This window comes from Escherichia sp. Lx600-2 (assembly GCF_036662595.1).
GTDB lineage: Bacteria > Pseudomonadota > Gammaproteobacteria > Enterobacterales > Enterobacteriaceae > Escherichia > Escherichia coli.
Genome location: NZ_JAYQWM010000028.1, coordinates 1 through 57,487 on the forward strand (window position 1 = coordinate 1; position 57,487 = coordinate 57,487).

Sequence of the window (57,487 nt, forward strand, 5' to 3'; positions counted from 1 at the left end):
CCACGAAATGAAATTTTGCGATTCATAAATCTCTCGTCTATTTCCATTTGAATATCATCAACCCCTGCTGATTTAGATATTAATTGGGTGAACTCTTCTGCCATAATTTGTTCATAAGTGCTATTGTCAGTAATTCGTGGATGCCTATTACTACAAATTAGAGTATTGCGAATCGTATGCAATGGCATGCAAATGACGGAACGGCTGATCACTGGCATTTGGGTGATCACCAGATCGGCTTTGCGGTGAACCAACAGTTCTTCAGCATTCTCTGCTGACATGAGGATATCATGGCACTCAATCTCGACAGAGGAATCTTGTCGTAGGCAGCGGATCAGCATACTATTATTAGAGCAAGAAATGAGCTGAGGGCCGTGAATAATAAAGTTTTTCTTTAGTTCGGACTTATTGACTATATTAATTGTTTGTTCAAGGCCTCTGAGATTTTTCTCAAGATGGTGATGCAGATTTAACCCTGTTGTCGTCGGCGCGATACCTTTTCCTGAGCGAATGAATAAAGGGTCATTAAATTGCGCACGTAAGCGTTGTAACGACTGGCTCACGGCTGATGGGGTGATATATAGTGATTCAGCAGCTTTGCTAATGCTTAAATGCTGGTAAATACACTCAAATATGACAAGAAGATTTAAGTCGAACTTTTTCAAGTCGTAGAGATTGGTCATACACTACTCCGGTTATATTTTTCTTCCATGATATATTCACTTAATCAATGTTTTTTTTGCGTATATATTTTTATTGGTTATGTTTTTTTGCTTAACTCAGGATTAAGTTTTTCTAAAATAGCACAGCCACTTAGGGCAGAGCGAGCAATTCATGCTTTTTTAGGATGGTTGAAAAGCAGGGATATAGTTCAACCATCCATGAATTACCTTTTATTTATTTCCCATAATGATATTAAGCGTTTTCTGATCGGGCAACCCCACGGCCTGTTGCAGCGTATTTTCCTTACTCATGTAATAGATAGCCGGAGTGACATTTGCCCCCAGATCGTCCATCAGTTTCTCATTGTCACTTAACACTTTCATTTGCTCTGTACTTACGTTTGCAGGCACGTTTAGCTTAAGCTTGCCACCAGAGGCTTCATATTGTTGCCAGGTTTTTGCGGGATCTTTGGAGGCAAGAATTGCCGCGGCTGTCGCCGGACTTTCTGGTTTGATAACCCCAACCAACAATGTTCTCAACTGTACTTTGCCAGAATCTACCCACGGGCGCGCCTGCTGCCAGAACTGTTTACAATATGGGCAGAACGGATCGGCGAAGACGTAGACAATGACCGGCGCATCTTTTTTACCGTCGAGGAGCCAGTGGGATTGTTCCATCCGTTGCCACATTTCGCGTCCGGCTGGTGCGTAAATTTCTTTTTCGATAAGTGTGTTACTCAGGTTTTCACCTTTCTCGTTGTACATGTAACCAGAGATAGCGTGCTTACCATCTGGAGTCAGGTAGATGGTGACGCCCATATCCTGATACTTTCCGAGATAACCTTTCATTCCTCCGGGGGCATCGAACGTTTTGATGATCGTAATACCCTGTTTTTCAATCGCTTTTACTGGAGCAGGAAGTTCCTCTGCGAAGGCGATTGCAGGAAGCAGAGCCAGTAAAAGTATCTTTTTTAACATTAATTTGTCCTTTTCAGTCAGTGCAAAAGTCGAGTAAAAGGCATAACCTATCATTGTCATAGGTAAGAGCTTAGATCAGGTGATTGCCCTTTGTTTATGAGGGTGTTGTAATCCATGTCGTTGTTGCATTTGTAAGGGCAACACCTCAGCCTGCAGGCAGGCGCTGAAGATACCAAAGGGTAGTTCAGATTACACGGTCACCTGGAAAGGGGGCCATTTTACTTTTTATCGCCGCTGGCGGTGCAAAGTTCACAAAGTTGTCTTACGAAAGTTGTAAGGTAAAACTTATCGATTTGATAATGGAAACGCATTAGCCGAATCGGTAAAAATTGGTTACCTTACATCTCATCGAAAACACGGAGGAAGTATAGATGTCCTTGATTAACACCAAAATTAAACCTTTTAAAAACCAGGCATTCAAAAACGGCGAATTCATCGAAATCACCGAAAAAGATACCGAAGGCCGCTGGAGCGTCTTCTTCTTCTACCCGGCTGACTTTACTTTCGTATGCCCGACCGAACTGGGTGACGTTGCTGACCACTACGAAGAACTGCAGAAACTGGGCGTAGACGTATACGCAGTATCTACCGATACTCACTTCACCCACAAAGCATGGCACAGCAGCTCTGAAACCATCGCTAAAATCAAATATGCGATGATCGGCGACCCGACTGGCGCCCTGACCCGTAACTTCGACAACATGCGTGAAGATGAAGGTCTGGCTGACCGTGCGACCTTCGTTGTTGACCCGCAAGGTATCATCCAGGCAATCGAAGTTACCGCTGAAGGCATTGGCCGTGACGCGTCTGACCTGCTGCGTAAAATCAAAGCAGCACAGTACGTAGCTTCACACCCAGGTGAAGTTTGCCCGGCTAAATGGAAAGAAGGTGAAGCAACTCTGGCTCCGTCTCTGGACCTGGTTGGTAAAATCTAAGTTCCGCAATCGCGTAATTAATCGGGTGCTGCGGCACCCGATTTTCTTCCCCGCACCATGATGCAAGCTGCATCCAGGTAGCCGCAGAGGCCGCTTGCATGATGATGTTTAAAGCCCAGGAGATAAACATGCTCGACACAAATATGAAAACTCAACTCAAGGCTTACCTTGAGAAATTGACCAAGCCTGTTGAGTTAATTGCCACGCTGGATGACAGCGCTAAATCGGCAGAAATCAAGGAACTGTTGGCTGAAATCGCAGAACTGTCAGACAAAGTCACCTTTAAAGAAGATAACAGCTTGCCGGTGCGTAAGCCGTCTTTCCTGATCACCAACCCAGGTTCCAACCAGGGGCCACGTTTTGCAGGCTCCCCGCTGGGCCACGAGTTCACCTCGCTGGTACTGGCGTTACTGTGGACCGGTGGTCATCCGTCGAAAGAAGCGCAGTCCCTGCTGGAGCAGATTCGCCATATTGACGGTGATTTTGAATTCGAAACCTATTACTCGCTCTCTTGCCATAACTGCCCGGACGTGGTGCAGGCGCTGAACCTGATGAGCGTATTGAACCCGCGCATCAAGCACACTGCAATTGACGGCGGCACCTTCCAGAACGAAATCACCGATCGCAACGTGATGGGCGTTCCGGCAGTGTTCGTAAACGGGAAAGAGTTTGGTCAGGGCCGCATGACGTTGACTGAAATCGTTGCCAAAATTGATACTGGCGCGGAAAAACGTGCGGCAGAAGAGCTGAACAAGCGTGATGCTTATGACGTATTAATCGTTGGTTCCGGCCCGGCGGGTGCAGCGGCAGCAATTTACTCCGCACGTAAAGGCATCCGTACCGGTCTGATGGGCGAACGTTTTGGTGGTCAGATCCTCGATACCGTTGATATCGAAAACTACATTTCTGTACCGAAGACTGAAGGGCAGAAGTTGGCAGGCGCACTGAAAGTTCACGTTGATGAATACGACGTTGATGTGATCGACAGCCAGAGCGCCAGCAAACTGATCCCAGCAGCAGTTGAAGGTGGTCTGCATCAGATTGAAACAGCTTCTGGCGCGGTACTGAAAGCACGCAGCATTATCGTGGCGACCGGTGCAAAATGGCGCAACATGAACGTTCCGGGCGAAGATCAGTATCGCACCAAAGGCGTGACCTACTGCCCGCACTGCGACGGCCCGCTGTTTAAAGGCAAACGCGTAGCGGTTATCGGCGGCGGTAACTCCGGCGTGGAAGCGGCAATCGACCTGGCGGGTATCGTTGAGCACGTAACTCTGCTGGAATTTGCGCCAGAAATGAAAGCCGACCAGGTGCTGCAGGACAAACTGCGCAGCCTGAAAAACGTCGATATTATTCTGAATGCGCAAACCACGGAAGTGAAAGGCGACGGCAGCAAAGTCGTTGGTCTGGAATATCGAGATCGTGTCAGCGGCGATATTCACAACATCGAACTGGCCGGTATTTTCGTCCAGATTGGTCTGCTGCCGAACACCAACTGGCTGGAAGGCGCAGTCGAACGTAACCGCATGGGTGAGATTATCATTGATGCGAAATGCGAAACCAACGTCAAAGGCGTGTTCGCAGCGGGTGACTGTACGACGGTTCCGTACAAGCAGATCATCATCGCCACTGGCGAAGGTGCCAAAGCCTCTCTGAGTGCTTTTGACTACCTGATTCGCACCAAAACTGCATAAGAAGAAGTAAGATTCACCTGCAATCGCTTAGCCGCCGGGGTCAAACCTGGCGGCTTTTTTATGGCAATAAAAAGCCCCGCCGGGATGGCTCCGGGCAGGGCTGGAGACTTATTCTGACAATTAACGCACAACCAGCACCGGCAGATTGGCGTGGCGGATCACGCTCGAGGCGTTAGAACCTAACAGATGGGTCGAAATCGATGGGTTGCGAGAACCGATAACTACAACATCAGCCCCCAGTTCTTCTGCCAACTCATTGACTTCATCCCGCACGCTACCAAAACGGACATGTTGTTTAATGCGGGAAGGATCGATGGTGAAGTGGCTGACCATCGTTTGCAGACGTTCTTCTGCTTCATGTTGCAGATGCTCTTCAAAACGACGCACATCAGCGGCAAAACGGTGCAGGCTTAGGCTGGCTGACCCGGGTAGTACGTGAAGTAGATGAATAACTCCGTCATCCTGGGCGAGGAATTCAGCGTGGCGAACAGCTTTGTCGCTCAATTCCATTTCAAATACATCAACTGGCATAATGATTGTCTTATACATAACCCTTTCTCCCTGTTAATCATGAACAAATCATTCGCCATGATTATAATATTTATCCCTGATATTTGTCTGGTTCTTTTTCCTTACGAACGGTTTCTGTGATTAATATATTCTCACTGAACACCAGGAATTCTCCCAAAACCTGCGGTACCGCCCGTTTTCCCGCTGTGATAGCTACCCTTAAAGACTGACTTTTTTTTGAACTGTCTCTGGAGGTTGCATGAAAGCATTGACTTATCACGGCCCACATCACGTTCAGGTAGAAAATGTTCCCGATCCGGGCATTGAACAGGCAGATGATATTATTCTGCGTATTACGGCAACGGCGATCTGTGGCTCTGACCTCCATCTTTATCGAGGCAAAATACCCCAGGTTAAACATGGCGATATTTTTGGTCATGAATTTATGGGGGAAGTAGTTGAAACCGGGAAGGACGTAAAAAATTTGCAAAAAGGCGACCGGGTGGTAATTCCGTTCGTCATTGCTTGTGGCGACTGTTTTTTCTGTCGAATGCAGCAATATGCCGCCTGCGAAAATACCAATGCGGGTAAAGGCGCTGCGCTCAATAAAAAACAGATACCTGCTCCCGCGGCATTGTTTGGTTATAGTCACCTGTATGGTGGCGTTCCTGGCGGGCAGGCGGAATATGTCCGCGTCCCTAAAGGGAATGTGGGGCCGTTTAAAGTACCGCCTTTGCTTTCAGATGATAAAGCGCTTTTCCTTTCTGATATTCTGCCAACGGCATGGCAGGCAGCAAAAAATGCGCAGATCCAACAAGGTTCAAGCGTTGCAGTCTATGGTGCCGGTCCTGTGGGATTGTTGACAATCGCCTGTGCACGGTTGCTCGGTGCGGAACAGATTTTTGTTGTTGATCATCATCCCTACCGCTTGCGTTTCGCCGCCGACCGCTACGGCGCGATCCCGATTAATTTTGATGAAGATAGCGATCTGGCACAGTCAATTATTGAACAAACGGCAGGTCACCGTGGCGTGGATGCAGTAATAGACGCCGTCGGTTTTGAAGCGAAAGGCAGCACCACGGAAACGGTGCTGACTAACCTGAAACTGGAGGGCAGCAGCGGTAAAGCGTTGCGCCAGTGTATTGCGGCGGTCAGGCGTGGCGGCATTGTTAGCGTACCGGGCGTCTACGCTGGATTTATTCACGGTTTCCTGTTTGGCGACGCCTTTGATAAAGGGTTGACGTTTAAAATGGGACAGACCCACGTTCACGCATGGCTGGGAGAATTATTACCGTTAATTGAGAAAGGATTACTGAAACCAGAAGAAATTGTTACCCACTATATGCCGTTTGAAGAGGCCGCCCGGGGATATGAGATTTTCGAAAAACGTGAAGAGGAGTGCCGTAAGGTGATTCTGGTACCCGGTGCACAAAGCGCAGAGGCGGCGCAGAAGGCGGTTTCAGGTCTGGTGAATGCGATGCCGGGGGGAACAATATGATCGTCAGGAGTGGTTTTCGAGGTAAAGGACAGCCATGACGATAATCGCCGCCATAATCAGAAATCCTATCAGGATGTAAAATGCTTCTGCCATGGTTATTCCCACAAACGAAACGGAATAATTTTGCAGCAAAAGTGAACAGTGAGAACCAGGAAAAATTGCTGATTTTGCGTAAAGAGGATGCGAGTGCATCCTCTGGGCAAAGCGAGTTATCGCTTGTGCAGATGGGATTAAAGCAGGTAGTCGCCAGCAGCTTCTGGCTGGTATTCGAGTTCCAGCACTTCAAGGTGGGTTGCAACGCCGCCCGGAAGTTCCCAGTGAATGGAATCGCCAACGCGCAGTCCCAGCAGTGCGGCACCTACCGGAGCCATAACGGAAAGCTGAGTATTGCTATCGGTCATTTTTGCCGGATACACCAGCGTGCGCACACGCACTTCGCCATCGCTAAGATTGCGGAATTTAACCCGGCTGTTCATTGTCACCACGTCGTGTGGCATCTCTTCTGGCGAACACATTTGGGCGCGATCCAACTCTGCGTTTAACGCGTCGGCGATTGGCAAACCAGCATAGGCGGGTTGCTCCAGCAGAATATCGATGCGTTCGGCATCCAGGTCGTTAATGATGATAGTTGGTCTGGACATTTTTACTCCATGTCGTCGGTACTGCGAGTGTCGCAGATAAACATACCCAAAAGAAAACCCTCACCGTCAGGCGGCGAGGGTTTAACTCACATGATGATACTGACTGTTGCTCACTCTTTGAAGTGATTTGCGTCACATTCAGGGAATTCCTCAATGCAGCGCATTATGTATAAATCTTAATCGCCTTGGTTTATGGAAGACGAATTAGCGTGTTTTGTAAATCAGAGGATTAATAACCCGCTTTATCAATCACAAAGGTTTTGCCACAGTTACCTGGGTGTGGTTGTGGCAAGAATGAGTTTGCAGAAAGCGGAGCGTTGATGGCGTCAGCTTTGATCGAGATCTGAATTTCAGTCAAATACGCAGGGTTACCCTGGCACGTTAGCTTAACTGCTTTCACGTTCTCTTTTCCCCAGCTTTTGGCAAAGGCGGCGTCAAAGTCACGGCGGCTCACTGTTTTACCGTAATTATCCGCAAGGAATTTTCCGGCTTCGCTCTCTTTAATTTCTTGATTCAGGCGTACCATCGTACCGAAGTATGCGTCCGGATCAAAACCAAAGCAGGCACCGTGTTTGGCATATTCGTAGCGTTCCAGGCAGGAACGTCCGCCAGCTCCTGGCATGACTTCACTTAGTTTAGCGGCCGTTTCCAGTGATAATCCGGTTTCCGGCGATGAACACATCCGGCTGGCGCGCGCTTCTGGTAGATTCGGGATTGGGCGAGTAGCGCAACCGAAGCGCATCCAGCGGCGTTCATCAACACCACGGGCAGCGACCGATTTAGGCAATCCTGGCCACAGACCATGTACGGTCAGAAAATCAGCTTTGTTGGTCGTTTCGGTTTGCAGGCGACATTCATCTCGTTCGTTACGATTTCGATCGTGTTGACTCTGGCAAAATCCGGTTTGCCAGGAGAGGGCCAGGACATAGCGATCAAAATCGCCATACTGTTTTGCCTGCAACGCTACGGCGTTGGCAGAAGAGAAGGGAAGCAGAGAAACCGCGAGCAACGCGGCGTTACGCCAGAATGCTTTCATAATGGGTGTGGAACTCATACATACACTGAATACTATCTATTAAATCATAAAAAAGCCCGCCAGGTGGGCTTACCTGGCGGGCGTGATGATTTATTCAGCGTTTGGCGAACGTATTAGTTCCACATGGCGAGAATCGGCCAGCCAACCAACAGCAGCATAGAGATGTAAATCACCCCGAAGATTGCGCCAAGACGCCAGTAATCTTTTGATTTCACATAGCCACAGCCGTAAATAATCACCCCAGGACCGGTTGCATACGGCGTCAGACAGCCCATGATACCGATAGACAGCACCAGCAGGATACACAGTTGTTCCATTGGTACGCCCGGGATCCCTTTACCGACGGCCAGAATAACCGGCAGCATGGTTGCGGTGTGCGCAGACAGGCTGGCAAACAGGTAGTGTGCAAAGTAGAACACCAGAACCAGTACAATCACCGTTGCGTTTGGTGAGAATCCTTCCAGGTGCGTACTCATGGTACCGGCGAACCAGTCAATAAAACCAGAACGAGTCAGGCCGTTAGCCATCACAACCAGAGTTGCCAGGTTGACCAGCGTGTTCCATGCGCTGTTATAGCGGGTAATGTCTTTCCACGGCACAACGTGCAGGGCCAGCATTAGCGAAACTGCCAGCAGACCAACCGCAGTAGCATTAATGACTTCACTGCCAAATACCCACAAACCTAAGCTGAGCAATACAAGGCCAATCAGCGTCCACTCTCTGCGTGTCAGCACACCCATGGTTTTTAGTTCATCACCCGCCCAAGTTGCCACTTCTTCACTGTGTGTGATTTCCGGTTTGTACAGCACGTAGGAAAGCCACGGCGCAATGATAAGCAAGATAACCCCAACCGGCAGGAAGCAGAGGAACCACTGCAACCAGCTAATCTGGATACCGGCAATTTTGCTGACGAACTCCAGACCCAGCACGTTTGGTGCCGCACCGGTGACAAACATGGACGAACTCAGACTGGTACTAATGACCATCATCCACATCAAATAGCCGCCAATACGACGCGCGGACGGATCGTTCGGGAATGATTTAAACAGCGGCGGCAGGTTTTTAATGACCGGAAAAACCGTACCCCCGGTACGCGCGGTGTTGGACGGTGTAAACGGTGCCAGCAGAATGTCGATAATGACAATCGCATAACCCAACGTCAGCGTGCGTTTGCCCATGAATTTCACCAGGAAAAGGGCAATGCGACGACCTAACCCGGAAACTTCATACCCTAATGCAAAAATAAATGCGCCAAATACCAGCCATACCGTGGTGCTGGAAAAACCAGCCAGACCCCATTTCAGCGCCTGTTTTTGCGCATTAAACGCTGGGTCAGCTAATTCTTTGGCATCAAAGAGCAGGTAATTACTGCCAATAACGCAAATAGTAACCGCAATAAAACTGATCGCTGTTGCCGGAATTGGCTCGAGGATCATGCCGACAATCATTGCCACAAACACAGCGAAGTAATGCCATGCCTGCGGCGGCATATCGTCGGGGACAGGGATAAGAAACATGACGCCCATCACCACCAGTGGGGCCAATAGTTTCCATATATTATCTTTTGCTAAAGACATACGGGTTCTCCGAAAATTAATATTTCAAAATTTATCAAGTGCTTAAATAATTAAATCTGTGCTAAAAACCAGGTAAGGATCAGCAGGTCGGCACTGCCGCCTGGACTGAGATTTCGTTCGATACACTCCCTGTCGAACTGCCGGAGATAATCGAGATCGGCGGGGGTTCGAATGCCCCCTTTTTGCAATAATGTTTGCGCCTCGCGCTGTAGCCAGCGCAGGCCCCCCTCGCCACCGCGCGATGCAACGTTGGTATCGCCGTTGATCGCCATCAGTAGGAGCAAGGTATCGAGCAATGCCAGTTCAGGATCTAACCCCTGATCCAGCAGAGTGAGGTAATGCGGCAAGGCGTGGTTGATCACCAGTGGATAACCCGCTTCGGCTTCACCGCGTGCGCCGGTAAGGCCAAGCTGCTGGTACAACCGTTGACCTGCCGTCAGTTGTGAATTATTGGTACGCAGTTCGCGATCGGTCAGGCCACGGCAGAAACTTGCCGCCGTAGAACAAACGGTTGTTGGCGTTACCGGCTGGTTGAGCTGAAGCAAACGGCCAATTGCCGCACATAGCAGCCCTAAAGAAAAAATGCTGCCTTTATGCGTGTTTACGCCCGCAGTGGCGCGGAACATATCACCTTCGCAAGCCATACCAATTGGGCGTAATCCGTGGAGTACCGCTTCCGGTGCCATTTCTGCACTACAGGCACCAAATTCAATGAAACGGGGTAACCAGCCCTGAATCGCCAGCGCGCTGCGGTGGAAATCTTCCAGCGCCATATCTTTGTGCGCACCGCAGTTAATCCGATCCACGAGGCCTGGTTTCGGTGACAGATTGACTTCAGTCAGCATGGCGCGCCAGCCCAGCAGGGCGTACTCATCGATTAATGACGTCGCAAGCTTTGTGGTTTTAGTTGACGTTGCAGGCATCGACATCGTTCAGCAGCGCCTCCATGCGGTTGAGTAAATCGGTCAGTTGATGGGTTTTTCCACGCGCGCAGACGGCTGCGCTTTGCGCGCACAACAGGCAGCGGCGAGGCGGCAGTGAATAGTCGCGGCGGGAGAGAATTTCGCCTTCGGGCGTCAGGACATCGATATCCCATAACCGCCCGAGAGGATGACTATGTTCAAGCTCAATGGTGGCGAGCTTGAGGTCGCGAGCCGGGGCGGCAATGCTTAACATGCCCTCCGGCCCGCTGGCGGAAACCAGTGCAGCCTGCTCCTGAATTTGCCAGCCCTGTTTTGCGGCTAAGGCACACAAGGCGGTCACGCCATGATTAAAAATTCGGCGTGTGACCTCGCTGTCTTTAATCGGCCCAGGCGCAACCACGGTAAAGGAGACCAGTGGAAAAGGATGGCGCTTGAGCCAGGCGTGTTGCCGTGCTTGCCTTTCATCCCGGCTGACGAGCAGCTCGGGAATTGACACCGCATGGTGGCTGGCGAGTTCAGGAAGCAGGAGCATGGCTTATTCCTTCACCTGATGCACAACATCGATCACCGAGCCATCGCGGTAACGCACAACGGCAACGACGCGGTCGGTGAATTCAATCGGCTGTGGTTCACCGGTCAACAGACGCGCACGTTCGCGCAGCCACTCAATGGAAACCACTTTAATGCCCGCTTCCTGCAGACGTTCTGCCAGTTCCGGACGTGCCGGGTTAACTGCGATACCGTGGTCTGTGACCAGAATATCGACACTGGAGCCTGGGGTGATGCAGGTCAGCACGTTATCCACCAGAGTCGGAATACGACCACGTACCAGCGGCGCGACGATGATGGAAAGCGCAGAGGCAATCGCGGTATCGCAGTGACCACCGGAAGCACCACGCAGTACGCCGTCAGAGCCGGTCAGCACGTTAACGTTGAACTGGGTGTCAATTTCCAGCGCGCTCAGTACCACCACGTCGAGACGATCAACCGATGCGCCTTTCGATCCCCAGTTAGCGTACTGGTTGGCGCTGATTTCGATGTGATTGGGGTTACGGGCCAGCGATTGCGCAGCATGGCTGTCAAAGCTCTGCACATCCAGCAGTTTGCGGATCAGACCTTTTTCGTGCAGGTCAACCATCGTCGCGGTAATACCGCCAAGGGCGAAGTCGGCGCGAATATCGCGGCTACGCATTTTGTCTTCCAGGAAACGGGTTACCGCCAGCGATGCGCCGCCGGTGCCGGTTTGCATGGAGAAACCTTCTTTGAAGTAGCCAGAGTTGACAATCACATCCGCAGCGCTACGGGCAATAAGCAGTTCGCGCGGGTTAGTGGTCATACGGGTCGCGCCAGCGCCGATTTTTGCAGCATCGCCAACGCGATCAACTTTGACGATCAAATCAACCTGATCTTGCTCAATGCTTGCCGGATTATGCGGATAAGGCAGCAGTTCTTCGGTAAGCATCACAACCTGTTTTGCGTTGTCGGCATCAACCATTGCATAGCCGAGGGAGCCGCAGCAGGCTTTACCGGTGTAGCCGTTGGCATTACCGAATTCATCACAGGACGGGACGCCGAGGAAAGCCACGTCGATATTCAGTTCGCCGCTCTGTACCAGATGCACACGACCGCCGTGAGAGTGGATCTGCACCGGTTCTGCCAGCAGACCACGGGAGATCTCTTCCGCCAGTGGACCACGCAGGCCGGAGGTATAAATGCGGGTAACCACGCCCTGGCGAATGTGTTCTACCAGCGGCGCATGGCAATCACTCAGGGAGCTGGATGCCAGGGTCAGGTTTTTAAAGCCCATCTTCGCGATGACGTCCATCACCATATTGACGGTCAGGTCACCGACACGGAAAGCGTGATGGAAGGAAACCGTCATGCCGTCCTGTAAACCTGAGCGACGAATCGCTTCTTCCAGGTTGGCGCACAGTTTGCGATCGCGCGCTTTTTCAGCCTGGTAGGTTTGCTTTGGCGAGTTCTGGAAAGCGGCAAGATCGCATTCAGCGCGACGATTCCAGGCCGCTACCCGTTCTTGTCGTTGAGATTGTTCAATTTTCTGCGTCATTTTGATTGCCTTATTCTTCGCGAATGCCGGAAAGTTCTGCACGGGAGAGCACCAGACGGGCGCGATCGATAACCGGACCGTCCACCATCTTGCCGTTCAGGGAAACCACGCCGAGGCCTTCGCGAGCGGCGGCTTCAGCGGCTTCTACGACGCGGCGGGCGTGATCCACTTCTTTCTGGGGCGGTGCGTAGAGGTTGTGCAGCAGATCAATCTGACGCGGGTTGATCAGCGATTTGCCGTCAAAGCCCAGCTGTTTGATGTGGGCGGCTTCTTGCAGGAATCCGGCTTCGTTGTTAGCGTCGGAATAGACGGTATCGAACGCCTGAATACCCGCAGAGCGCGCGGCCTGCAAAATGGAACAGCGTGCGAACAGCAGTTCAGTTCCTTCCGGGGAGCGTTCTGTACGCAGGTTGCGCACATAGTCTTCTGCACCGAGGGCGATACCGATCAAACGCTCGGAAGCGTGAGCGATTTCCACTGCGCGGGTAATGCCCAGCGGAGATTCAATCGCTGCCAGCAGGCCGGTGCTGCCGGGTTCACGACCACAGGCTTTTTCGATGCGCAGGATCTCTTTTTCGATATCCAGAACATCCTGAGCGGTATCGGTTTTCGGCAGACGCACAACGTCCGCACCACCGCGAACGACGGCTTCCAGGTCGTTAACACCCCATTCGGAATCCAGCGCGTTGACACGCACAATGGTTTCAATATCGCGATACAGCGGATGTTGCAGCGCGTGATAAACCATGCGGCGGGCGGTGTCTTTTTCACGTAATGCCACGGAGTCTTCGAGGTCAAACATCAGGGCATCTGCCGGGTAGATGAAGGAGTTGCTGACCATCGCGGCATTGGCACCAGGCACAAACAACATGCTGCGGCGGGTGCGAGTTTTACGTTGTTGCAGCGAAGCGGAAATCATTGGCAATCCTCCCATGGCAGAGCCGGGATACCGCTGGCGCGTGCCAGCAGGGCTTCCAGTCGTGCACGTAAAATGCAGTCCAGTGCGCCTTTGTCATCGACATTCAGCTGTACGCCGCGCACGTTGTAGCGGGCGAGAACGTCCAGAATGGTGGTGCGAATTGCATCGCCAAACTGTTTCTCAACGCTGCTATTGATTTGCAGGTCGATATCCTGCGTATCGAGTGGGGCGATGCGTATCATCACATCCCCAGACTCAAGGGTGCCTGCAACGGCGGGCTGGTTTATTTTCATTTTTCACCTGTTTCTCATGCGGGGGTCTTTTGACGAGCTGCCGCGTCCTGGCGGGAGTGCTCAAGCAGGTTCTGCAAATAATGCAGCGTGACTGCAGGGACCAGCGGCGCGATAGCCGTGAGATCGTTTTTCGCCAGCAGTTGACGTACCCGGGAAGCGGATATCGGCATCTCCTGGTAACGCAGCCGCTCAATTTCAACCAGTTCGATGGGCGGTGCGGAGATAGTCGGCGTTTCCAGCCAGTAGCGCATATCCTGGTTGTACTGGGCGGTAACGCGACAAAAGGGTTCAGTACCGACAAAGCGGTGAGTTACACCCAGCGCGGGAGCGAGGTACTGACGGAAAATCTTCAGATCAATTTCGGTGTAACAATGGTTAATGACGCTCTGTTCTTTAATGAAGTAGCAAGGGAACGTAGCGCGGGAGATGATGTATTCGGAGCCGCGATGCACAGTCAGGCGTGGAATATCGGCGGTGCCTTTTAACACCAGATCCAGCCGGTCTTCATAGGGGAAGCGTGAAGAATCTTCTTTGACTAAAAACAGATGCAACCAGTCGCACTGTGCCGCAGCTTGTTGAATCAGATAACGGTGACCCTTCGTAAAGGGATTGGCGTTCATCACAATGCAGCCAATCTTGTTCCCGGGATGACGAAATTTTTTCAGCGATTCGGCATAGCGTTTCAATCGCGTGGCGCTGTTTTCCATCAGCACCATCACGCCTGGTACGCTGGTCAACGTGGAAAAACCGCACTGGCGGAACAGCGCCTCGTATTCGGTTTTGGTATAAATAAACAGATGCGTGCTGTGCCGCTCATAGGCGAGGTTTATCAGTTCAGTGGCTAATGTCAGCGCCAGTCCTTCACCGCGAACGGATTCACTGATAGCAACGCATTTAATAATATTTCCGGCAATTCCACCGCACGCGATAAGCTTTTCATCGCGGGTTACGGTAATAAATACTTCGACTGTGGTGTCAACGCTCAAATCATTTTCATGCAGGAATTGGGCGATTTCCGCCATTTTTTTATTTTCTGAACGTTTTACGCGGGTGAAAATATCATTGCCGAACATAATAAATAGTATCCTGAAGGTGCATGTTGTTATCGATTTGCAACGAATGTTGTTCAATGTTGCAAACTGATAACCTTTTATTTTCACTTGGGAGAAAGGGGGGTGATCGAGGTATATCTTTTTCTCCTTTCGCTATACATCCTAAGGAGTATTTTGGCGTGAAATTTTGATTTATTTCACATAGAGTTAGTGGTTTTTTATTTATTTAATAGTTTTAAGTTTTTTAATTAATGTAATTACGAAATGACCCGCAGGTTTAATTGATTTAATTGATTTAATGAATGAAATTTGCCACGATTATAATTAATATCTATGTATTTTGATTCAACATTTTAATTACATCCGTCAAAGAGGATCGGGACAACCCGCAAGGAAAACAATGTTGCAGCTTAACGAGAATAAACAGTTTGCATTTTTCCAAAGACTGGCATTTCCGCTGCGTATCTTTTTGCTGATTCTGGTGTTCTCAATATTTGTCATTGCAGCCCTGGCGCAATATTTTACGGCCAGTTTTGAGGACTATTTAACGCTTCATGTACGCGACATGGCAATGAATCAGGCGAAAATTATTGCTTCTAATGACAGTATCATCAGCGCAGTAAAAACGCGTGACTACAAACGGCTGGCGACCATCGCTAACAAATTACAAAGAGATACCGATTTTGATTATGTGGTGATTGGCGACCGGCACTCGATCCGCCTTTACCATCCTAATCCGGAGAAAATTGGTTATCCTATGCAGTTCACCAAACAGGGCGCGCTGGAGAAAGGGGAGAGCTACTTCATTACCGGGAAAGGGTCAATGGGTATGGCGATGCGCGCCAAAACGCCAATCTTTGATGACGATGGAAAAGTCATCGGCGTGGTGTCGATTGGCTACCTGGTGAGTAAAATCGATAGCTGGCGGGCTGAGTTTTTATTACCGATGGCAGGTGTGTTTGTCGTGCTGTTAGGGATTCTGATGTTGCTGTCGTGGTTCCTGGCCGCGCATATCCGTCGGCAGATGATGGGCATGGAGCCAAAGCAAATCGCACGCGTGGTCCGTCAGCAAGAGGCGCTGTTTAGTTCGGTTTATGAAGGGCTGATTGCGGTGGATCCGCACGGTTACATTACCGCCATCAATCGTAACGCAAGAAAGATGCTGGGGCTGAGTTCCCCCGGACGGCAATGGTTGGGTAAACCCATTGCTGAAGTGGTCAGGCCCGCCGATTTCTTTACCGAACAGATTGATGAAAAACGTCAGGATGTGGTGGCTAACTTTAACGGTCTGAGCGTTATTGCCAATCGGGAAGCTATTCGTTCAGGTGATGATTTGCTGGGGGCCATTATCAGCTTTCGTAGTAAAGACGAAATTTCCACCCTCAATGCGCAACTGACGCAAATAAAACAATACGTCGAGAGCCTTCGTACATTGCGACACGAGCATCTCAATTGGATGTCGACGCTCAATGGTCTGTTGCAGATGAAAGAGTATGATCGCGTGCTGGCGATGGTGCAGGGGGAGTCTCAGGCCCAGCAACAGCTTATTGACAGTCTGCGCGAGGCGTTTGCCGATCGCCAGGTGGCGGGGCTGCTTTTTGGTAAAGTGCAGCGCGCCCGCGAACTGGGGCTAAAAATGATCATCGTCCCCGGTAGCCAGCTTTCGCAACTGCCGCCAGGACTGGATAGCACCGAGTTTGCCGCCATTGTTGGCAATTTACTTGATAACGCCTTCGAAGCCAGCCTGCGTAGCGATGAAGGAAACAAGATCGTTGAATTATTCCTCAGCGATGAAGGCGATGATGTGGTGATTGAAGTCACCGATCAGGGCTGCGGCGTTCCAGAGTCTCTACGAGACAAAATATTTGAGCAGGGGGTCAGTACGCGTGCTGACGAGCCCGGTGAACATGGCATTGGGTTGTACTTGATTGCCAGCTACGTAACGCGCTGCGGTGGTGTTATCACTCTCGAAGATAATGATCCCTGCGGTACCTTATTTTCAATCTATATTCCGAAAGTGAAACCTAATGACAGCTCCATTAACCCTATTGATCGTTGAGGACGAAACGCCGCTGGCAGAGATGCATGCGGAATATATTCGTCACATTCCCGGATTCAGTCAGATATTACTGGCGGGAAACCTGGCGCAGGCCCGAATGATGATCGAGCGTTTTAAGCCGGGGCTAATCTTGCTCGATAACTATCTTCCTGACGGTAGAGGGATTAATTTATTGCATGAACTGGTGCAGGCGCATTATCCCGGCGACGTGGTGTTTACCACTGCAGCCAGCGATATGGAAACGGTGTCTGAAGCCGTACGTTGTGGTGTATTTGATTATCTCATTAAGCCAATTGCCTATGAACGGCTGGGGCAAACGCTAACCCGTTTCCGCCAGCGTAAACATATGCTGGAAAGTATTGATAGCGCCAGCCAGAAGCAAATTGATGAGATGTTTAATGCTTATGCTCGCGGTGAACCTAAGGACGAGCTACCGACCGGCATTGACCCCTTGACGCTAAACGCGGTGCGAAAACTGTTCAAAGAGCCGGGTGTGCAACATACGGCAGAAACGGTGGCGCAGGCACTGACCATCAGTCGCACCACTGCCAGGCGTTATCTTGAATATTGCGCCAGCCGCCATCTGATTATTGCTGAAATTGTTCACGGCAAAGTTGGCAGACCGCAACGCATATACCACAGTGGGTGACATGATAAAGCCGGAGGAAACTTGCCTCCGGCATTACTATTTACTTGCCTGTGACCGCTGCTGCTGTTCCTGGCACCATCAGCTCTGTAGCAACGATAACAATCACCAGCCCAACAAGCACCGGCACCGAGGTGCGTTTTACGACTTCAAATGGTGAGATTTTCGCCATCCCGGCAACCGCAACGACTACGCCAGAAACGGGCGAAAGGGTACGGCCGAGGTTTGACGCCTGCAGCATCGGGATAGTCAAATACGCCGGGTTAATGCCGGAAGAGTGCGCCAGTTTCGGGATCATCTCAACAAACGCATAAAACGGCGCATTGCCTGAACCGGTCGTGACTGCCGCCAGCATTGTCAGAATCACCAATACCAGCATCAGGATGATACTCGCCGAACCAAACGAGGTAGCGATAGAAATCAGACTTTGAATAAAGCCGATGGTGCTAAGCCCCTGAGCGAATACCCCAGCGGCAACCAGCAGCATCACCACGTTAGCAAACGCATCTGCCATCCCGCGATAAGCCACTTCCAGACCAGAGAAAACTTTCTGGGTATTAAAGCTGCGGAGGAACTCCAGAATGGAGGCAATCAGCATACAAATCACCAGAATAGTGATGATGTGTAATTGCGGACCCCATTTACCGTCAAAAATCAGTACACCGATGATCGGCGTGAACGGCAAAATGGCATAAAACGCAGGAGCAGTGGTGGTGATTTCACTGACATCTAACATTTCATGAGAGATGTGCTCTTTTTTATCCAGATAACGTTGCCAGAAGAAGTGGGCGATCGCCATGCCGATAATTGCAGCAATTGAGATAGGCAGCGTCGTTTTGAAGGCGAAGTCAATCAGCGACATTTCGGAAGCTTGCGCCGCCAGCACCACATCCCCTGAAGTCGGTGCGAGAATAATCGCCGCCGGGGAGGCACAAATGGCAGCTGCTGCCCCACGACTGATACCAACGTTTACCATCACCGGAAACAGGGTTGCCATCAGCAAAACACCCAGACCGGTTGCGGAAGAGACGGCCAGTGACATCAGACAGGCAACAAAATAGGCGGCAATCATCAGCAGGTAGGGGGAGTTAATATACTGCAATGGTTTTGACGCCAGCTTGACCACCATATCATTCGCGCCGATATGGGTCATGTAAGCGGCAAAGCCACACAGCATCATAATCATCATGCCGAGGTCGCCGCCGCGGCTCATTAGCAATATTTTAACGTATTCAACGATATCCGTGGCGCTGTAGCCTGTTGAAGCTTGGCTGGACGGTAACACTTTGTGCCCCATAATGGCACTGATAATCAGCAATAACAGGCCACCGACAAATAACACACCAGTGGCGGAATACCCTTTAATGATGTAGCGAGCTACACCCACAATAACCACAACCCCAATAAGGAGTTCAATGAATGTCAGCATAATTTTTCCTGTCTCCAGGCCCCAAAGTAAATAATAAAAAATTCCTAAAGCTTAAGGAAAAAATATGCCCAATAAATTGGCGGTGGATGCTGATTAAAATCAAGAAAAACTGCCATTAAGACATTGAAGTTGCTGTTTTTATACGTAGATAACAAAACGCATATTTAGCGGTTGGCAATTATCACATAATAATGTGTGTAAATTGATGGAGGATTGATGCAAATTTGTTAATCGCAATGGTGTTAGCTGCGGTTGCGTGCTCAGAAAATAATCTACCATGAGCATGGGTTGACGATATATATTATATGCTTCGTTAAGATGATTGTTGTATTTCATTGAAAAATAAAGAAATATTTCCTTGATTGCATTTTGTCATCAAAAAAGACTTGGTTTTTTTTGACTATTCCCATCGAAGAAAACGACGCATCATCTTTAATCGATGCGCGGAAATATTTAACTTAAACAAGCGGAAATAAATAGAGCAGCTATTCAGATTATTCTTTATGTTGGGGCTATTAAGGTTATGTTAATTGTAGCTTTGCTATGCTAGTAGTAGATTTTTGATAAATGTTTTATGGTCACAAATGAACGTGAGTAAATATGTCGCTATCTTTTCCTTTGTTTTTATTCAGTTAATCAGCGTTGGTAAAGCTTTTGCTAACGCAGATGAGTGGATGACAACGTTTAGAGAAAATATTGCACAAACCTGGCAACAGCCTGAACATTATGATTTATATATTCCTGCCATCACCTGGCATGCACGTTTCGCTTACGACAAAGAAAAAACCGATCGCTATAACGAGCGACCGTGGGGTGGCGGTTTTGGCCTGTCGCGTTGGGATGAAAAAGGAAACTGGCATGGCCTGTATGCCATGGCATTTAAGGACTCGTGGAACAAATGGGAACCGATTGCCGGATACGGATGGGAAAGTACCTGGCGACCGCTGGCGGATGAAAATTTTCATTTAGGTCTGGGATTCACCGCTGGCGTAACGGCACGTGATAACTGGAATTACATCCCTCTCCCGGTTCTACTGCCATTGGCCTCCGTGGGTTATGGTCCAGTGACTTTTCAGATGACCTATATTCCGGGTACCTACAACAATGGCAATGTGTACTTTGCCTGGATGCGCTTTCAGTTTTGAGACAAATGAAGTTTTAGTAAATTCTTTAAAATCAATGAGTAAAATAATTAACATCAAAAATAACGCGACTTTTATCACTTTTTAGTAAAGTTGCACTGGACAAAGCGTACCACAATTGGTGTACTGGTAACCGACACAGCATTTGTGTCTATTTTTCATGTAAAGGTAATTTTGATGTCTAAGATTAAAGGTAACGTTAAGTGGTTTAATGAGTCCAAAGGATTCGGTTTCATTACTCCGGAAGACGGCAGCAAAGACGTGTTCGTACACTTCTCTGCAATCCAGACTAATGGTTTTAAAACTCTTGCTGAAGGTCAGCGCGTAGAGTTCGAAATCACTAACGGTGCCAAAGGCCCTTCTGCTGCAAACGTAATCGCTCTGTAAGATACGTCAGCAAGAATTCAAAACCCGCTTAATCAGCGGGTTTTTTTTGGTCTTTAGTGTGCGGTTGAGGCCGAAAACAGCCAGAAAGCCAGTGCGGTCATGGCAAAAGACCCCAGAAGGTTGACGAAAACGTTCAGTAACGCCCAGCCAAAGCGGCCCTCTTGTAACAAAAACACCACTTCTGCCGAAAATGTTGAGAAGGTTGTTAGACCGCCACAAAATCCGGTGGTGATTAATACTTTCCACACGGGATCAATGTTCGTCATCCTGCTGAACCAGGCGAATCCCATTCCTATGATGAATGCCCCAATCAGGTTTGCTGCCAGCGTCCCCAACGGAATCGCCTGATGCAGCGGGTTAAATCGCATACTTAACAGCCATCTCGCCACGCTTCCTGTACCACCGCCAATAAAAACTGCTAAAAGAAGTTGTAACACTGCAAAATCCTGCTATTTGATTTGTATGAGTGATAAGTGTAACGCCGAATAATCGTCGTTGGCGAATTTTACGACTCTGACAGGAGGTGGCAATGCTGGTTGCTGCAGGACAGTTTGCTGTTACATCTGTGTGGGAAAAGAACGCTGAGATTTGTGCCTCGTTGATGGCGCAGGCGGCGGAAAACGACGTATCGCTGTTTGTCCTGCCGGAAGCATTGCTGGCACGCGATGATCATGATGCAGATCTATCGGTTAAATCAGCACAGCTGCTGGAAGGCGAATTCCTCGGACGTTTACGGCGAGAAAGTAAACGTAACATGATGACGACAATTCTGACGATTCATGTTCCTTCAACGCCGGGGCGCGCATGGAATATGCTGGTGGCACTTCAGGCAGGAAACATCGTCGCCCGTTATGCCAAACTGCATCTCTATGATGCATTTGCCATTCAGGAATCACGCCGTGTTGATGCTGGTAATGAAATCGCTCCGTTACTGGAGGTGGAAGGGATGAAGGTCGGTCTGATGACCTGTTATGACTTACGCTTTCCAGAGCTGGCGCTGGCACAGGCATTACAGGGAGCTGAAATCCTGGTACTTCCTGCCGCCTGGGTTCGCGGGCCGCTCAAAGAGCATCACTGGTCAACGTTGCTTGCCGCTCGTGCGCTGGATACCACCTGTTATATGGTGGCGGCGGGGGAGTGCGGGAACAAAAATATCGGGCAAAGCCGGATTATAGATCCCTTTGGCGTCACCATTGCGGCAGCGTCAGAAATGCCTGCACTCATTATGGCGGAAGTGACGCCCGAACGTGTGCGTCAGGTGCGCGCGCAACTGCCCGTCTTAAACAACCGTCGCTTTGCGCCGCCGCAATTATTATGATGTTTTTTTACTCGGCGCTTGATTCACCTTGTTACAGATTGCTATTGTGTGCGCGCGTCGAATGACCGTTAATATTCTCTGGTTTTTAAGGCGCGTTCTGTTGCCGGTTATATGTCAAGAAGGTATCTATGGGTGAGATTAGTATTACCAAACTGCTGGTAGTTGCGGCGCTGGTCGTTCTGCTGTTTGGGACTAAGAAGTTACGTACGCTGGGCGGAGACCTTGGAGCGGCCATTAAAGGGTTCAAGAAGGCGATGAATGATGACGATGCTGCGGCGAAAAAAGGCGCAGACGTTGATCTTCAGGCTGAAAAGCTCTCTCATAAAGAGTGACGTGGCGAGCAGGACGCTCCCTCAATATCTTGTTCGATACAAAAAACCCGCTTCAAAAAGCGGGTTTTTTATCAGACAGATGTAAGTAATTATTACAGGATTACTTAACTTCCATCCCTTTCGCCTGCAAATCGGCGTGGTAAGAAGAGCGGACAAACGGACCGCATGCAGCATGGGTAAAGCCCATCGCCAGCGCTTCGGCTTTCATTTCGTCGAACTCATCCGGGCTAACGTAACGTTGAACCGGCAGGTGATGGCGGCTTGGCTGCAAATATTGCCCCAGCGTTAACATCGTCACACCATGACGGCGCAGGTCGCGCATTACCTCAATAATTTCTTCATTGGTTTCACCCAGTCCCACCATCAGACCAGACTTGGTCGGGATTTCCGGATGTGCTTCTTTAAAGCGTTCCAGCAGCTTCAGCGACCAGTTGTAATCTGCACCAGGCCGTACCTGACGGTAAATACGCGGTACGTTTTCCAGGTTATGGTTGAACACATCTGGTGGCGTTGCAGTCAGAATATCCAGAGCACGATCCATACGACCGCGGAAATCCGGCACCAGAGTTTCAATTTTGATTTGCGGGCTTTTTTCCCGAATGGCAGTAATGCAATCCGCAAAGTGCTGGGCACCGCCATCGCGCAGGTCATCACGGTCAACGGAGGTGATAACCACATAACGCAGCGCCATATCGGCAATGGTCTGCGCCAGTTTCACTGGCTCATTGGCATCAGGAGCTACCGGCCGACCGTGGGCAACGTCACAGAACGGACAACGGCGGGTACAAATAGCGCCGAGGATCATAAACGTTGCTGTGCCGTGGTTGAAGCATTCCGCCAGGTTAGGGCAGGAGGCTTCCTCGCAGACAGAATGCAGGCCATTTTTGCGCATTGCGGCTTTGATGCCCTGGATACGTGTAGAGTCCGCTGGAAGCTTGATTTTCATCCATTCCGGCTTGCGCAGCAGGGCTTCGCGCTCTGTTGCCACGTTTTTAACCGGGATAAGGGCCATCTTATCGGCATCGCGGTATTTAACACCGCGTTCCATCACAATGGGTTTACTCATAGCGTGCGTGTTCCAGTTGCGAATTACGAAGGAAAGCGTTTCAATTCAATAGATTGTTGTAATTATCAACTATTTTTGAATTAACGACTGGCAGTATATCATTGAAACGGACCTGAAAGCAGCCAAAGCGGTCGCGAAAATGTAAAATTGTTGTTGGATTGTGCCATTTTATCGTTCTGCGCTGTGATCTGGCTGTAACAATACTTTTTCAAAATGCATTACGGATAACATCTATTACTCCGTGCAGGATGGGATCACGCAGGCTGAATTTGTTGTAGTGGATAGAGAAATCTATTTGCTCCTCATTTAAGGACGGAAAAGGCAGTTTTTCCAGCGGCCAGCAACGGCTAAACAGGTTATAAAAACGGCTGGGAATAATCGCTAACATGTCACTGTTGGCAACCAGTGCAGCGATTGTCAAAATGTTGTAGCTGGTGAAGCTGATCTGCCGGTCCGGAAACATCTCTTGAATTCTCTGCCGCAGACCGCTGAAATTTTGTCCTTCCGGTAACAGGAGTACATGTGCAGCGTTGTCGATAGTCTCTCTGTCATCTTCTAAAGAGAGTAGTGGATTTCCCTCGCGGCAAATTAACACCATATTGTCGGTGAACAGAACATGATGTTGCACCGTACGATTGGTGCAAAACATGTTATCGATGATGAGATCGGTTTGAAACTGACTGAGTTGGTTTTCCGCGTCGCTGATGGGAGGGTTGCGCAGTAAAAGCTGCGGATAGTGAGTTTTAATCGCCCGATAAATGACAGGAAGGACCAGGGCTCCGACCGAGGGGGTGGTCGCGATAGTTATCGTTCGTTGCTTATCATAGCTTCCTTCGATATCCAGCGCGCCAAGAATGGATTCAAGGCCCTGACTGATATACTCATGTAGATGCATCGCAAATGCGGTAGGAGTGACACCCTGGCCTTTGCGAATAAACAATGGGTCAGGGAATATAACGCGCAGTTTCTGTATAGACTGACTGATTGCCGAGGGGGTCAGATTAAGCACTTTCGCTGCATTAACGATCCCTTTATGTACATATACAGCTTCAAAAATAGTCAGAAGGTTAAGATCAATATTTCGTAAGGTTGTAAATATTTGTGGTTTACCTTCTGACGACTTTCTGCTTAAACAGGGTTCGATTTGATTATTACTATCCACGCACTTACTCCAATTTTATTCATGGAAAAATAATATTTAAAAAAATTACAATAATCTTATGTCTAATTGGAACGGAACGCTTTTGCTCACCATAATCAACTATTTCAATAAGTTAATCAATGGGGTGAGTTACGGAGCAAGGCGTAGCATCGCATTTCTGCAAGTGATAAAGAAAATATACAAACGCGAAGGAGATGTAAAGCATTAGCAGGTGTTATGAGTAATGACCCAGTGTAAATTGGGCCATTGAGGTATGAAATTAAGCGGTAATATATTCGAAGTCAGGATTGTTTAGTAGCGCTAAAATATTTTCCAGTAAACGTGGTGCAATATTATTAGTCGTCGCTTCGGGTTTCCATTGTGATATTTTAGCCATTTCCATTCCGGCATACCCACAAGGATTAATACGTAAAAATGGTGAAAGATCCATATTGACGTTTAATGCCAGACCGTGGAATGAACAACCGCGTCGAATACGTAAACCCAGTGAGCAAATTTTCTTTTCCCCAACATAGACACCTGGCGCGTCAGCCCGAGGATGCGCTTCTATACCCAGTTCAGCCAGGGTATTCACCACTGTTTGCTCAAGCAAGGTCACCAGTTCACGCACACCGAGTTTACGGCGTTTCAGGTTAAGCAATACATACATCACCTGTTGCCCCGGCCCGTGATAAGTCACCTGCCCACCGCGATCGCTCTGAATCACCGGAATATCACCCGGCATTAAAATGTGCTCCGCTTTTCCTGCTTGCCCTTGGGTGAATACCGGATAGTGCTCGACCAGCCAGATTTCATCAAGGGTACTATCATCGCGGGTATCGGTGAATTCATGCATAGCCTGGGAGATTGGCTCGTAAGGCTGAAGACCGAGCTGGCGGACAAGAATTTTATCCTGATACAAAACGGCATCTCCGTGGAGAATGAGTAAAAGTGGGGGAAAAGTATATCACAGCGAGGAGAGGGGAGTTACCCGACCAGGGGCCGGGTAACGGAGAAGCGAGTTACAGAACCATGCGGACAATATCGATTTTGCCCAGTTCTTCATACAGTGTTTCAACCTGCTCGATATGAGTGGCGTTGATAGTGATAGATACCGAGTGGTAGTTGCCTTTGCTGCTTGGTTTTACCGTTGGGGTGTAGTCACCTGGCGCATGGCGCTGTACCACTTCAACCACCTGATCAACCAGCTCAGGTAACGCCTGCCCCATAACTTTGTAAGTAAAAGGAGTAGGGAATTCAAGCAGTTCGTTAAGTTTGGTTTTCATGTCAGCTCCGGCGTAACGTAATTAAATAGCAACTCCCGCCAGAAGGCGGGAGTTTTTTACTGATGCTTAGTATATGGGGACGAAAATTACACTTTCAAGTGTTCGATTTTTAACCAAACCAGTGATGGAACATTAATTTAATGTAATCAATGATTTTGCCGAAGAAGTTACCTTCCGGGATTTCTTGCAACACAACCAGCGGGCGTTGTTCGATTGTTTTGCCATCAAGCTGGAAGTTGATAGTTCCTACGACCTGATTCTTTTGCAGCGGCGCATGCAATTCACTGCTGTTCAGCACATAGCTGGCTTTCAGATCTTTCATGCGACCACGCGGAATGGTCAGGTACACGTCTTTATCAACCCCTAACGAAGCGCGATCAGAATCACCAAACCAAACCGGTTCAGAGGCGAACTCTTTACCTACTTTCAGTGGGTTAACGGTTTCGAAGAAACGGAAGCCCCAGGTTAGCAGTTTTTTACTTTCGGCTTCACGGCCTTTAAAAGTACGTCCGCCCATCACCGCAGAGATCAAGCGCATCTGGCCTTCAGTCGCAGAAGCAACAAGGTTGTAACCTGCTTTGTCAGTGTGTCCGGTTTTGATGCCATCGACATTCAGGCTGTTATCCCATAACAGGCCGTTACGGTTCAGCTGGCGAATACCGTTAAACGTAAATTCTTTTTCTTTATAGATCGAGTATTCATTCGGTACGTCACGGATCAATGCCTGGCCGATCAGCGCCATATCGCGCGCGGAGCTGTACTGACCATCAGCATCCAGACCATGTACCGTCTGGAAGTGGGTATTTTTCAGGCCCAGGGCGTTAACGTAGCTGTTCATCAAGCCAACAAAAGCGTCCTGGCTACCAGCGGCAAAATCGGCCATGGCGACACAAGCATCGTTACCCGATTGCAGGTTTATACCGCGGATCAGCTGAGAAACCGGAACCTGCATGCCCGGTTTGAGGAACATCAGCGAAGAACCTTTAAACACCGGGTTACCGGTGGCCCATGCGTCGTTGCCGATAGTGACTAAATCAGTTTCTTTAAATTTACCGGCTTTCATTGCCTGGCCGATAACGTAACTGGTCATCATTTTGGTCAGGCTGGCAGGATCGCGGCGGACATCTGCGTTCTGTTCGGCGAGCACTTTGCCGGAGTTATAGTCAATCAGGATGTAGGACTCCGCGTCGATCTGCGGTACACCCGGGATCATAGTTTTGATATTCAGGTCATCGGCATGTGCAGCAGAGATAAAGGCTGTGCAAAGAGCCGTGGTGAGCGCCAGGCGCTTCATGATACGAGCGGAAAAAATGGTATTCATGGTCTGAACTACGACATCCGTGATGGAATTAAAAAAAGTGCCCTACTATAGCAAATGCACTACCGGCAGGCATCTGACTTTCCGCGTGACTTTGTTAACGTCATTTACAGAAATTGACACATCAGATGCCTGCTTTACGCTACTGCGCGGTGGTAATAAATGACTGTAATTGGGCTTCGGTTTGCAAACGTTGCTGCAAGGTACTGGCTTCGGCTTTGTTGGCGAATGGGCCAAGCTGGATCCGCCAGACCGCGCCATTTTGAGTTACGCGACCGGGGACGCCGAACTTCTGTCCCAGTTGCTGTTGGTACTGTTGCGCACGAGCCTGATCGCTTACGGCCCCGACCTGCACCATAAAGTTGCCGCTGGCGCTTTGCGAGGCGGCTTGCGGTGTCACCATTGCAGGCGAGGTTGCAGGCGTTGTCGACGGAGCTGTAACAACGGGCTGTGGCGCAGGCGTCGGTTCGCTGCCTTCCAGTACACCTGGCGCTAAGGTCGTTGGTGCGCCGAGGAAACCGCTACTGGTTACCGGCGCGCCGGTCGGATCTTCGCTTTTTAGCGTCGAATTACTGACCGGAAGAATGTCACCCTGCGGGCCAGACACTGAACTTGTTCCCGCGCCACCGCTTAAATCGGGAGGTGCAGGCAGGGCGTAAGTCTGTTTGGCGACTGTGGTACAAGCCATACCAGGACCAGAAAGCGAACCATCCTGGGCGACAATAATCGGATCTATACGAACTTTGGTGTTGTTGGACGTGTTAAGACGGTCAGCTGCCGCGCGAGAAAGCGAAATAACGCGGTCGTTGCCGTAAGGGCCGCGATCATTAATGCGCACCACGATCATTCGCCCGTTAGCCAGGTTAGTGATTCTGGCGTAGCTGGGGATCGGAAGCGTTGGATGGGCCGCCGTCAGCTGTGTCGGATCGAAAGCTTCGCCAGAGGCCGTCAGGTTACTGCCTGGTTCGGCATCATAGATTGCCGCCAGTCCCGCCTGGCTAAATCGAGACGGATCCTGCACGATTTTGTAGCTTTTACCGTCGCGCTGGTAATCCTGATTTGCCGTCGCGTTCAGTGGTTCGAAACGCGGGTCCGCCCCGCTAATTTCAACTATGGGGCCGTTACATACCGCAGGCTGCGGTACACTTACCGTCTGTTGCTGACCATCATCGCTTGTACATGCCGCGAGCATTCCTGCCGCGATGCAGATCCCGAGCCACTGCTTACGCATTGCGCACCTCTTACACGCTTTTCGACAACATTTTCCTGTGGGTGTGGATTGACATTACAATCCCGAACCCAGCCATCAGCACAATTAGCGCCGATCCTCCATAACTGACCAGTGGGAGCGGAACCCCTACAACCGGCAGAATACCGCTTACCATACCAATATTTACGAAGACATAAACGAATAATATCAGCATTAAGCCACCAGCCATGACGCGACCAAAGGTGGTTTGCGCTCTGGCGGCTATCCACAGCCCGCGCATGATCAGCAGAATGTAGAGAGCGAGCAGAATCAGAATGCCCACTAATCCCAGCTCTTCCGCCAGTACCGCGAAGATAAAGTCAGTATGGCGTTCGGGGAGAAATTCAAGCTGTGACTGAGTGCCGTGCAGCCAGCCTTTGCCGCGTAATCCGCCGGAGCCAATAGCAATTTTAGACTGAATAATGTGATAGCCCGCGCCGAGTGGGTCTGATTCCGGGTCCAGGAGCATCATTACGCGCTGGCGCTGGTAATCATGCATCAGGAAGAACCACAGAATCGGAATGAACGCCGCTACCAGCACTACTGCGACGCCAATCAGACGCCAGCTAAGGCCAGAGAGGAACAGTACAAACAGACCGGAAAGCGCAACGAGGATTGATGTTCCCAGGTCAGGCTGTGCAGCCACCAGCAGCGTGGGCATAAATATCAGCACCAGCGCGATGCCAGTGTTCTTCAACGATGGCGGGCAAACGTCGCGGTTGATAAAGCGCGCAACCATCAGTGGTACGGCTATTTTGGCAATTTCCGACGGCTGAAAACGAACAATACCGAGGTCCAGCCAGCGTTGAGCGCCTTTAGAGATGGCACCGAAAGCATCTACCGCCACCAGCAAAATAATACAGATGATATAGAGATAGGGGGCCCAGCCTTCATAAACGCGTGGAGGAATTTGCGCCATCACCACCATGATGACCAGACCCATCGCGATTTGGCCGATTTTACGCTCCATCATGCCAATATCCTGACCGCTGGCGCTCCAGATAACCAGGGCGCTGTAAACCAGCAATGCCAGTAAAATCAGCAGCATTGTGGGATCGAGATGGACTTTATCCCAGAATGTTTTTTTATTCGGATTATCCGTCATGATTAATGGTCCTCCGCTGCGGCAACCGCTGGATTTTCCGCAGGCAGATCGGTGTTGTTATCACCCAGCATAATGTGGTCGAGGATCTGGCGCATCAGCGTACCAACCGCCGGACCCGCGCCGCCGTTCTCCAGAATCATGGCGACAGCCACTTGCGGATTGTTGTATGGCGCAAAGGCGGTCATCAGTTTGTGGTCACGTAAACGCTCGGCAATTTTGTGCGCATTATAGGTTTCGTTCGCTTTCAGACCGAAGACCTGAGCGGTACCAGATTTCGCCGCAATTTTGTACGGTGCGCTGGCAAAGTATTTATGCGCCGTACCGTTAGGGCGGTTAGCAACACCGTACATACCGTCTTTCGCCAGCTCCCAGTAACCGGAATGAATATCGCCAACGGGCGGTTCATGCGGTTGTACCCATGGCACCTGTTTGCCGTCTTCGGCGGTGCTCATCAGCAAATGCGGAACCTTCACGATACCGTCATTAATCAGGATCATCAGTGCCTTACTCATCTGGATTGGGGTCGCTGTCCAGTAACCCTGACCGATACCAACCGGAATGGTGTCACCCTGATACCACGGTTTTTTAAAGCGTTTCTGTTTCCATTCGCGGGTAGGCATGTTGCCGGAACGTTCTTCCGCCAGGTCGATACCGGTATAATGACCATAACCGAATTTACCCATCCATTCGGAGAGGCGATCGATCCCCATATCGTAGGCCACCTGATAGAAGAAGGTATCCGCAGATTCTTCCAGCGATCTTGTGACATTCAGACGCCCGTGGCCCCATTTTTTCCAGTCACGATAACGTTTTTCCGAACCTGGCAGTTGCCACCAGCCTGGGTCAAACAGCGTCGTATTGCGCGTGATCACCCCGGCGCTCAATGCCGAAACCGCCACATAGGGTTTAACTGTAGACGCGGGAGGATAAACCCCCTGTGTGGCGCGGTTCACCAGCGGTGTATTCGGGTCGTTCAACAAGGCGGAATAATCTTTGCTGGAGATACCGTCAACAAACAGGTTTGGGTCATAACTAGGCGTGGAAACCAGCGCCAGCACCCCACCTGTACGCGGATCGGTGACTACCACAGCTGCGCGGCTACCCGCCAGCAGCGTTTCAATATATTGCTGGAGTTTGAGATCCAGCGTCAGGTAAATATCGTGTCCGGCTTGCGGTGGTACTTCTTTTAACTGGCGGATAACACGCCCACGGTTGTTAACTTCAACCTCTTCATAACCAGTCTGACCGTGCAGCACGTCTTCATAGTAACGCTCAATGCCCAGCTTACCTATATCATGCGTTGCCGCATAGTTGGCCAGTTTGCCGTCATTATTCAGGCGTTCGACGTCTTTATCGTTGATTTTCGACACATAGCCGATGACGTGGGTCAACGCCGAACCGTAAGGATAGTAACGACGTTTATAGCCCTTAACTTCAACACCCGGAAAACGGTACTGATTGACGGCAAAGCGAGCTACTTGTACTTCGGTCAGGTTAGTTTTCACCGGAATGGAGGTGAAACGGTGTGAACGTGCGCGCTCTTTTCGGAATGCAGCAATATCGTCATCGGTCAGATCTACCACGCTGCGCAAAGCGTCCAGCGTTTGCTGCACGTTATCGACTTTCTCCGGCATCATTTCTATCTGGTAGATAGTGCGGTTGAGAGCCAGAGGGATACCATTACGGTCATAGATAATGCCGCGGCTGGGTGCGATAGGCACCAGCTTAATGCGGTTTTCATTAGAGCGGGTCTGGTAGTCGGTAAAGCGAACAATTTGCAGATTATACAGGTTGGCGATAAGCACGCCGGTCAGCAGCAAAATCCCCAAAAAGGCGACCAGCGCCCGGCGCACAAACAGCGCGGACTCTGCCGTATAGTCGCGAAAAGAGTTCTGTAGTTTCATCCGCTGCGTTTTCTACTCAAAGCTCCCTTATCACTCACGGTGATAAGGATGGTTGGTGGTGATGCTCCACGCCCGGTACAGACTCTCTGCGACCAGCACGCGAACCAGCGGATGGGGGAGGGTAAGCGCCGACAGCGACCAGCTCTGCTCCGCCGCCGCTTTACAGGCAGGCGACAACCCTTCAGGCCCGCCAATCAGTAGACTGACGTCGCGACCATCCAGCTTCCAGCGTTCCAGCTCAGCGGCTAACTGCGGCGTATCCCAGGGCTTGCCTGGAATATCTAGGGTGACAATGCGGTTTTTGCCTGCGGCCGCCAACATCTGCTCACCCTCTTTGTCGAGTATGCGCTTGATGTCCGCATTCTTGCCGCGTTTTCCGGCCGGAATTTCAATCAGCTCGAAGGGCATATCTTTCGGAAAACGACGCAGGTACTCGGTAAAACCGGTTTGTACCCAGTCCGGCATTTTCGTTCCCACGGCGACAAGTTGCAGCTTCACGCATTAACTCCAGAGTTTTTCCAGTTCATACAGGCGACGGCTCTCTTCCTGCATGACATGGACAATCACATCGCCCAAATCCACGACAATCCAGTCGGCGCTGTTTTCACCTTCTACGCCGAGCGGTAACAGGCCCGCTGCGCGAGACTCCTGCACAACGTGGTCAGCAATGGACATAACATGACGGCTGGACGTACCCGTACAGATGATCATGCAGTCAGTGATGCTGGATTTGCCCTGAACGTCTAAGGCGATGATGTCCTGACCTTTGAGGTCATCAATTTTGTCGATAACAAAATCCTGGAGTGCTTTACCCTGCAAGTTTTCCCCCTGGGTGAATCAAATAGATAAAAATGGTCTGTCAGTATACCTGAACCAGAGGCGATTTCGGGACAATTGTCGCCGAATCGGCTTTCGAAAGTGGGCTATCATCCCACCCCGCGCCGCAGATTGCATCGCCATTTTTGTAAAACAATTTCTACAAAGTCGTGTCTGGCGGAAAAAGTCTGGCTGCGGAGAATATCAGCCTGCCCGGGGCTGTCAATGGTCGTTGCGGCTTACCCGTAAAAAAACAGAAAAGTCATGCATTCTCGACCCCGATGGCACGGCTATTGAGGACGCGTAGCGTCGCGAATTTTTGGTTTATATCAATGGCGCTCCAACACCCCTGGTCAACGCGAAAATGCCACATAGACTCGGCAGGCATGCCAATTAGACGAGCAATTAACAGACTCAGTACGCCCTGATGGCTGACGACTAAAATATTCTGATAGTGCTGATATTCACTAAACCTTGCGATAAAGCGTTCCACTCGTTGCGAAAATGCCTGAAATCCTTCACCGTTCGTGGGGATAGCATGCTGCCAGTCATTGCACCACGCGCTATAGTTTTCGGCATCTTCTTGCATGAGGTCGCGATGATGTCGCATCTCCCAGTCGCCAAAAAACATTTCGTTGAGTTCAGGGATGATATGAACGGGCAGCTGGCGGTCACTGAGAACCAGTCGCGCGGTATGCTGTGCCCGTTCCAGTTCACTGCATAAAACCAGGTCAAAGGAAACATCATCTAGCAGTGTATGCAGATTTTGCGCTTGCTCAATACCGCGTGCGGTCAGGGGTGTGGGAGCATGACCGCTGTACAGACCATCGACATTTGCTTGCGTTTCACCATGACGAATTAACCACAGTCGCATCATGCCCTCCGTAACGACAGGTATCAGCGATACAAGCCTTGTTGGTTAATGTAAGTCAGTACCGGTTCCGGCAATAAATCCTCACACGATTCACCGTTTTGCAAACGTTCGCGGATGATGGTCGCCGAGATGTTAAACCACGGCGTTTCAGCCAGATAAATTTTACCTGCAGGCTGAAGGTGAAGATCTTCCGGGTTATGTGTCAAATGATCTTCCAGCCATTGCTGGTATTGCGGTTGCGCCATTTCAAGTGGGTAACCTGGACGCCGACAGACGATCAAATGTGCATTGTCGAGTATCGTTTCGTATTCGTACCAGGTCGGAAAGGTCAGCAATGAATCCTGACCAATAATAAACGCCAGCGGCACGTCCGGTCCTTGTTCCTGCCGCCACTCTTTCAGTGTTTGCGCAGTGTAAGAGGGGGCATTGCGCTTTAGCTCGCGTTCATCAAGAGTAAATAATGGCTTGTCGGCAATCGCCAGTTCAAGCATGTGTTTACGCTGCACGCTGTTCGCTTCCGGCTGGGGACGATGCGGAGGAACATTATTAGGGATTATTGTGACCCGCGTCAGACCAATCAAATTCGCCAGCGTTTCCACGGGTTTTAGATGACCATAGTGCACCGGATCAAAGGTGCCGCCAAACAGAGCCTGTAAAGATTTCATATCAACCGTCGATAAATACGTCCGCCAGGGGTTTATGGCACAACAGAAGAGATAACCCTTCCAGCTCTGCCCACACTGACTGACCGTAATCTTGTTTGAGGGTGAGTTCCGTTCGTGTCAGGAGTTGCACGGCCTGACGTAACTGCGGCTGACTTAAGCGATTTAACGCTTCGCCCATCATGCGCCGGCGGTTCTGCCATACCCGATGCTTATCAAACAACGCACGCAGTGGCGTATGGGCAGACTGGCGTTTCAGGTTAACCAGTAACAACAGTTCACGTTGTAATGTGCGCAACAAAATAACCGGCTCGCTGCCTTCCAGACGCAGTTGCTGAAGAATATGCAACGCGCGCTTACTTTTTCCCATCAACAAAGCATCAACCCAATGAAAAGGGGTGAAATGCGCGGCATCATTCACCGCCTGTTCAACGCGCGGTAATGTCAGTTTGCCGTCTGGCCAGAGCAGCGATAAACGCTCCAGTGCCTGAGCCAGCGCCAGCAGGTTACCTTCATAACAGTAGCAGAGCACCTGATTTGCAGCGTCATCCAGTTCTAAGTTGAGCTGTTTTGCGCGCGCAGCAACCCAGCGGGGAAGCTGAGCCTGCTCCGGTGTCTGACAGGTCACCTGCACGCTGCGATTCGCAAGAGCAGTAAACCAGGCGGCATTTTCTTGCGCTTTGCTTAATTTATTACCGCGGACGATCAACAGCAGGTCGTCATGCAGAAGTCCGGTGAGTGTGAGAAGTTGTTCATTGATCGCCGCATTCGGTCCGTTTTCTGGTAACAACAGCAATAGCGTTTGTCGACTGGCAAACAGACTCATAGCCTGGCATAACGAAAAGATCGCATTCCAGTCAGTGTTGGGATCAATGGAAAAAGTGTGGTGTTCTTCGAATCCTTGTGCCGCAGCTACCTGACGAACAGCGTCCTGGCTTTCCTGCAATAACAGAGGATCGTTACCAAGTAAAAGATACGCCGCGCGCAGCCCTTCATTGAGCTGCGCGCGGAGTTGTTCCGGGTACAACCGAATCATCAGTTACCCAGCGTGGTGGAGACGCGTGCAGGCGTTGCCGGAGTATCCGTTGTGGTCGACGTCTGTTCTTCGTCGGAACGAATATCCGCAGCACGGATGCTTGGCAGCTTACGAATCAGCTGTTCGGCAGCACGGTCGTACATCTCTTTTACGATCATGTCTTGTTCGTTATCTTTCGCTAACGCCATTTGCGGGTTATCAAAGAACGAACGGAAGACTTTGGCGCTAATCGGGTAGATATCACGGCCGGGGATCAACACGGTCGCATTCACCGTCATGATCATCTGATACTCTGCTGTTTGACCGTTACGGAATACCGATGCGGTATCTTTCGCGATGCTCACTTTACCCAAACGCAGGGATGGAACGTCCTTACGCGTGGTTTCTTTATCAAGCAACTCGACACCATTCAGACGTAACTGGTTACGCACCGCACGGCTTAATGGCCCGTTCGGATCGCCTGAGTCCAGGATCATGACCTTCATAGTGGAAGGAACCTGCGTGGTGTCACGCAGATGCCAGCCACACCCGGCGGTGATTAACACCGCCAGAGATAACAACAATGTTGCCAGATATCGCACGCTTCCTCCCGCGCTTAGCCAACGACCAGATTGAGGAGTTTACCTGGTACGTAAATCACTTTACGTACAGTAACGCCATCAAGATATTTTGCTACCAGATGTTCCTGGCCAGCACGTTCGCGAACCTGTTCTTCCGTTGCGTCCACCGGAACGGTGATTTTGGCACGGACTTTACCGTTAACCTGCACCACGACCAGCGTGGAGTCTTCCACCATCGCTTTTTCGTCAGCAACCGGCCACGGCGCGTTGTCGATATCGCCTTCGCCTTTCAGTTCCTGCCACAGCGTGAAGCAAATGTGCGGGGTGAACGGGTTAAGCATACGGACAACGGCCAGCAGTGCTTCCTGCATCAGAGCGCGATCCTGCTCGCCATCGGTCGGTGCTTTCGCCAGTTTGTTCATCAGCTCCATAATCGCCGCAATTGCGGTGTTGAAGGTCTGACGACGGCCGATATCATCGGTCACTTTAGCGATAGTTTTATGCACATCGCGACGCAGCGCTTTCTGATCTTCAGTCAGTGCATCAACGTTCAGTGCCGCAACATCACCTTTCGCAGTATGCTCGTACACCAGTTTCCAGACACGTTTCAGGAAGCGGTTAGCCCCTTCCACGCCGGACTCCTGCCATTCGAGAGTCATATCAGCCGGAGAAGCAAACATCATAAACAGACGAACGGTGTCCGCGCCGTAACGTTCAACCATCACCTGCGGGTCGATACCGTTGTTCTTCGACTTGGACATTTTGCTCATGCCGGTATAAACCAGTTCATGGCCTGCCGCATCTTTCGCTTTCACGATACGGCCTTTCTCGTCACGTTCAACGATAGCATCAACCGGGGAAACCCAGTTACGTTCGCCGTTTTCGCCAACATAGTAGAAGGCATCTGCCAGCACCATACCCTGACACAGCAACTGTTTCGCTGGTTCGTCAGAGTTCACCATGCCTGCATCACGCATCAGTTTGTGGAAGAAGCGGAAGTAGAGCAGGTGCATAATGGCGTGTTCGATACCACCAATGTAGATATCCACCGGCAGCCAGTAGTTAGCCGCTTCGGAATCCAGCATACCTTCTTTGTACTGCGGGCAAGTGTAGCGCGCATAGTACCAGGAGGACTCCATAAAGGTGTCGAAAGTGTCGGTTTCACGCAGTGCTGGCATACCGTTAACGGTAGTTTTCGCCCACTCCGGATCTGCTTTAATCGGGCTGGTAATGCCGTCCATTACCACATCTTCCGGCAGGATCACCGGCAGCTGGTCGTCCGGGGTCGGCATTACGGTACCGTCTTCCAGCGTCACCATCGGAATCGGCGCGCCCCAGTAACGCTGACGGGAAACACCCCAGTCGCGCAGGCGGTAGTTCACTTTACGCTCGCCAACGCCCATCGCAGTCAGTTTATCGGCGATGGCGTTGAAGGCCGCTTCATGGTCAAGACCGTTGAACTCGCCAGAGTTGAACAGCACGCCTTTTTCAGTCAGGGCTTGCTGAGAAAGATCTGGCTCAGAGCCGTCAGCCGCCAGGATAACCGGTTTGATGTTCAGGCCGTATTTAGAGGCAAACTCGTAGTCGCGTTGGTCGTGCCCCGGAACCGCCATTACTGCGCCCGTGCCGTACTCCATCAATACGAAGTTTGCTGCCCAAACGGGAATTTCTTCGCCCGTTAATGGGTGAACAGCTTTAAAGCCAGTATTGACGCCTTTTTTCTCCATCGTCGCCATTTCAGCTTCAGCAACTTTGGTGTTACGGCATTCGTCAATAAAGGCCGCCAGTTCAGGATTATTTTCCGCCGCTTTCTGCGCCAGCGGATGACCCGCAGCTACCGCCAGGTAGGTACAACCCATAAAGGTGTCCGGGCGGGTAGTGTAAACGGTCAGCGTGTTGTCATAGTCGTTAACGTTGAAGGTGATTTCCACGCCTTCGGAACGACCGATCCAGTTACGCTGCATGGTTTTAACGGTGTCTGGCCAGTGATCCAGTTTATCCAAATCGTTGAGCAGCTCGTCAGCGTAAGCAGTGATTTTGATAAACCACTGCGGGATCTCTTTACGTTCAACTTTGGTATCGCAGCGCCAGCAGCAGCCGTCGATAACTTGTTCGTTCGCCAGTACGGTCTGGTCGTTCGGGCACCAGTTGACCGCAGAAGTCTTCTTATATACCAGGCCTTTTTTATACAGCTCGGTGAAGAATTTCTGTTCCCAACGGTAGTATTCCGGCGTACAGGTTGCCAGCTCGCGGCTCCAGTCATAACCAAAGCCCAGCATTTTGAGCTGGTTTTTCATATACGCGATGTTGTCGTACGTCCACGGTGCCGGAGCGGTGTTGTTTTTCACCGCCGCGCCTTCCGCAGGCAGACCAAACGCGTCCCAGCCGATCGGCTGCAGAACGTTTTTGCCCAGCATGCGCTGGTAACGGGCGATCACGTCACCGATGGTGTAGTTACGTACGTGGCCCATGTGTAGTCGACCAGAAGGATAGGGAAGCATAGACAGGCAGTAATACTTCTCTTTGCTCTCGTCTTCGGTTACTTCAAATGTGCGCTTCTCATCCCAATGAAGCTGTACTTTGGATTCTATCTCTTCCGGGCGGTATTGCTCTTGCATGGCAGCCAGTGGTCCTGTTTTCATTACGGCTACAAAAGTAGCGTTAGAGGTGGTTTTTCAGATCCGCATAGCATAGCCCAAACGTCCGCGTCAAAACAGCCTTTCGCGCACTCGACGTTGAAATGATGCCCGGATTATTCATACATTAATTTACAGAGTTTGTGGGCGTATTAGCAAAGCAAGGAACAAAGAACGTCTATTATTATAGTCAGTTAACGACCCGGGAGATGAAACGATGAACAAGGTTGCTCAATATTACCGTGAACTGGTTGCGTCACTGAGCGAACGCCTGCGCAATGGCGAACGTGATATCGACGCACTGGTGGAACAGGCGCGCGAGCGCGTAATAAAAACAGGGGAGTTAACGCGAACCGAGGTCGATGAGCTGACGCGAGCTGTCAGACGTGACCTGGAAGAGTTCGCCATGAGCTATGAAGAGAGCCTGAAAGAAGAATCTGACAGCGTCTTTATGCGGGTGATTAAAGAAAGCTTGTGGCAGGAGCTGGCAGACATCACCGATAAAACGCAGCTTGAATGGCGCGAAGTTTTCCAGGACCTCAATCATCATGGGGTTTATCACAGCGGAGAAGTGGTCGGGCTGGGAAATCTGGTCTGCGAGAAATGTCACTTCCATCTCCCGATCTACACACCGGAAGTGCTGACGCTATGCCCGAAATGTGGTCATGACCAGTTCCAGAGACGCCCGTTTGAGCCGTAATAGTCTGATTTCGCACAGCAATAAAGAGAATATGGGCCGAATGAAATTCCCCGGCCCTTGTTTTTATCTCTACAGTAAATCTTCAGTCTCACGAATTTCCTGACTGACATCTCTGGTTCCGGATGACTGAACTTTACGATACAGGTCGAGAGCCTGTCGGAGATCGACAGGTCTTCCTTCTCCGTAGTGATACATAATGGCCAGGTTATACCAGGCAGTGGCGTCATTGCATTCAGCGGCTTTCGTAAACCATTCAAAGGCAGCCTGATAATCTTTCTCAACGCCTTGTCCGTGTTTATACATATAACCGATGTTGACGTAAGCGCCGACGCTCCCCTGAGCGGCAGCCTTCAGATACCAGTACATCGCTTGCTTATAGTCCTGGTCCACCCCTTCGCCAGCGTTATAATCCCATGCAATTTGAAACTGAGCATGCCGATTACCCTGCTGTGCGCTTTTCAAATACCAGAATGCGGCGAGTGTCTCGTTTTGAGCAACGCCTTTTCCGTCTTCATAAAGATCGGCCAGATTGTTTTGCGCGTCACTATGGCCTTGTAATGCAGCTTGTTTGTACCAGAAAAATGCCAGCGTATAGTCTTGTGCGACTCCGTTGCCATTTCTGTACATCCACCCAAGATTATTTTGCGCATAAGACATTCCGCTCTCCGCGGCTATCTGATACCAGGCAACCGCTTCTTTATAGTTGGGGTCTTCTCCACGATCCAGTATCCAGCCAAGGGCGTTGGAAGCGAAAGTATGGCCTTGTAGGGCAGCTTTTTTCAGCCAGAAGATGGCTTGCTCATTATCTTTATGACGGCTTTTATCCTCGGTATACTTTTGCCCTAAGGAATACTGTGCTTCACAATGACCTTGCTCAGCGGCCAGCTTCAGCCAGTAAAAGGCCTTTTCGTCGTCCGGAGAGTCAATTGCGCTATCGCGATTATAATAAAACCCAACAATATATTGAGCCTCACTATCGCCTTGTTCAGCACGTTCGATAATCTCATCTATTGACAAATTATCGCAGCAACTTGACGTAAAAATCATTATCATTTCCTTATGGTTGCAGATAAAAGATATTATATTTTTATGTGTTCCGTTTTTGCGTAAGTCTTATTTTATGCGTATTATGTTGTGTCGGAAAAGTATAAATAAATGAGCCTCGTAATGTAGTTTACATTCATTAAATGAATGTTTAAGGATAAATTATATGGACATAGAGTCGCAAAAAATATTGTTTGCACTTTCCACTCCGATGGAAATACGCAATGAATGCTGTTTACCTTCGCATTCATCCCCCAAAATGTATTTAGGTACATGCTTTTTTGACCTTTCTTCCTCCTGGGGAATTGATGACCGTGATGACCTGCTGCGCACAATTCACCGAATGATCGATAACGGTCATGCCGCGCGGTTGGCAGGGTTTTATCACCGCTGGTTTCGTTATTCTCCATGTGAATGGCGTGACTATCTTGCTGAATTAAATGAGCAAGGTCAGGCTTATGCGCAATTTGTCGCCAGCACAGCCGAATGCTGTGGTGAGGGAGGAATTAAAGCATGGGATTATGTCCGGATGGGTTTTTTAAGTCGAATGGGCGTACTTAATAACTGGTTGAGTGAAGAAGAAAGTCTATGGATCCAGTCGCGTATTCATCTACGGGCTCTACGTTATTATAGTAACTGGCGGCAATACTTTGCCGGTTATACCTTTGGTCGGCAATATTGGCAGTCTCCCGAAGATGATAATCTGCCTTTATTACGTGAATTCTTAGCGCGTAAAGAATACGACGATTCCGGCAATGATATGTTTTATCAATTATTTGCCAGTGATGATGCGTATTACCCTACCTTGTCCTGGCAACCATTGGCTTACTATTCTGCATGCCCGGAAACGCTTAAGGATATGAGCGACCTATGAAAAATTGCTGGAAGATCCTCGAAATAGAGGAAACGACTGACGTCGATATTATCCGCCGCGCTTATCTGGCGCTGTTACCGTCCTTTCATCCAGAAACCGATCCGCAGGGTTTTAAACAACTTCGTCAGGCGTATGAGGAGGCGCTACGGATTGCGCAGTCGCCTGCTAAATCTGTTTGGCAACCAGAAGAATATGAGGTAGCAGAACATGAAATTCTGCTCGCCTTTCGTGCGTTACTTGCCTCTGATAGCGAACGTTTTCTGCCCTCCGCCTGGCAGCGATTCATTCAGCAATTAAATTATTGCTCGATGGAAGAGATTGATGAATTACGCTGGTCGCTGTGCACAATCGCCATGAACACTGCCCATTTATCCTTCGAGTGCGTGGTGTTATTAGCAGAAAGATTGCGGTGGTTGCAGGAGGAAAACGTCGGGGAAATAGACGAAGAAGAACTGGAATCCTTTTTATATGCCATTGCGAAGGGGAATGTTTTTAACTTCCAGACCATTCTGCATCTGCCCGTTGCCGTGCAAAATGACACCATCGATTTTTACCAAATGTTCGCTCGGATTTGGTCATCGCATCCAGAATGGCTGACATTGTATTTAGCGCAACATCGCGCAGTGATTATCCCCGATGATGCAAAACTGCACAGAAATTTACTCCGCTGGTATAGCGCAGGTCGCCTGGGAATTCCCGAACTCCTGGATTACGCCCGGTCGTGGCGGGAAGCTGAACCTGATAATGAAGATGCGCGTTATTATGAATACGCGCAACGCGTCTATTGTGGAGAAGGCGAAAGCCTGCTGGCAGAACTTTGTGACTACTGGCACGAGTATCCCTCCACTCAGGCGGATGCTTTAATGTTGCAATGGTGCCGTCAGCATCGAGTCGATTATTACCCATTAGTGGTGATGATGATTGAAGCTCGCGAACTGGTTAACGACCAGGGAAAACCGCTACTTTATGTCCCCGGCGACAGCGCCCGTACGCGTTTTCATTTATACGAAATACTCAGCGATGAAAAACTCTCTGCGCTGGGGCGTTCACTGGTCGAGATGGTTTTGCACAAAGGACGTAAGCCGCGGATCTCACTCAAGCGTGATACAGAACATACCTTATGGCCATTATATCTAGTTGCCAAACAATTAGTGCAGGCCAGCCAACCTACAGAAGAATCATTAATGCCGATTGTAAGCCGTCTTGATGCAGAAGATCGTTGTCCACTGGAAGCATTAATTATTCGTCGATTATTAATTCAGGCGGCGAATTTTACCGAGAAGCAGACTGTTGAACCGGAGCCGCAACCGCAGCCAATGCCCGTTGCCGATGGTGGGCCAGGCTGTCTGGGCATCATTAAAATTATTTTCTATATTTTTATCTTTGCTGGTTTGATAGGGAAAATACTCCATCTGTTCGGGTGACAGTCGACGTTAATGTGCGGGAAGCCCGGCAAGTAATCTTTCCGCATTTTTGTAATGTTGTTTGGCGGCCAGTTTTAACCATTTTTGAGATTCATAATGGTTAACATTAATACCTGAGCCATTTCTGTAGATCAAACCTAAAGTATATTGAGCATGAGCATACCCTTGTTCAGCTGCTTCCTTATACCAGAGAATTGCTTTACGGGTGTCGGGTTTGACCCCCAGACCTTTGAGGTAGATCCACCCCAGTTTACTTTGCGCGCGTGGATTTTCCTGTTCCGCTGATTGCTCATACCAGTATCTCGCCTGTGTATAATCCAGTGGTTTACCGTCGCTACCATGAAGATAAAATTCTCCAAGGCGATATTGCGACGTTGAGTGACCATGAATCGCGGAAAGCTCCGTGGCTGCCGTGGTGAATGGAAGACTGCCCGGTGAGCTTAAATAATCAAAGGCATAATTCACCATGGCTTTATCACGCAACGTCGTTTTCTTGGGTTGGCTAATACAGGTAATTGCTGCAACTATAAAAATTGCGAATATATACATTAATTTTTTATTCATGTGTGAATGCTTCGATTTTCTTTTTATTTTGAAAGCGTCAAGTTTATACTCATCAATAATAAAAAAGTAGTCAGTTAATGCACTTAAGGGATTATTAACAAATGAATAAGGAAGAACAATATTTTCTTTTTGCGCTTTCTGCGCCCATGGAAATACTTAATCAGGGTTGCAAACCCGCGCATGACTCGCCAAAAATGTATACCGGGATAAAAGAATTCGATCTCTCATCATCCTGGGGAATAAATAATCGTGATGATTTAATTCAGACTATTTATCAGATGACTGATGATGGTCATGCTAATGATTTAGCTGGCTTATATCTGACATGGCATCGCTCTTCCCCTGAAGAGTGGAAAGCATTAATTGCTGGTGGCTCGGAGAGAGGGTTGATTTATACCCAATTCGTTGCCCAAACCGCTATGTGCTGTGGAGAAGGGGGAATCAAAGCTTGGGATTATGTTCGAATGGGGTTTCTGTCACGGGTCGGTGTGCTCAACAAGTGGCTGACGGAAGACGAGAGTTTATGGCTGCAATCGCGCGTCTATGTACGAGCTCACCATTACTATCACAGCTGGATGCACTATTTTTCTGCCTATTCACTAGGGCGTCTCTACTGGCAATCTTCTCAGTGCGAAGACAACACTTCGCTACGCGAGGCGCTAACCCTGTACAAATACGATAGCGCCGGGAGTCGTATGTTCGAAGAACTGGCAGCGGGAAGCGATCGTTTCTATGCCACGCTTCCCTGGCAGCCATTAACTGTCCAGCCTGAATGCCCGGTAACGCTTAAGGATGTGAGCGACCTATGAAAACATGTTGGCAAATCCTCGAAATTGAAAGCACGACGCAAATAGACATTATCCGCCAGGCTTATCTTGCTCGCTTACCGTTATGTCATCCCGAAACCGATCCGCAGGGGTTTAAAGCATTACGCCAGGCCTATGAAGAGGCCCTGCGACTGGCGGTAAATCCTGTCGAGGAAGCAGATGATGAAGAAAAAGATGCCGCCGCTGAACATGAAATACTACGTGCATTCAGGACATTACTGGATTCAGAAAGTGATCGTTTTCAGCCTTCCGCCTGGCAGAAATTTATTCAGCAATTAAATACCTGGAACATGGAGGATGTCGATCAATTACGCTGGCCGCTGTGTGCAATCGCTATAGAAGCGCGATATCTTTCATTAAATTGTGCTTCTTTGCTGGCAGAGCGTTTGAACTGGCATTCGTTTAATGACAGCGAAGGAATAGATGAGGAAGAAAGGGAGGCTTTTCTTGAGGCCATTCAGGCTGGTGATTGTTTCGATTTCCTTAGCCTTCTGGAATATCCCATTGCGTTGCAGAACCAGACTGTTGAATATTACTTCGCGCTGGAACGTTGCTGTCGTTACCATCCTGACTATGTCACTGCGTTTTTGGCGATGGCAGGTCCGTGGTTAATTCCTGATGATGCGAAGTTGCATCGCAAACTGTTGCGCTGGTACTGCTCGGTGCAAACAGGTATGGCGGAACTCATTCCTGTTGCCCAACAGTGGCAAACGGAAGAACCAGAAAGCGAAGATGCCCGGTATTACCAGTGTGCACAACGTTTGTACTGCGGCGAGGGGGAAAGCCTGCTTGCCGATCTCTGCGCGTACTGGGGAAGTTACCCATCTACACAAGCCGATAATTTGTTGTTGCAGTGGAGCGCACAACATTGCCCGGATTATTTCGCGTTATTAGTGATGGTTATCGAAGCGCGGAGCATGGTAGATGCGCAAGGTAAACCGTTGAAATATGTTCCTGGTGAGAGCGCCCGGACGCGTCTGTTATGGGCGGAAATTTTACATAGCGGAAAACTATCGCCGTTAGGTCAATCGTTTATTGAGTCGCTATTCTTCAAACGCAAAGCATGGGCGTGGTGGAAATCGAGAGTCGGTAGCGAGACAGAAGAAGATTCACCGTTACTGGATTTGTATCGGGTAGCGGAACAGGTAGTACTTGAAGCGTTTCCGAAACAAGAGATGCTGGCCCGTCTTAATACAAGGCTGGAAGGCGGAGATGCTCATCCATTAGAGGCCATTATCACCCGGATGCTGTTGACGAAAGTAAAACTCGAGCCGGAGGATGAAGATGTCGATGAGCCAACACCTGAAAACCATGAAGAAAAAAATGATGAGGATGAAAAACCACAGAGCATTACCAGCATTATCAAAATCAGCTTAACGGTGCTGGTGATAGGTTATGCTCTCGGCAAAATCGCGATGTTGTTTAGTTGACGATGTGTTTTTTGCGCCGATGCCGGATGCAGCATTTACGCCGCATCCGGCAGCCGTGATTATGGGATCTCAATGGCTAAATAAACGCTCGCCCGCCGCCTGACCTCATCGACGCGGGCCATATCGTTTGACTGCAGCGCCGCATCAAAATCGGTGATCACCCGGCCAATCTCTTCTCGCTCGTCACCCAGCGCCCGCGCCCACAACTCTTCCAGTTTGGCTTTAAAGGTACGATTGATGAGCATATCGCGCGGATAAATTTTCAATGCGGATAACCGCGTCCGACTCTCTTCAATCTGCTGCGCGCTCAATGTTACCGGGCTGTGGTTAATCACTCTGGACTTAACGCTGCCGTCTTCCAGAAGCACGTCAACTTCAAGCAAGCCGTTGATATCATAACTAAAGCGAATATCAATCGACTGATAAGCTCCGGTTTTCTTCAACGGCACATCGAAGGATTCCACCAGAATGTTATTTTTAACTTTGTGGTTTTCTCCCTGATAGACGTTAACCGTAATAGAATCCTGTTCCGGGTGCATGGTCGAGTAAGTTTCTACACGCGACACCGGTACTGTGGTGTTTCGTTCAATAATCGGCGAGAAAATGCCGGAAACGCCCTGGCGGTTAACTTCAACGCCCAACGAGTAAGGGCAAATATCAGTGAGGATCACTTCTTCAATATCTTCACTGCGTAAGCGGCAGGCGGCCTGGATTGCTGCGCCCAGCGCGACAATGGTGCTCGGATCGTAACTTTGATACGGTAATTTGCCAAACAGACGCACGGCGATTCGCTGCACCAGCGGCATTTGTGACGCGCCGCCAACCAGCACCAGACTGTCGATCTGACTCGGCTTCAGACGCGCATCGCGCAATGCCTGTTCAATCGGCACTCGCAAGCGGTTAAGCAGAGGCAACCACAAATCTTCCAGTTCGTTCTCGTAAAATTCGCACTCCAGCGTTTCTTCCTGGTACTGCCAGCGAATGTGCATTGGCAATTGATTGCTACATTTTGCCGCTTCCACACAGGCGTACAGGGCAGCCAGTTCGCTCTCGTTAAGGGCTGTTTTGGCGACTTCCGCGCGTTTTAAAACTTCATCGACCAGCATATGAGTAAAATCTTCGCCACCGAGGAAGTTATCGCCCGCTGAGGCGTGAACTTCAATCACCGGCGTGGCGTACTCAAGCACCGTAACGTCAAACGTGCCGCCACCGAGATCAAATACCAGCGAGCGGGTGTTTTGTTGGGTATGCAGGCCATACGCCATCGCAGCTGCCGTTGGCTCATTAATCAGGCGAACTGCATTTAAACCGGCTAACTCCGCTGCTAAACGGGTATGCTTGCGTTGTTCATCGCTGAAATAAGCCGGAACAGAGATCACCACATCTTTAATCGGACGTTGCAGAAATTCTTCGGCATCTTCTTTTAATGAACGTAATACCAAAGAGGACAGTTCTGGCGCGTTAAATGTGTCGCTGCCTAACCGCCAGTTGGTATTACTGCCCATTGCACGTTTAAATAACGCTGCCGTTTTATCCGGATGCGAAGTACGCCGTGATACAGCCGGTTTTCCGACTAAAATATGATTATTTTCATCCATGCTAATTATGGATGGTGTTAAATATTCACCGAACTTATTTGGAATTAATTGCGCGGCACCGTCTTTCCAGACGGCAATTAAACTATTGGTAGTACCGAGATCGATACCAATGGCGAGTTCTGCATTATCCATTGCATTTATATCTTGAAAGAAAAAGAGATAAACAGATTAAGACCACCCAGGTAACGCGTGGTGATCTTAATCAATGACGTGTGTTAAGCGTAAAATTTCAGACGATCGGCCAGTAAATCAACAAAGCTCTGACGATCAACATCGACCATTACAGTGGCATTCGGTTTATTGCCAGTCAGATAATAATAATCAACAACCGTCATCCCCTGGGTATATTTCCCCTGTGTTTCCACGCCAACCCAGCGCTCAACAGTGGTAAACAACTCGGGTTTCAACAGCCAGGCGATGGTGCATGGGTCATGCAGCGGTGCGCCGACAAAGCCCCATTTTTCGTCTTTATGATATTCGAGGAAGAAATCCAGCAGTTCGGCAACAATGGTTGAAACAGGGTTGCCAATCGCGCGGAAACGCTCGGTGTCCTCACCGTGAATTTGTGCTTTGTGAGTAACATCCAGACCGGCCATCACCACCGGGATCCCTGACTGGAAGACAATTTCTGCCGCTTCCGGGTCAACGTAAATATTAAATTCAGCCGCAGGCGTCCAGTTACCCAGCCCCATAGCGCCACCCATAATCACGATACGGGCAATTTTGCTATGCAGTTCCGGATGGCTATTGAGCAGCAAGGCAACGTTAGTTTGCGGTCCGGTAGAAACAATGGTGACAGGTTCCGCACTTTCACGCAGCGTTTTCGCCATTAGCTCTACCGCCGTACAGTTTTGCGGTGCGAACGCCGGTTCCGGTAATGCCGGGCCGTCGAGACCGCTTTCGCCGTGCACATTGTCCGCGATAATCAACTCACGCATTAACGGTTTTACCGCGCCGCCTGCTACCGGAATATCGGTGCGATTAAGCAAGGTCAGCATACGCAGAACATTGCGTAAGGTTTTTTCTGGTGTCTGGTTTCCGGCGGAAGACGTAATTGCTTTGACATCAAGCTCTGGTGAGGCGAGGGCGAGAACTATTGCGATAGCGTCGTCATGACCTGGGTCGCAATCTAACAGAATTGGCAGTGCCATTGTTGCTCCTTGTTGTGTGCTTCTTTGCGACAAGGGTAACGCCAGGATGTAACAGATACGAGGGGCGAAACGATAAAGCGTGAGATGGCGCGCAATTGGGTATGCGCGCCAGAGTGATTAATGCAGGATTTTCGCGAGGAAGTCTTTTGCGCGGTCCGATTTCGGATCATCGAAGAACGCATCTTTCGGCGAGTCTTCAACAATTTTACCCTCATCCATAAAGATCACCCGATTCGCCACTTTACGGGCAAAGCCCATTTCGTGGGTCACCACCATCATGGTCATCCCCTCGTTCGCCAGTTCCACCATCACGTCCAGCACTTCGTTGATCATCTCCGGGTCTAGTGCCGATGTGGGTTCGTCGAACAGCATCGCAATAGGATCCATACACAATGCGCGAGCAATTGCCACACGCTGCTGCTGGCCGCCGGAAAGCTGCGCCGGAAATTTATTGGCATGTGCGGAAAGTCCCACGCGCTCCAGCAATTTCAATGCTTTTTCACGAGCCGGTGCTTTATCGCGTTTAAGCACTTTCACCTGCGCTAGGGTCAGGTTTTCGATAATCGACAGATGAGGGAACAGCTCGAAATGTTGGAATACCATCCCGACGCGAGAACGCAGCTTTGCCAGATCGGTTTTCTTGTCGTTAACCACGATACCATCGACGGTGATTTCACCTTGCTGCACTGGTTCGAGGCCGTTGACGGTTTTAATCAGCGTTGATTTGCCGGAACCAGACGGGCCGCAAACCACCACCACTTCGCCTTTTTTCACTTCGGTTGAGCAGTCGGTCAGCACCTGAAAGTGACCATACCATTTTGAAACATTTTTCAGGGTAATCATTATGCTGTCCTTCTTTTCAAGTAGCTGACCAACAACGACGCGCTAAGGCTAATAACGAAATAAACAAATCCGGCAAACAGGATCATCTCAACCTGCGTACCATCACGCTCACCAATGGTTGAGGCGGTACGGAAGAAATCGGCCAGAGATAACACATACACCAGCGAGGTATCCTGGAACAGTACGATGCCCTGAGTGAGCAGCAGCGGCACCATCGCGCGGAACGCCTGCGGCAGAATAATCAGTTTCATCGACTGCCAGTGAGTCATTCCCAACGCCAGCGCGGCGCTAGACTGACCACGAGAAATACTTTGAATACCAGCACGGATAATCTCTGAATAGTAGGCCGCTTCAAACATCGAAAACGCCACCATCGCCGAAATTAAACGGATATCATTTTTTGGCGATAATCCCAGCACGTTTTGCAGAAAACCCGGCACGATCAGGTAAAACCACAGCAAAACCATAACTAAAGGAATCGAGCGGAATACGTTAACGTAGGCTTTGGCAAACCACGCTACGGGCGCAAAGCTGGACAAGCGCATCACCGCCAGCATGGTGCCCCACAAAATACCAATCACGACTGCCGTGACGGTGATTTTCAGCGTGATCACTAGCCCGTCGAGCAGATATGGCAGGGAAGGGACAATGGAACTCCAGTCAAACTCGTACATTATTTGCCCCCCATGTTGCCAGGCAGGCGAACTTTACGTTCAACCAGCGTCATCACCAGCATGATAACCGCGTTAATCAACACATACGCTAGCGTAATGGCGGTAAACGACTCCCAGGCGTGAGCCGAGTAGTCGAGCAATTTACCCGCCTGCGCTGCCATATCTACCAGACCGATGGTCGAGGCGATGGCGGAGTTTTTCACCAGGTTCATCATCTCTGAGGTCATCGGCGGGACGATAACGCGATAAGCATTAGGCAGCAGTACGTAGCGGTAAGCCTGCGGCAGCGTCAGACCCATCGCCAGCGCGGCATTCTTCTGCCCGCGCGGCAGCGACTGAATCGCGGCGCGTACCTGTTCGCAAACGCGAGCCGCAGTAAACAGCCCCAGGCAGAGCATGGAGGAGAGGAAAAACTGAATATTTGGGTCCAGTTCCGCCTTAAACCACATGCCGATTTTTTCCGGCAGCAGCTCCGGGATCACCAGATACCAGGTAAAGAACTGCACAATCAACGGCACGTTGCGGAACAGTTCGACATACAACGTACCCAGACCGGAGAGAAAACGGTTTGGAACGGTACGTAAAATGCCGAAAAATGAACCGACGAGGAAAGCGATAATCCAGGCGCAGATCGACAAAGCGATCGTCACCTGAAAACCACTCCAGATCCAACCAAGATAGGTGGTGTTGCCGAACGGAGCTTGTTGTAAAAAAATACCCCAGTTCCAGTCTATAGACATAAATCTACTCCAGAAAAAAGAGGGTAGCAGCGTTAACTGCTACCCTCGAAGATTGTTACCCAGCGTATTGCGGTTTTCAGGCCCGATGGGGAACGACCATCAGGCGTATAGTCTGTCCGTGCTACGTAACAATTGAGAGGGCTGGAATTTCCGCCCCTGGTTCTTGTAATTAGTTCAGTGCCTTGTCATTCGGTTCTTTGAACAGTGCTTTCATTTCGTCTGACAGTTCGAAATTCATGTTCAGGTTTTTCGGCGGAATTGGATTTTTGAACCATTTATCAAACCATTTTTCCGCTTCACCGGAGGTCTGCACCTGAGCGATGGTGTCATCCATCAGCTTTTTGAACTGCGGATCGTCTTTACGCAACATGCAACCGTAGGCTTCCTGAGACTGCGGCTTGCCGACGATATCCCAGTTGTCTGGTTTCTTCGCTTTCGCACGTTCACCGGCCAGCAGGGCATCATCCATCATAAAGGCAACGGCACGACCGCTTTCCAGGGTGCGGAAAGAGTCACCGTGATCTTTGGCGCTGATGATGCGCATATTCATTTTTTGCTCTTCATTCAGTTTGTTGAGCAAAACTTCAGAGGTAGTGCCGGAAGTGACGACTACGGCTTTGCCTTTCAGGTCGGCAAAATCTTTGATATCGCCGCCCTTTTTGGTCAACAGGCGCGTACCGACCACGAAAATAGTGTCAGAGAAAGCCGCCTGTTTTTGGCGTTCGACGTTGTTGGTGGTAGAACCACATTCAAAATCGAAAGTGCCGTTTTGCAGAAGAGGAATACGGTTTTGTGAGGTGATCGGAATCAGTTTCACCTGCAAGTCCGGTTTGTTGAGTTTCTTTTTCACTGCTTCAACAATGGCGTTGGAGTAATCCTGCGAATAACCCACCACTTTTTGCTGATTGTCGTAATAAGAGAAAGGTACTGAAGATTCACGGTGACCGACGACAATCACGCCGTTTTTGGCGATTTTGTCCAGCGTACTGCCCGCTGCCGGGGCGGCGTCATCTGCCTGTGCCAGTCCTGCGGAAAGCGCAAGGGCCAGGATTGCTGTGGCAGGTTTACGTAATTGCATATCCAACTCCTTTATCTTCTGCGTTAAGAACGCATGGATACCCGTTGTGAGTGTTTGTGTTGTTATCGTCTGCAACTTTATTGTGCAGTGTTGTGACTGTTAGGTAACATTTAGTTTGGCTAAATGTAAAGATATTGATGTTTTATTGTTTGTTTTTGCGAGGTGCACCGCACCATTCCGAAGCAAAATTCTTAAAATGCACTCTTTTGGTGCTACCGGTGGATTGCTGTGGTGCAACCGGGTTGTACTGATGCTGGTTAAAGCTTTGCCTGGTATAACAAAGCAATAGATGTGCCAAAGTTGGATAGGAGAATATTGTTATCCGGATAATGCACTGATGCCGCATCCGGTGAGCGTGCCGAAATATGGGATGTATTCCGGCACGATAAGAAGGGATTATTTACGTCGCTGACGCAGACTCATCAACACAGCAGCAAAACCAAACAGTGCCGTCAGCACCCACAGCGGCCAGTTGCCGGTACGTGCGTATGGTGTGAGTCCGGTGGTCGGCGTCACGTTAGTGGTTAACACCTCGCGGGTGAATTGCGGGATCATCGCCTGAATCTCACCCTGCGGGCCAATCACCGCCGTAATGCCGTTGTTGGTGCTGCGCAACAGTGGGCGCGCCAGCTCCAGCGCACGCATTCGCGCCATCTGGAAGTGCTGCCATGGACCAATAGACTTACCAAACCACGCATCGTTGGAGATAGTCAGCAGATAGTCGGTATCCGGGCGGAAGTTATCGCGCACTTGCTCGCCGAGAATGATCTCGTAGCAAATAGCCGCAGTAAGCTCAATACCATTTGCCGACAGCGGCGGCTGGATATATGGCCCACGGCTGAACGACGACATCGGCAGATCAAAGAACGGTGCTAACGGACGCAGAATCGACTCCAGCGGGACAAACTCGCCAAACGGCACCAGATGGTTTTTGTTATAACGAGCGGCTGATTCGTAGCTGTACGGTGCACCTTTACCCAGCGTGATGATGGTGTTGTAGGTATCGTAACGGTTCTGCTTATTAAGACGCGCGTCAACAATCCCGGTCACCAGCGTACTCCCTTTATCACGCAACTCACCGTCCAGTGCTTTGAGGAACGGTTGCTGATTAATTTCCAGATCGGTTATCGCCGACTCCGGCCAGATAATCAACGATGATTTGCCCATCAGTGGTGCCGTTGCGTTGTAGTAAATCTTCAGCGTATTAAGAAGCTGGCCTTCGTCCCATTTCAGCGATTGCGGAATATCGCCCTGAACCATCGAAACCTGAATGGTTTTCTCCGGTTGTGGGGTAAACCACTGGATGTAACGCAGCGGGAAGGGAAGGGCAAACAGCACGACGGCCACCACCAGCGGACGCCAGTTGCGTTTGACTAACGCCAGTGCCAGCAGGCCGCTAACCATCATCAGCAGGAAGTTAATGGCTTCCACGCCCATTAGCGGTGCCAGCCCTTTTAACGGGCCATCAATCTGGCTATAGCCGAACTGTAACCACGGGAAGCCTGTCAGTACCCAACCGCGCAGAAACTCGGTCACTTGCCAGAGAGCAGGGGCGGCAATCGCCACGCGCAGCCAGGTGGTTTTCGGCCACAGGCGCGACAGCACGCCAGCAAACAGTCCGGTATACAGCGACAAATACGCTGCCAGCAGCACCACCAGGAAGATGTTAACCGGGCCAGGCATTCCGCCAAAGGTCGCGATGCTGACATAGACCCAGTTAATACCGCTGCCAAAGAGGCCAAATCCCCAGCAAAAGCCAATAGCGGCAGACTGGAGTGGACGGCGGTTAAAGGTCAACGCCTGAAGCCCCATCAGCGAAATAATCGCCGCAGGCCAGACGTCGTAAGGAGAGAAGGCCAGCGTTCCGCAGGCACCGCATAATAACGCCAGCAGCAGGCGAATGCGCTGGCGTTCAATTAATGAGGCAAAAGCCATGTAGTTATCTATCCAGTTTCGGTTTTATTCATCCAGCTTTGGCTGGGGTGAGTCATCCGGGATTTTGACATGAACCTGAATAATACGCCGACTATCGGCCATCGCCACTTTGAACTGGTAACCGTCGATGTCGATGGTTTCGCCACGCGCCGGAAGATGCCCAAATGCCTGCATCACCAGACCACCGATAGTGTCGACTTCTTCATCGCTAAAGTGGGTGCCGAACGCTTCGTTGAAGTCTTCAATGGAAGCCAGCGCGCGCACGGTCCAGGTATGACGACTCAGCTGACGGAAGTCGATATCATCTTCTTCGTCATATTCGTCTTCAATCTCACCAACAATCAGTTCCAGGATGTCTTCAATGGTCACCAGACCGGAAACCCCACCGAATTCGTCAATGACGATCGCCATGTGGTAACGCTGAGAGCGAAACTCTTTCAGCATCCGGTCTACGCGCTTACTTTCAGGAACGACAACCGCCTGACGTAACACTTTGTCCATGCTGAAGGCTTCAGCATCGCTGCGCATAAACGGCAGCAAGTCTTTCGCCATCAGAATCCCTTCAATGTGATCTTTGTCTTCGCTAATCACCGGGAAACGTGAGTGGGCGGACTCGATGATGACATCAAGGCATTCGTCCAGCGTCTGGTTGCGTTTCAGGGTAATCATCTGGGAGCGAGGGATCATGATGTCGCGGACGCGTTGGTCTGCGATGTCCATCACCCCTTCGAGCATATCGCGCGTATCTTCGTCGATAAGGTCGTTCTGCCCGGAATCACGGATCAGCGCCAGCAGTTCGTCACGGTTTTTCGGTTCACCGTGGAAAAGTTGGCTGAGTAACAGGGAGAAAAATCCCTTCTTGTTGCTTATCGTGTCACTACTGTGTGAATTGTCGTCGCTCATGGCGTCGTATGGGTTCTCATGTTAGTTAATCAAAACGCCGTCGTTAATCACCAACGGCGGGGACGTCTGCCAGTCAAATGCCTGGCAAATTATTCTTTCTCGGCAATGTACGGATCCTCATAGCCCAGAGCAAGCATAATCTCTGTTTCGAGGGCTTCCATTTCTTCTGCTTCGTCATCTTCGATGTGATCGTAACCTAACAAATGCAGACTGCCGTGCACCACCATATGCGCCCAGTGCGCCTCCAGTGGTTTGCCTTGCTCCTGTGCTTCCTTCTCAACCACCTGACGGCAGATAACCAGATCGCCCAGTAGCGACATCTCCATGCCGGGCGGCACTTCAAACGGGAAGGAGAGCACGTTGGTCGGCTTATCCTTACCGCGATAGGTCAGATTGAGACTGTGGCTTTCGGCGGTATCGACCACGCGAATCGTCACTTCCGACTCTTCCTGAAACTGCGGGATCACCGCATTCAGCCATGTCTGAAACTGGCTCTCTTCCGGTAACCCGGAATTATCTTCACATGCCAGTTGTAAATCGAGGATCACCTGACTCATTTTTGTTCCTGTTCTTCGCGCTTGCGTTCTGCCGCCAGCGCCGCTTTTCGTTTTTGTTCTGCTTCTTCCCAGGCTTCATAAGCGTTAACGATACGCGCCACCACCGGGTGACGAACCACGTCTTCGCTGTGGAAGAAGTTAAAGCTGATCTCTTCGACATCAGCCAGCACTTCGATGGCATGACGTAAGCCTGATTTAGTATTACGCGGCAGGTCGATCTGCGTGACGTCACCGGTGATAACCGCTTTTGAGTTAAAACCGATACGGGTCAGGAACATCTTCATCTGTTCGATGGTAGTGTTCTGGCTCTCATCGAGAATGATAAATGCGTCATTCAGCGTACGACCACGCATATAGGCCAGCGGTGCGACTTCAATAACGTTGCGCTCAATCAGTTTCTCGACTTTCTCAAAGCCCAGCATTTCAAACAGCGCGTCGTACAGCGGGCGCAGATACGGGTCTACTTTCTGGCTTAAATCGCCAGGCAGGAAGCCCAGTTTCTCACCGGCTTCGACCGCCGGACGAGTCAGCAGAATACGACGAATTTCCTGACGCTCCAGGGCATCAACTGCTGCAGCCACTGCCAGGTAGGTTTTACCCGTACCCGCCGGGCCAACGCCGAAGGTAATGTCATGGTCGAGAATATTGGCGATGTACTGCGCCTGGTTTGGCGTGCGCGGCTTAATTACGCCGCGTTTGGTTTTGATATTGACCGCTTTGCCGTACTCCGGCACGCTCTCCGCGCTTTGCTCCAGTACCCTTGCTTCTTTAATCGCAAGGTGGATCTGTTCCGGTTCGATATCCTGAATCTGACCGCGCATCGGGGCAGTATCGACATACAGGCTACGCAGAATGTCTGCCGCAGCGGTGACGCAAATCGGACGGCCGGTCAGTTTAAAGTGGTTATCGCGGCGATTGATCTCGATGCCGAGACGGCGTTCGAGCTGCTTGATGTTGTCATCAAACGGGCCGCACAGGCTCAACAGACGCGCATTGTCTGCTGGCTCCAGGGTGATTTCGCGAGTGTCTATGTTCAAACCGTTCCTCTTATCTGTATGCCGCCGGAAGCTGAACATTCACCGGCCTATAAGGAAATTATTCACGCCACAGGAAAAAGGCGCAAGCATTGCGATAAAGATGGGGATAAAGAGAGAAAAAACAAGGCCCACCGGAACGGCAGGCCTGAGAATTACGGCTGATAATAACCCACACCAAGGTCGTTTTCTTTGCGAGTACGGGCAATCACCGATTCCGGTGTTTCTGCCACGCGCAGACCCATTTCATCTTCAGTTCGCACCACTTTACCGCGCAGAGAGTTCGGGTAGACGTCGGTAATTTCTACATCGACGAATTTACCGATCATATCCGGTGTGCCCTCGAAGTTGACCACACGATTATTTTCGGTACGTCCGGAAAGCTCCATGATGCTCTTACGTGAAGTCCCTTCTACCAGAATACGCTGGGTGGTGCCGAGCATCCGACGGCTCCATGCCATCGCTTGCTGATTAATGCGCTCTTGCAGAATATACAGACGCTGCTTCTTCTCTTCTTCCGGAACATCATCAACCATATCGGCGGCTGGTGTACCCGGACGTGCAGAGAAGATAAAGCTGTAGCTCATGTCGAAATTGACGTCGGCAATCAGCTTCATCGTTTTCTCGAAGTCTTCGGTGGTTTCGCCAGGGAAGCCAACGATGAAATCAGAACTGATCTGAATATCCGGACGCGCCGCACGCAGTTTACGGATGATCGCTTTGTACTCCAGCGCCGTATGGGTACGTCCCATCAGGTTCAGAATACGATCGGAACCGCTCTGTACCGGCAGATGCAGGAAGCTCACCAGCTCCGGCGTGTCGCGGTACACTTCGATGATATCGTCGGTGAATTCGATCGGATGGCTGGTGGTAAAGCGAATACGATCGATCCCGTCGATCGCTGCAACCAGACGCAGCAGATCGGCAAACGATCCGGTGGTGCCGTCGTAGTTTTCACCACGCCAGGCGTTCACGTTCTGACCGAGCAGGTTGACTTCACGCACGCCCTGAGCCGCAAGCTGGGCAATCTCAAACAGAATATCGTCGGACGGACGGCTTACCTCTTCACCACGGGTGTAAGGCACCACGCAGTAGGTGCAATATTTATTGCAGCCTTCCATGATGGAGACAAACGCGGTCGGCCCTTCGGCGCGCGGTTCCGGCAGACGGTCAAACTTCTCGATTTCCGGGAAGCTGATATCTACCACCGGGCTGCGGTCGCCGCGCACGGAGTTGATCATCTCCGGCAGACGATGCAGCGTTTGCGGCCCAAAAATAATATCGACATAGTGGGCGCGCTGGCGAATGTGCTCGCCTTCTTGCGATGCCACGCAGCCGCCGACGCCGATAATCAGGTCTGGATTCTTCTCTTTTAACAGTTTCCAGCGGCCTAACTGATGGAAGACTTTTTCCTGAGCCTTCTCGCGGATTGAGCAGGTGTTCAGCAGCAGCACATCCGCTTCTTCCGCCACGTCGGTCAGTTGATAGCCGTGGGTGGCATCCAGCAGATCGGCCATCTTCGATGAATCGTACTCGTTCATCTGACAGCCCCAGGTTTTAATATGGAGTTTTTTGGTCATCGACTTGCTCTTGCGAAATAGTAGCCAGGAATGCAGGGCGCATAGTGTAATGCTTTGCTGCCGTTGTGACCAGTATGAGCGTTATCAGCCCTTGGGGGTAAAAATCCTGTAAACTTAAAGCATATTGCTAACAGGATGATTGACCATGACAAATCAACCAACGGAAATTGCCATTGTCGGCGGAGGAATGGTCGGCGGCGCACTGGCGCTGGGGCTGGCACAGCACGGATTTTCGGTAACGGTGATCGAGCACGCAGAACCTGCACCGTTTGTCGCTGATAGCCAACCGGACGTGCGGATCTCGGCGATCAGCGCGGCTTCGGTATCATTGCTTAAAGGGTTAGGGGTCTGGGATGCAGTACAGGCTATGCGTTGCCATCCTTACCGCAGACTGGAAACGTGGGAGTGGGAAACGGCGCATGTGGTATTTGACGCAGCCGAATTAAAGTTGCCGTTGCTTGGCTATATGGTAGAAAACACTGTCCTGCAACAGGCATTGTGGCAGGCGCTGGAAGCGCATCCGAAAGTAACGTTACGTGTGCCAACCTCGCTGATTGCGCTGCATCGCCATGATGATCTTCAGGAGCTGGAGCTGAAAGGCGGTGAAGTGATTCGCGCGAAGCTGGTGATTGGTGCCGACGGCGCAAATTCGCAGGTGCGGCAGATGGCGGGAATTGGCGTTCATGCATGGCAGTATGCGCAGTCGTGCATGTTGATTAGCGTCCAGTGCGAGAACGATCCCGGCGATAGCACCTGGCAGCAATTTACTCCGGACGGAC

The 57,487-nt window shown here is 50.3% G+C and carries 58 protein-coding genes (1 of these 58 cut by a window edge); 15 read left to right on the forward strand and 43 right to left on the reverse strand.

The features are described from left to right. Both OQV04_RS12245 and dsbG read right to left on the reverse strand, forming a co-directional pair. A partial coding sequence (locus tag OQV04_RS12245) for a LysR family transcriptional regulator (protein WP_332641967.1) occupies positions 1–683 on the reverse strand: 683 nt, incomplete at its 3' end. A 210-nt stretch (positions 684–893) separates the two neighbouring features. Then, entirely contained in the window at positions 894–1,640 is a 747-nt protein-coding gene (gene dsbG / locus OQV04_RS12250; RefSeq protein ID WP_000913829.1) for a thiol:disulfide interchange protein DsbG, read from the reverse strand. A gap of 371 nt (positions 1,641–2,011) precedes the next feature. Here dsbG and ahpC point away from each other — a divergent pair, with 371 nt between their 5' ends. After that, entirely contained in the window at positions 2,012–2,575 is a 564-nt protein-coding gene (ahpC, locus tag OQV04_RS12255) for an alkyl hydroperoxide reductase subunit C (protein WP_000052796.1), read from the forward strand. Between the two features lie 128 nt (positions 2,576–2,703). Then, on the forward strand, positions 2,704–4,269 hold the full coding sequence (ahpF, locus tag OQV04_RS12260) for an alkyl hydroperoxide reductase subunit F (protein WP_000887629.1): 1,566 nt from the start codon (positions 2,704–2,706) through the stop codon (positions 4,267–4,269). A gap of 120 nt (positions 4,270–4,389) precedes the next feature. Here ahpF and uspG read toward each other — a convergent pair whose 3' ends face one another. Continuing rightward, positions 4,390–4,818 carry a universal stress protein UspG gene (gene uspG, locus OQV04_RS12265; RefSeq protein WP_000278505.1) on the reverse strand — a complete coding sequence of 143 codons (429 nt, stop codon included), beginning with the start codon at positions 4,816–4,818 and terminating at the stop codon, positions 4,390–4,392. A 220-nt stretch (positions 4,819–5,038) separates the two neighbouring features. On the opposite strand from uspG, the gene OQV04_RS12270 reads away from it, so the two are divergent. After that, entirely contained in the window at positions 5,039–6,277 is a 1,239-nt protein-coding gene (locus tag OQV04_RS12270; protein ID WP_332641969.1) for a zinc-dependent alcohol dehydrogenase, read from the forward strand. A gap of 3 nt (positions 6,278–6,280) precedes the next feature. Here the strand turns inward: OQV04_RS12270 and yldA are convergent, their stop codons facing one another. The 10 genes from yldA to citC all read right to left on the reverse strand — a co-directional run bounded on the left by yldA (position 6,281) and on the right by citC (position 14,807). After that, positions 6,281–6,370, reverse strand: coding sequence for a small membrane protein YldA (yldA, locus tag OQV04_RS12275; protein WP_000796528.1), 90 nt, complete (start codon positions 6,368–6,370; stop codon positions 6,281–6,283). Between the two features lie 137 nt (positions 6,371–6,507). Next, positions 6,508–6,918, reverse strand: coding sequence for a nucleoside diphosphate kinase regulator (gene rnk / locus OQV04_RS12280; protein ID WP_000089731.1), 411 nt, complete (start codon positions 6,916–6,918; stop codon positions 6,508–6,510). Between the two features lie 229 nt (positions 6,919–7,147). Beyond that, entirely contained in the window at positions 7,148–7,954 is an 807-nt protein-coding gene (gene rna / locus OQV04_RS12285; RefSeq protein ID WP_001295857.1) for a ribonuclease I, read from the reverse strand. Positions 7,955–8,067: 113 nt separating this feature from the next. Continuing rightward, complete coding sequence (gene citT, locus OQV04_RS12290) at positions 8,068–9,531, reverse strand: citrate/succinate antiporter CitT (RefSeq protein WP_274446529.1); 1,464 nt, start codon at positions 9,529–9,531, stop codon at positions 8,068–8,070. Between the two features lie 50 nt (positions 9,532–9,581). Then, a complete protein-coding gene (gene citG / locus OQV04_RS12295) occupies positions 9,582–10,460 on the reverse strand; it encodes a triphosphoribosyl-dephospho-CoA synthase CitG (RefSeq protein ID WP_000062457.1) in 879 nt (292 codons plus the stop codon). Beyond that, positions 10,435–10,986 (reverse strand): citrate lyase holo-[acyl-carrier protein] synthase, encoded by a 552-nt coding sequence (gene citX, locus OQV04_RS12300; RefSeq protein WP_032280480.1) that lies wholly within the window; start codon positions 10,984–10,986, stop codon positions 10,435–10,437. The genes citG and citX overlap by 26 nt, the downstream gene beginning before the upstream one ends. 3 nt (positions 10,987–10,989) lie before the next feature. Then, positions 10,990–12,522 carry a citrate lyase subunit alpha gene (gene citF, locus OQV04_RS12305; protein ID WP_247806708.1) on the reverse strand — a complete coding sequence of 511 codons (1,533 nt, stop codon included), beginning with the start codon at positions 12,520–12,522 and terminating at the stop codon, positions 10,990–10,992. A gap of 10 nt (positions 12,523–12,532) precedes the next feature. Then, entirely contained in the window at positions 12,533–13,441 is a 909-nt protein-coding gene (gene citE / locus OQV04_RS12310; protein ID WP_032280481.1) for a citrate (pro-3S)-lyase subunit beta, read from the reverse strand. Then, the gene (citD, locus tag OQV04_RS12315) at positions 13,438–13,734 is read right to left on the reverse strand and encodes a citrate lyase acyl carrier protein (protein ID WP_000700703.1); all 297 of its coding nucleotides are present in this window, start codon (positions 13,732–13,734) and stop codon (positions 13,438–13,440) included. Before citD ends, citE begins: the two co-directional genes overlap by 4 nt. Before the next feature lie 14 nt (positions 13,735–13,748). Next, the gene (gene citC, locus OQV04_RS12320; RefSeq protein ID WP_000467695.1) at positions 13,749–14,807 is read right to left on the reverse strand and encodes a [citrate (pro-3S)-lyase] ligase; all 1,059 of its coding nucleotides are present in this window, start codon (positions 14,805–14,807) and stop codon (positions 13,749–13,751) included. Between the two features lie 379 nt (positions 14,808–15,186). Between citC and dpiB the strand changes: the two genes are divergently transcribed. Both dpiB and dpiA read left to right on the forward strand, forming a co-directional pair. Next, on the forward strand, positions 15,187–16,845 hold the full coding sequence (gene dpiB, locus OQV04_RS12325) for a sensor histidine kinase DpiB (protein WP_032280482.1): 1,659 nt from the start codon (positions 15,187–15,189) through the stop codon (positions 16,843–16,845). Then, positions 16,814–17,494 (forward strand): two-component response regulator DpiA, encoded by a 681-nt coding sequence (dpiA, locus tag OQV04_RS12330; protein WP_000126500.1) that lies wholly within the window; start codon positions 16,814–16,816, stop codon positions 17,492–17,494. The genes dpiB and dpiA overlap by 32 nt, the downstream gene beginning before the upstream one ends. A gap of 40 nt (positions 17,495–17,534) precedes the next feature. Here the strand turns inward: dpiA and dcuC are convergent, their stop codons facing one another. Next, on the reverse strand, positions 17,535–18,920 hold the full coding sequence (gene dcuC, locus OQV04_RS12335) for an anaerobic C4-dicarboxylate transporter DcuC (RefSeq protein ID WP_000955063.1): 1,386 nt from the start codon (positions 18,918–18,920) through the stop codon (positions 17,535–17,537). Positions 18,921–19,504: 584 nt separating this feature from the next. Here dcuC and pagP point away from each other — a divergent pair. Then, positions 19,505–20,065, forward strand: a complete 561-nt coding sequence (gene pagP / locus OQV04_RS12340; RefSeq protein ID WP_001307667.1) for a lipid IV(A) palmitoyltransferase PagP — start codon at positions 19,505–19,507, stop codon at positions 20,063–20,065. A gap of 174 nt (positions 20,066–20,239) precedes the next feature. Continuing rightward, on the forward strand, positions 20,240–20,449 hold the full coding sequence (gene cspE, locus OQV04_RS12345; protein ID WP_000034825.1) for a transcription antiterminator/RNA stability regulator CspE: 210 nt from the start codon (positions 20,240–20,242) through the stop codon (positions 20,447–20,449). Between the two features lie 53 nt (positions 20,450–20,502). Here cspE and crcB read toward each other — a convergent pair whose 3' ends face one another. Then, the gene (gene crcB / locus OQV04_RS12350; protein WP_000939738.1) at positions 20,503–20,886 is read right to left on the reverse strand and encodes a fluoride efflux transporter CrcB; all 384 of its coding nucleotides are present in this window, start codon (positions 20,884–20,886) and stop codon (positions 20,503–20,505) included. Positions 20,887–20,978: 92 nt separating this feature from the next. Between crcB and OQV04_RS12355 the strand changes: the two genes are divergently transcribed. Both OQV04_RS12355 and tatE read left to right on the forward strand, forming a co-directional pair. Further along, positions 20,979–21,767, forward strand: coding sequence for a deaminated glutathione amidase (locus OQV04_RS12355; protein WP_000959109.1), 789 nt, complete (start codon positions 20,979–20,981; stop codon positions 21,765–21,767). Between the two features lie 128 nt (positions 21,768–21,895). Continuing rightward, the gene (tatE, locus tag OQV04_RS12360; RefSeq protein ID WP_000503931.1) at positions 21,896–22,099 is read left to right on the forward strand and encodes a twin-arginine translocase subunit TatE; all 204 of its coding nucleotides are present in this window, start codon (positions 21,896–21,898) and stop codon (positions 22,097–22,099) included. A 100-nt stretch (positions 22,100–22,199) separates the two neighbouring features. Here tatE and lipA read toward each other — a convergent pair whose 3' ends face one another. The 15 genes from lipA to leuS form a co-directional block, all read right to left on the reverse strand. Continuing rightward, positions 22,200–23,165 (reverse strand): lipoyl synthase, encoded by a 966-nt coding sequence (lipA, locus tag OQV04_RS12365; protein ID WP_000042632.1) that lies wholly within the window; start codon positions 23,163–23,165, stop codon positions 22,200–22,202. Positions 23,166–23,373: 208 nt separating this feature from the next. Then, positions 23,374–24,327: a YbeF family transcriptional regulator gene (locus OQV04_RS12370; RefSeq protein ID WP_000378030.1), complete on the reverse strand. Its 954-nt coding sequence runs from the start codon at positions 24,325–24,327 to the stop codon at positions 23,374–23,376. A gap of 259 nt (positions 24,328–24,586) precedes the next feature. Continuing rightward, positions 24,587–25,228 carry a lipoyl(octanoyl) transferase LipB gene (gene lipB / locus OQV04_RS12375; RefSeq protein ID WP_000284027.1) on the reverse strand — a complete coding sequence of 214 codons (642 nt, stop codon included), beginning with the start codon at positions 25,226–25,228 and terminating at the stop codon, positions 24,587–24,589. Between the two features lie 100 nt (positions 25,229–25,328). Next, complete coding sequence (gene ybeD / locus OQV04_RS12380) at positions 25,329–25,592, reverse strand: DUF493 family protein YbeD (protein WP_000850550.1); 264 nt, start codon at positions 25,590–25,592, stop codon at positions 25,329–25,331. 109 nt (positions 25,593–25,701) lie between these two features. Then, positions 25,702–26,913, reverse strand: coding sequence for a D-alanyl-D-alanine carboxypeptidase DacA (gene dacA / locus OQV04_RS12385; RefSeq protein WP_001092082.1), 1,212 nt, complete (start codon positions 26,911–26,913; stop codon positions 25,702–25,704). Positions 26,914–27,052: 139 nt separating this feature from the next. Further along, positions 27,053–28,141, reverse strand: coding sequence for an endolytic peptidoglycan transglycosylase RlpA (rlpA, locus tag OQV04_RS12390; protein WP_021577129.1), 1,089 nt, complete (start codon positions 28,139–28,141; stop codon positions 27,053–27,055). Positions 28,142–28,151: 10 nt separating this feature from the next. After that, a complete protein-coding gene (gene mrdB, locus OQV04_RS12395) occupies positions 28,152–29,264 on the reverse strand; it encodes a peptidoglycan glycosyltransferase MrdB (protein WP_000131719.1) in 1,113 nt (370 codons plus the stop codon). Between the two features lie 2 nt (positions 29,265–29,266). After that, positions 29,267–31,168, reverse strand: a complete 1,902-nt coding sequence (gene mrdA / locus OQV04_RS12400; protein ID WP_000776191.1) for a peptidoglycan DD-transpeptidase MrdA — start codon at positions 31,166–31,168, stop codon at positions 29,267–29,269. A gap of 30 nt (positions 31,169–31,198) precedes the next feature. Beyond that, a complete protein-coding gene (rlmH, locus tag OQV04_RS12405; protein WP_000776104.1) occupies positions 31,199–31,666 on the reverse strand; it encodes a 23S rRNA (pseudouridine(1915)-N(3))-methyltransferase RlmH in 468 nt (155 codons plus the stop codon). Positions 31,667–31,669: 3 nt separating this feature from the next. Then, positions 31,670–31,987 (reverse strand): ribosome silencing factor, encoded by a 318-nt coding sequence (gene rsfS / locus OQV04_RS12410; protein WP_001161664.1) that lies wholly within the window; start codon positions 31,985–31,987, stop codon positions 31,670–31,672. A gap of 259 nt (positions 31,988–32,246) precedes the next feature. After that, complete coding sequence (locus tag OQV04_RS12415) at positions 32,247–32,858, reverse strand: adenosylcobalamin/alpha-ribazole phosphatase (protein ID WP_032280483.1); 612 nt, start codon at positions 32,856–32,858, stop codon at positions 32,247–32,249. Between the two features lie 23 nt (positions 32,859–32,881). Next, complete coding sequence (gene nadD, locus OQV04_RS12420; RefSeq protein ID WP_000838889.1) at positions 32,882–33,523, reverse strand: nicotinate-nucleotide adenylyltransferase; 642 nt, start codon at positions 33,521–33,523, stop codon at positions 32,882–32,884. Position 33,524: 1 nt separating this feature from the next. Continuing rightward, positions 33,525–34,556, reverse strand: a complete 1,032-nt coding sequence (gene holA / locus OQV04_RS12425; RefSeq protein ID WP_099145536.1) for a DNA polymerase III subunit delta — start codon at positions 34,554–34,556, stop codon at positions 33,525–33,527. Then, the gene (gene lptE, locus OQV04_RS12430) at positions 34,556–35,137 is read right to left on the reverse strand and encodes an LPS assembly lipoprotein LptE (RefSeq protein ID WP_001269673.1); all 582 of its coding nucleotides are present in this window, start codon (positions 35,135–35,137) and stop codon (positions 34,556–34,558) included. The genes holA and lptE overlap by 1 nt, the downstream gene beginning before the upstream one ends. A 14-nt stretch (positions 35,138–35,151) precedes the next feature. After that, on the reverse strand, positions 35,152–37,734 hold the full coding sequence (gene leuS / locus OQV04_RS12435; protein WP_032280498.1) for a leucine--tRNA ligase: 2,583 nt from the start codon (positions 37,732–37,734) through the stop codon (positions 35,152–35,154). Between the two features lie 235 nt (positions 37,735–37,969). Between leuS and OQV04_RS12440 the strand changes: the two genes are divergently transcribed. After that, positions 37,970–38,452, forward strand: a complete 483-nt coding sequence (locus tag OQV04_RS12440; RefSeq protein WP_001044880.1) for a zinc ribbon-containing protein — start codon at positions 37,970–37,972, stop codon at positions 38,450–38,452. Positions 38,453–38,521: 69 nt separating this feature from the next. Here OQV04_RS12440 and ybeQ read toward each other — a convergent pair whose 3' ends face one another. Then, positions 38,522–39,499 (reverse strand): Sel1 family TPR-like repeat protein YbeQ, encoded by a 978-nt coding sequence (ybeQ, locus tag OQV04_RS12445; protein WP_000578189.1) that lies wholly within the window; start codon positions 39,497–39,499, stop codon positions 38,522–38,524. 163 nt (positions 39,500–39,662) lie between these two features. Between ybeQ and OQV04_RS12450 the strand changes: the two genes are divergently transcribed. Beyond that, positions 39,663–40,370 (forward strand): DUF1266 domain-containing protein, encoded by a 708-nt coding sequence (locus OQV04_RS12450; protein ID WP_032280487.1) that lies wholly within the window; start codon positions 39,663–39,665, stop codon positions 40,368–40,370. Continuing rightward, positions 40,367–41,794 (forward strand): J domain-containing protein, encoded by a 1,428-nt coding sequence (locus OQV04_RS12455; protein ID WP_101969358.1) that lies wholly within the window; start codon positions 40,367–40,369, stop codon positions 41,792–41,794. The genes OQV04_RS12450 and OQV04_RS12455 overlap by 4 nt, the downstream gene beginning before the upstream one ends. 9 nt (positions 41,795–41,803) lie before the next feature. On the opposite strand, the gene OQV04_RS12460 is transcribed toward OQV04_RS12455, so the two are convergent. Continuing rightward, a complete protein-coding gene (locus OQV04_RS12460; protein ID WP_001035673.1) occupies positions 41,804–42,358 on the reverse strand; it encodes a tetratricopeptide repeat protein in 555 nt (184 codons plus the stop codon). A 101-nt stretch (positions 42,359–42,459) separates the two neighbouring features. Between OQV04_RS12460 and OQV04_RS12465 the strand changes: the two genes are divergently transcribed. Further along, positions 42,460–43,167, forward strand: a complete 708-nt coding sequence (locus OQV04_RS12465) for a DUF1266 domain-containing protein (RefSeq protein ID WP_032280489.1) — start codon at positions 42,460–42,462, stop codon at positions 43,165–43,167. Further along, positions 43,164–44,615 carry a co-chaperone DjlC gene (djlC, locus tag OQV04_RS12470; protein ID WP_032280490.1) on the forward strand — a complete coding sequence of 484 codons (1,452 nt, stop codon included), beginning with the start codon at positions 43,164–43,166 and terminating at the stop codon, positions 44,613–44,615. Before OQV04_RS12465 ends, djlC begins: the two co-directional genes overlap by 4 nt. 59 nt (positions 44,616–44,674) lie before the next feature. Here the strand turns inward: djlC and hscC are convergent, their stop codons facing one another. From hscC to miaB, 11 genes are all read right to left on the reverse strand, one after another. Further along, on the reverse strand, positions 44,675–46,345 hold the full coding sequence (hscC, locus tag OQV04_RS12475; RefSeq protein ID WP_032280492.1) for a molecular chaperone HscC: 1,671 nt from the start codon (positions 46,343–46,345) through the stop codon (positions 44,675–44,677). Between the two features lie 83 nt (positions 46,346–46,428). Next, positions 46,429–47,364, reverse strand: coding sequence for a pyrimidine-specific ribonucleoside hydrolase RihA (gene rihA / locus OQV04_RS12480; RefSeq protein ID WP_032280493.1), 936 nt, complete (start codon positions 47,362–47,364; stop codon positions 46,429–46,431). Positions 47,365–47,481: 117 nt separating this feature from the next. Beyond that, a complete protein-coding gene (gene gltL, locus OQV04_RS12485) occupies positions 47,482–48,207 on the reverse strand; it encodes a glutamate/aspartate ABC transporter ATP-binding protein GltL (RefSeq protein ID WP_000631384.1) in 726 nt (241 codons plus the stop codon). Beyond that, complete coding sequence (gltK, locus tag OQV04_RS12490; protein WP_000272824.1) at positions 48,207–48,881, reverse strand: glutamate/aspartate ABC transporter permease GltK; 675 nt, start codon at positions 48,879–48,881, stop codon at positions 48,207–48,209. The genes gltL and gltK overlap by 1 nt, the downstream gene beginning before the upstream one ends. After that, a complete protein-coding gene (gene gltJ, locus OQV04_RS12495; RefSeq protein WP_000020944.1) occupies positions 48,881–49,621 on the reverse strand; it encodes a glutamate/aspartate ABC transporter permease GltJ in 741 nt (246 codons plus the stop codon). Before gltJ ends, gltK begins: the two co-directional genes overlap by 1 nt. Before the next feature lie 169 nt (positions 49,622–49,790). Next, entirely contained in the window at positions 49,791–50,699 is a 909-nt protein-coding gene (gene gltI, locus OQV04_RS12500) for a glutamate/aspartate ABC transporter substrate-binding protein GltI (protein WP_001177084.1), read from the reverse strand. Positions 50,700–51,095: 396 nt separating this feature from the next. Next, complete coding sequence (gene lnt / locus OQV04_RS12505; RefSeq protein WP_247806633.1) at positions 51,096–52,634, reverse strand: apolipoprotein N-acyltransferase; 1,539 nt, start codon at positions 52,632–52,634, stop codon at positions 51,096–51,098. Between the two features lie 24 nt (positions 52,635–52,658). Continuing rightward, entirely contained in the window at positions 52,659–53,537 is an 879-nt protein-coding gene (corC, locus tag OQV04_RS12510; RefSeq protein ID WP_001278605.1) for a CNNM family magnesium/cobalt transport protein CorC, read from the reverse strand. A gap of 89 nt (positions 53,538–53,626) precedes the next feature. Beyond that, positions 53,627–54,094, reverse strand: a complete 468-nt coding sequence (gene ybeY / locus OQV04_RS12515; RefSeq protein ID WP_000084469.1) for an rRNA maturation RNase YbeY — start codon at positions 54,092–54,094, stop codon at positions 53,627–53,629. Continuing rightward, positions 54,091–55,131 (reverse strand): PhoH family protein, encoded by a 1,041-nt coding sequence (locus OQV04_RS12520; protein ID WP_001018040.1) that lies wholly within the window; start codon positions 55,129–55,131, stop codon positions 54,091–54,093. The genes ybeY and OQV04_RS12520 overlap by 4 nt, the downstream gene beginning before the upstream one ends. Before the next feature lie 152 nt (positions 55,132–55,283). Next, entirely contained in the window at positions 55,284–56,708 is a 1,425-nt protein-coding gene (miaB, locus tag OQV04_RS12525) for a tRNA (N6-isopentenyl adenosine(37)-C2)-methylthiotransferase MiaB (protein ID WP_000162740.1), read from the reverse strand. 145 nt (positions 56,709–56,853) lie between these two features. Here miaB and ubiF point away from each other — a divergent pair, with 145 nt between their 5' ends. Further along, positions 56,854–57,487, forward strand: partial view of a 3-demethoxyubiquinol 3-hydroxylase gene (gene ubiF / locus OQV04_RS12530; protein WP_032280496.1) — the 5' portion only. 542 nt of this gene lie beyond the right edge of the window; only the first 634 of its 1,176 coding nucleotides appear in the window; its start codon is at positions 56,854–56,856; the stop codon falls past the right edge of the window.

Bases quoted from the DNA above. Each gene is read 5' to 3' on its own strand.
- dsbG (WP_000913829.1), bottom strand. From the start codon at position 1,640: ATGTTAAAAAAGATACTTTTACTGGCTCTGCTTCCTGCAATCGCCTTC.
- ahpC (WP_000052796.1), top strand. From the start codon at position 2,012: ATGTCCTTGATTAACACCAAAATTAAACCTTTTAAAAACCAGGCATTC.
- ahpF (WP_000887629.1), top strand. From the start codon at position 2,704: ATGCTCGACACAAATATGAAAACTCAACTCAAGGCTTACCTTGAGAAA.
- uspG (WP_000278505.1), bottom strand. From the start codon at position 4,818: ATGTATAAGACAATCATTATGCCAGTTGATGTATTTGAAATGGAATTG.
- OQV04_RS12270 (WP_332641969.1), top strand. From the start codon at position 5,039: ATGAAAGCATTGACTTATCACGGCCCACATCACGTTCAGGTAGAAAAT.
- yldA (WP_000796528.1), bottom strand. From the start codon at position 6,370: ATGGCAGAAGCATTTTACATCCTGATAGGATTTCTGATTATGGCGGCG.
- rnk (WP_000089731.1), bottom strand. From the start codon at position 6,918: ATGTCCAGACCAACTATCATCATTAACGACCTGGATGCCGAACGCATC.
- rna (WP_001295857.1), bottom strand. From the start codon at position 7,954: ATGAAAGCATTCTGGCGTAACGCCGCGTTGCTCGCGGTTTCTCTGCTT.
- citT (WP_274446529.1), bottom strand. From the start codon at position 9,531: ATGTCTTTAGCAAAAGATAATATATGGAAACTATTGGCCCCACTGGTG.
- citG (WP_000062457.1), bottom strand. From the start codon at position 10,460: ATGTCGATGCCTGCAACGTCAACTAAAACCACAAAGCTTGCGACGTCA.
- citX (WP_032280480.1), bottom strand. From the start codon at position 10,986: ATGCTCCTGCTTCCTGAACTCGCCAGCCACCATGCGGTGTCAATTCCC.
- citF (WP_247806708.1), bottom strand. From the start codon at position 12,522: ATGACGCAGAAAATTGAACAATCTCAACGACAAGAACGGGTAGCGGCC.
- citE (WP_032280481.1), bottom strand. From the start codon at position 13,441: ATGATTTCCGCTTCGCTGCAACAACGTAAAACTCGCACCCGCCGCAGC.
- citD (WP_000700703.1), bottom strand. From the start codon at position 13,734: ATGAAAATAAACCAGCCCGCCGTTGCAGGCACCCTTGAGTCTGGGGAT.
- citC (WP_000467695.1), bottom strand. From the start codon at position 14,807: ATGTTCGGCAATGATATTTTCACCCGCGTAAAACGTTCAGAAAATAAA.
- dpiB (WP_032280482.1), top strand. From the start codon at position 15,187: ATGTTGCAGCTTAACGAGAATAAACAGTTTGCATTTTTCCAAAGACTG.
- dpiA (WP_000126500.1), top strand. From the start codon at position 16,814: ATGACAGCTCCATTAACCCTATTGATCGTTGAGGACGAAACGCCGCTG.
- dcuC (WP_000955063.1), bottom strand. From the start codon at position 18,920: ATGCTGACATTCATTGAACTCCTTATTGGGGTTGTGGTTATTGTGGGT.
- pagP (WP_001307667.1), top strand. From the start codon at position 19,505: ATGAACGTGAGTAAATATGTCGCTATCTTTTCCTTTGTTTTTATTCAG.
- cspE (WP_000034825.1), top strand. From the start codon at position 20,240: ATGTCTAAGATTAAAGGTAACGTTAAGTGGTTTAATGAGTCCAAAGGA.
- OQV04_RS12355 (WP_000959109.1), top strand. From the start codon at position 20,979: ATGCTGGTTGCTGCAGGACAGTTTGCTGTTACATCTGTGTGGGAAAAG.
- tatE (WP_000503931.1), top strand. From the start codon at position 21,896: ATGGGTGAGATTAGTATTACCAAACTGCTGGTAGTTGCGGCGCTGGTC.
- lipA (WP_000042632.1), bottom strand. From the start codon at position 23,165: ATGAGTAAACCCATTGTGATGGAACGCGGTGTTAAATACCGCGATGCC.
- ybeD (WP_000850550.1), bottom strand. From the start codon at position 25,592: ATGAAAACCAAACTTAACGAACTGCTTGAATTCCCTACTCCTTTTACT.
- dacA (WP_001092082.1), bottom strand. From the start codon at position 26,913: ATGAATACCATTTTTTCCGCTCGTATCATGAAGCGCCTGGCGCTCACC.
- rlpA (WP_021577129.1), bottom strand. From the start codon at position 28,141: ATGCGTAAGCAGTGGCTCGGGATCTGCATCGCGGCAGGAATGCTCGCG.
- mrdB (WP_000131719.1), bottom strand. From the start codon at position 29,264: ATGACGGATAATCCGAATAAAAAAACATTCTGGGATAAAGTCCATCTC.
- mrdA (WP_000776191.1), bottom strand. From the start codon at position 31,168: ATGAAACTACAGAACTCTTTTCGCGACTATACGGCAGAGTCCGCGCTG.
- OQV04_RS12415 (WP_032280483.1), bottom strand. From the start codon at position 32,858: ATGCGACTGTGGTTAATTCGTCATGGTGAAACGCAAGCAAATGTCGAT.
- nadD (WP_000838889.1), bottom strand. From the start codon at position 33,523: ATGAAATCTTTACAGGCTCTGTTTGGCGGCACCTTTGATCCGGTGCAC.
- holA (WP_099145536.1), bottom strand. From the start codon at position 34,556: ATGATTCGGTTGTACCCGGAACAACTCCGCGCGCAGCTCAATGAAGGG.
- leuS (WP_032280498.1), bottom strand. From the start codon at position 37,734: ATGCAAGAGCAATACCGCCCGGAAGAGATAGAATCCAAAGTACAGCTT.
- OQV04_RS12440 (WP_001044880.1), top strand. From the start codon at position 37,970: ATGAACAAGGTTGCTCAATATTACCGTGAACTGGTTGCGTCACTGAGC.
- ybeQ (WP_000578189.1), bottom strand. From the start codon at position 39,499: ATGATTTTTACGTCAAGTTGCTGCGATAATTTGTCAATAGATGAGATT.
- OQV04_RS12450 (WP_032280487.1), top strand. From the start codon at position 39,663: ATGGACATAGAGTCGCAAAAAATATTGTTTGCACTTTCCACTCCGATG.
- OQV04_RS12455 (WP_101969358.1), top strand. From the start codon at position 40,367: ATGAAAAATTGCTGGAAGATCCTCGAAATAGAGGAAACGACTGACGTC.
- OQV04_RS12460 (WP_001035673.1), bottom strand. From the start codon at position 42,358: ATGAATAAAAAATTAATGTATATATTCGCAATTTTTATAGTTGCAGCA.
- OQV04_RS12465 (WP_032280489.1), top strand. From the start codon at position 42,460: ATGAATAAGGAAGAACAATATTTTCTTTTTGCGCTTTCTGCGCCCATG.
- djlC (WP_032280490.1), top strand. From the start codon at position 43,164: ATGAAAACATGTTGGCAAATCCTCGAAATTGAAAGCACGACGCAAATA.
- hscC (WP_032280492.1), bottom strand. From the start codon at position 46,345: ATGGATAATGCAGAACTCGCCATTGGTATCGATCTCGGTACTACCAAT.
- rihA (WP_032280493.1), bottom strand. From the start codon at position 47,364: ATGGCACTGCCAATTCTGTTAGATTGCGACCCAGGTCATGACGACGCT.
- gltL (WP_000631384.1), bottom strand. From the start codon at position 48,207: ATGATTACCCTGAAAAATGTTTCAAAATGGTATGGTCACTTTCAGGTG.
- gltK (WP_000272824.1), bottom strand. From the start codon at position 48,881: ATGTACGAGTTTGACTGGAGTTCCATTGTCCCTTCCCTGCCATATCTG.
- gltJ (WP_000020944.1), bottom strand. From the start codon at position 49,621: ATGTCTATAGACTGGAACTGGGGTATTTTTTTACAACAAGCTCCGTTC.
- gltI (WP_001177084.1), bottom strand. From the start codon at position 50,699: ATGCAATTACGTAAACCTGCCACAGCAATCCTGGCCCTTGCGCTTTCC.
- lnt (WP_247806633.1), bottom strand. From the start codon at position 52,634: ATGGCTTTTGCCTCATTAATTGAACGCCAGCGCATTCGCCTGCTGCTG.
- corC (WP_001278605.1), bottom strand. From the start codon at position 53,537: ATGAGCGACGACAATTCACACAGTAGTGACACGATAAGCAACAAGAAG.
- ybeY (WP_000084469.1), bottom strand. From the start codon at position 54,094: ATGAGTCAGGTGATCCTCGATTTACAACTGGCATGTGAAGATAATTCC.
- miaB (WP_000162740.1), bottom strand. From the start codon at position 56,708: ATGACCAAAAAACTCCATATTAAAACCTGGGGCTGTCAGATGAACGAG.